Origin of the sequence: Kineococcus rugosus (assembly GCF_050871975.1) — a bacterium.
In the GTDB taxonomy this organism is placed as follows: Bacteria; Actinomycetota; Actinomycetes; order Actinomycetales; family Kineococcaceae; genus Kineococcus.
In genome coordinates, this window is record NZ_JBJLSJ010000019.1 from 56254 (window position 1) to 99723 (window position 43470).

At 76.0% G+C, this 43470-nt stretch carries 39 protein-coding genes (1 of these 39 only partly in view); 21 read left to right on the top strand and 18 right to left on the bottom strand.

What is annotated here, in order from left to right; translation table 11 throughout:
* Window positions 1–911, top strand: partial view of an NAD(+)/NADH kinase gene (locus tag ACRYM6_RS12605; RefSeq protein WP_432543223.1) — the 3' portion only. The gene continues 28 nt to the left of window position 1, outside the view; the window shows 911 of its 939 coding nt (coding positions 29–939); its start codon lies beyond the left edge, outside the window; its stop codon occupies window positions 909–911.
* Here the strand turns inward: ACRYM6_RS12605 and ACRYM6_RS12610 are convergent.
* Window positions 908–1777, bottom strand: coding sequence for a hypothetical protein (locus ACRYM6_RS12610; RefSeq protein ID WP_432543224.1), 870 nt, complete (start codon window positions 1775–1777; stop codon window positions 908–910). The two genes, ACRYM6_RS12605 and ACRYM6_RS12610, sit on opposite strands and share 4 nt — an antisense overlap.
* A 112-nt stretch (window positions 1778–1889) precedes the next feature.
* Here ACRYM6_RS12610 and ACRYM6_RS12615 point away from each other — a divergent pair, with 112 nt between their 5' ends.
* The gene (locus ACRYM6_RS12615; RefSeq protein WP_432543225.1) at window positions 1890–2252 is read left to right on the top strand and encodes a PRC-barrel domain-containing protein; all 363 of its coding nucleotides are present in this window, start codon (window positions 1890–1892) and stop codon (window positions 2250–2252) included.
* A 21-nt stretch (window positions 2253–2273) separates the two neighbouring features.
* Here the strand turns inward: ACRYM6_RS12615 and ACRYM6_RS12620 are convergent, their stop codons facing one another.
* The 4 genes from ACRYM6_RS12620 to ACRYM6_RS12635 form a co-directional block, all read right to left on the bottom strand.
* Complete coding sequence (locus tag ACRYM6_RS12620) at window positions 2274–3326, bottom strand: hemolysin family protein (RefSeq protein ID WP_432543226.1); 1053 nt, start codon at window positions 3324–3326, stop codon at window positions 2274–2276.
* The gene (locus ACRYM6_RS12625) at window positions 3323–4690 is read right to left on the bottom strand and encodes a hemolysin family protein (RefSeq protein WP_432543227.1); all 1368 of its coding nucleotides are present in this window, start codon (window positions 4688–4690) and stop codon (window positions 3323–3325) included. The genes ACRYM6_RS12620 and ACRYM6_RS12625 overlap by 4 nt, the downstream gene beginning before the upstream one ends.
* A 118-nt stretch (window positions 4691–4808) precedes the next feature.
* A complete protein-coding gene (locus tag ACRYM6_RS12630; RefSeq protein WP_432543228.1) occupies window positions 4809–5630 on the bottom strand; it encodes an alpha/beta fold hydrolase in 822 nt (273 codons plus the stop codon).
* 4 nt (window positions 5631–5634) lie between these two features.
* Complete coding sequence (locus tag ACRYM6_RS12635; RefSeq protein ID WP_432543229.1) at window positions 5635–7077, bottom strand: GuaB1 family IMP dehydrogenase-related protein; 1443 nt, start codon at window positions 7075–7077, stop codon at window positions 5635–5637.
* Between the two features lie 117 nt (window positions 7078–7194).
* Here ACRYM6_RS12635 and ACRYM6_RS12640 point away from each other — a divergent pair, with 117 nt between their 5' ends.
* The 5 genes from ACRYM6_RS12640 (at window position 7195) to ACRYM6_RS12660 (ending at window position 14582) form a co-directional block, all read left to right on the top strand.
* Window positions 7195–7974, top strand: coding sequence for a response regulator transcription factor (locus ACRYM6_RS12640; RefSeq protein WP_432543230.1), 780 nt, complete (start codon window positions 7195–7197; stop codon window positions 7972–7974).
* On the top strand, window positions 7971–9143 hold the full coding sequence (locus ACRYM6_RS12645; RefSeq protein ID WP_432543231.1) for a sensor histidine kinase: 1173 nt from the start codon (window positions 7971–7973) through the stop codon (window positions 9141–9143). The genes ACRYM6_RS12640 and ACRYM6_RS12645 overlap by 4 nt, the downstream gene beginning before the upstream one ends.
* A gap of 137 nt (window positions 9144–9280) precedes the next feature.
* Entirely contained in the window at window positions 9281–13117 is a 3837-nt protein-coding gene (locus ACRYM6_RS12650; RefSeq protein ID WP_432543232.1) for a multifunctional oxoglutarate decarboxylase/oxoglutarate dehydrogenase thiamine pyrophosphate-binding subunit/dihydrolipoyllysine-residue succinyltransferase subunit, read from the top strand.
* A gap of 129 nt (window positions 13118–13246) precedes the next feature.
* Window positions 13247–13849, top strand: a complete 603-nt coding sequence (locus ACRYM6_RS12655; protein WP_432511662.1) for a GDSL-type esterase/lipase family protein — start codon at window positions 13247–13249, stop codon at window positions 13847–13849.
* A gap of 10 nt (window positions 13850–13859) precedes the next feature.
* A complete protein-coding gene (locus ACRYM6_RS12660; protein ID WP_432543233.1) occupies window positions 13860–14582 on the top strand; it encodes a uridine kinase family protein in 723 nt (240 codons plus the stop codon).
* On the opposite strand, the gene ACRYM6_RS12665 is transcribed toward ACRYM6_RS12660, so the two are convergent.
* Window positions 14488–15243, bottom strand: coding sequence for an AAA family ATPase (locus ACRYM6_RS12665; RefSeq protein WP_432543234.1), 756 nt, complete (start codon window positions 15241–15243; stop codon window positions 14488–14490). The two genes, ACRYM6_RS12660 and ACRYM6_RS12665, sit on opposite strands and share 95 nt — an antisense overlap.
* A 190-nt stretch (window positions 15244–15433) precedes the next feature.
* Between ACRYM6_RS12665 and ACRYM6_RS12670 the strand changes: the two genes are divergently transcribed.
* The 3 genes from ACRYM6_RS12670 to ACRYM6_RS12680 are packed head-to-tail and all read left to right on the top strand — an operon-like array spanning window position 15434 to window position 18098.
* Window positions 15434–16360, top strand: coding sequence for an ABC transporter substrate-binding protein (locus ACRYM6_RS12670; protein WP_432543235.1), 927 nt, complete (start codon window positions 15434–15436; stop codon window positions 16358–16360).
* The gene (locus ACRYM6_RS12675; RefSeq protein ID WP_432543236.1) at window positions 16357–17328 is read left to right on the top strand and encodes an amino acid ABC transporter permease; all 972 of its coding nucleotides are present in this window, start codon (window positions 16357–16359) and stop codon (window positions 17326–17328) included. The genes ACRYM6_RS12670 and ACRYM6_RS12675 overlap by 4 nt, the downstream gene beginning before the upstream one ends.
* Window positions 17325–18098 carry an amino acid ABC transporter ATP-binding protein gene (locus ACRYM6_RS12680; protein ID WP_432543237.1) on the top strand — a complete coding sequence of 258 codons (774 nt, stop codon included), beginning with the start codon at window positions 17325–17327 and terminating at the stop codon, window positions 18096–18098. Before ACRYM6_RS12675 ends, ACRYM6_RS12680 begins: the two co-directional genes overlap by 4 nt.
* A gap of 45 nt (window positions 18099–18143) precedes the next feature.
* On the opposite strand, the gene ACRYM6_RS12685 is transcribed toward ACRYM6_RS12680, so the two are convergent.
* The 5 genes from ACRYM6_RS12685 to ACRYM6_RS12705 all read right to left on the bottom strand — a co-directional run bounded on the left by ACRYM6_RS12685 (window position 18144) and on the right by ACRYM6_RS12705 (window position 21948).
* Complete coding sequence (locus tag ACRYM6_RS12685; protein ID WP_432543238.1) at window positions 18144–19148, bottom strand: iron-containing redox enzyme family protein; 1005 nt, start codon at window positions 19146–19148, stop codon at window positions 18144–18146.
* Window positions 19145–19387: a CDGSH iron-sulfur domain-containing protein gene (locus ACRYM6_RS12690; RefSeq protein ID WP_432543239.1), complete on the bottom strand. Its 243-nt coding sequence runs from the start codon at window positions 19385–19387 to the stop codon at window positions 19145–19147. Before ACRYM6_RS12690 ends, ACRYM6_RS12685 begins: the two co-directional genes overlap by 4 nt.
* Window positions 19387–20118, bottom strand: coding sequence for a HemK2/MTQ2 family protein methyltransferase (locus ACRYM6_RS12695; protein ID WP_432543240.1), 732 nt, complete (start codon window positions 20116–20118; stop codon window positions 19387–19389). The genes ACRYM6_RS12690 and ACRYM6_RS12695 overlap by 1 nt, the downstream gene beginning before the upstream one ends.
* A 113-nt stretch (window positions 20119–20231) precedes the next feature.
* Entirely contained in the window at window positions 20232–21170 is a 939-nt protein-coding gene (locus ACRYM6_RS12700) for a PDR/VanB family oxidoreductase (RefSeq protein ID WP_432543241.1), read from the bottom strand.
* Window positions 21163–21948, bottom strand: a complete 786-nt coding sequence (locus ACRYM6_RS12705; RefSeq protein WP_432543242.1) for an MOSC domain-containing protein — start codon at window positions 21946–21948, stop codon at window positions 21163–21165. Before ACRYM6_RS12705 ends, ACRYM6_RS12700 begins: the two co-directional genes overlap by 8 nt.
* Before the next feature lie 64 nt (window positions 21949–22012).
* On the opposite strand from ACRYM6_RS12705, the gene ACRYM6_RS12710 reads away from it, so the two are divergent.
* Together ACRYM6_RS12710 and ACRYM6_RS12715 are read left to right on the top strand one after the other, a co-directional pair.
* Window positions 22013–22531, top strand: coding sequence for a DinB family protein (locus ACRYM6_RS12710; protein ID WP_432543243.1), 519 nt, complete (start codon window positions 22013–22015; stop codon window positions 22529–22531).
* A 59-nt stretch (window positions 22532–22590) separates the two neighbouring features.
* Complete coding sequence (locus tag ACRYM6_RS12715; RefSeq protein ID WP_432543244.1) at window positions 22591–24723, top strand: methyl-accepting chemotaxis protein; 2133 nt, start codon at window positions 22591–22593, stop codon at window positions 24721–24723.
* Here the strand turns inward: ACRYM6_RS12715 and ACRYM6_RS12720 are convergent.
* The 3 genes from ACRYM6_RS12720 to ACRYM6_RS12730 all read right to left on the bottom strand — a co-directional run bounded on the left by ACRYM6_RS12720 (window position 24705) and on the right by ACRYM6_RS12730 (window position 27986).
* Window positions 24705–25562, bottom strand: a complete 858-nt coding sequence (locus ACRYM6_RS12720; protein WP_432543245.1) for a YhjD/YihY/BrkB family envelope integrity protein — start codon at window positions 25560–25562, stop codon at window positions 24705–24707. The genes ACRYM6_RS12715 and ACRYM6_RS12720 overlap by 19 nt on opposite strands.
* The gene (locus ACRYM6_RS12725; protein WP_432543246.1) at window positions 25559–26560 is read right to left on the bottom strand and encodes a GlxA family transcriptional regulator; all 1002 of its coding nucleotides are present in this window, start codon (window positions 26558–26560) and stop codon (window positions 25559–25561) included. Before ACRYM6_RS12725 ends, ACRYM6_RS12720 begins: the two co-directional genes overlap by 4 nt.
* A gap of 331 nt (window positions 26561–26891) precedes the next feature.
* Window positions 26892–27986 (bottom strand): type IV pilus twitching motility protein PilT, encoded by a 1095-nt coding sequence (locus ACRYM6_RS12730; protein ID WP_432543259.1) that lies wholly within the window; start codon window positions 27984–27986, stop codon window positions 26892–26894.
* 140 nt (window positions 27987–28126) lie between these two features.
* Between ACRYM6_RS12730 and ACRYM6_RS12735 the strand changes: the two genes are divergently transcribed.
* Window positions 28127–28201, top strand: a complete 75-nt coding sequence (locus tag ACRYM6_RS12735; protein WP_375791718.1) for a 50S ribosomal protein bL37 — start codon at window positions 28127–28129, stop codon at window positions 28199–28201.
* Window positions 28202–28280: 79 nt separating this feature from the next.
* On the opposite strand, the gene rsrA is transcribed toward ACRYM6_RS12735, so the two are convergent.
* From rsrA to ACRYM6_RS12750, 3 genes are all read right to left on the bottom strand, one after another.
* The gene (gene rsrA, locus ACRYM6_RS12740) at window positions 28281–28547 is read right to left on the bottom strand and encodes a mycothiol system anti-sigma-R factor (protein ID WP_432543247.1); all 267 of its coding nucleotides are present in this window, start codon (window positions 28545–28547) and stop codon (window positions 28281–28283) included.
* Window positions 28544–29167, bottom strand: coding sequence for a sigma-70 family RNA polymerase sigma factor (locus tag ACRYM6_RS12745; RefSeq protein ID WP_432543248.1), 624 nt, complete (start codon window positions 29165–29167; stop codon window positions 28544–28546). The genes rsrA and ACRYM6_RS12745 overlap by 4 nt, the downstream gene beginning before the upstream one ends.
* Window positions 29168–29399: 232 nt before the next feature.
* Entirely contained in the window at window positions 29400–30206 is an 807-nt protein-coding gene (locus ACRYM6_RS12750) for an SOS response-associated peptidase (protein ID WP_432543249.1), read from the bottom strand.
* Between the two features lie 105 nt (window positions 30207–30311).
* On the opposite strand from ACRYM6_RS12750, the gene ACRYM6_RS12755 reads away from it, so the two are divergent.
* The 4 genes from ACRYM6_RS12755 to ACRYM6_RS12770 all read left to right on the top strand — a co-directional run bounded on the left by ACRYM6_RS12755 (window position 30312) and on the right by ACRYM6_RS12770 (window position 38965).
* Window positions 30312–30824: a DoxX family membrane protein gene (locus tag ACRYM6_RS12755; protein WP_432543250.1), complete on the top strand. Its 513-nt coding sequence runs from the start codon at window positions 30312–30314 to the stop codon at window positions 30822–30824.
* A gap of 56 nt (window positions 30825–30880) precedes the next feature.
* Window positions 30881–32233 (top strand): 3-phosphoshikimate 1-carboxyvinyltransferase, encoded by a 1353-nt coding sequence (gene aroA / locus ACRYM6_RS12760; protein ID WP_432543251.1) that lies wholly within the window; start codon window positions 30881–30883, stop codon window positions 32231–32233.
* Window positions 32230–33297 carry a ribosome small subunit-dependent GTPase A gene (rsgA, locus tag ACRYM6_RS12765; RefSeq protein ID WP_432543260.1) on the top strand — a complete coding sequence of 356 codons (1068 nt, stop codon included), beginning with the start codon at window positions 32230–32232 and terminating at the stop codon, window positions 33295–33297. The genes aroA and rsgA overlap by 4 nt, the downstream gene beginning before the upstream one ends.
* Before the next feature lie 106 nt (window positions 33298–33403).
* Window positions 33404–38965: a diguanylate cyclase gene (locus ACRYM6_RS12770; protein ID WP_432543252.1), complete on the top strand. Its 5562-nt coding sequence runs from the start codon at window positions 33404–33406 to the stop codon at window positions 38963–38965.
* A 10-nt stretch (window positions 38966–38975) separates the two neighbouring features.
* Here the strand turns inward: ACRYM6_RS12770 and ACRYM6_RS12775 are convergent, their stop codons facing one another.
* Window positions 38976–39650: a vitamin K epoxide reductase family protein gene (locus tag ACRYM6_RS12775; RefSeq protein ID WP_432543253.1), complete on the bottom strand. Its 675-nt coding sequence runs from the start codon at window positions 39648–39650 to the stop codon at window positions 38976–38978.
* A gap of 155 nt (window positions 39651–39805) precedes the next feature.
* Between ACRYM6_RS12775 and hisN the strand changes: the two genes are divergently transcribed.
* From hisN to ACRYM6_RS12795, 4 genes are all read left to right on the top strand, one after another.
* On the top strand, window positions 39806–40648 hold the full coding sequence (hisN, locus tag ACRYM6_RS12780; protein ID WP_432543254.1) for a histidinol-phosphatase: 843 nt from the start codon (window positions 39806–39808) through the stop codon (window positions 40646–40648).
* Window positions 40645–41430 carry a CPBP family intramembrane glutamic endopeptidase gene (locus tag ACRYM6_RS12785; RefSeq protein ID WP_432543255.1) on the top strand — a complete coding sequence of 262 codons (786 nt, stop codon included), beginning with the start codon at window positions 40645–40647 and terminating at the stop codon, window positions 41428–41430. The genes hisN and ACRYM6_RS12785 overlap by 4 nt, the downstream gene beginning before the upstream one ends.
* 123 nt (window positions 41431–41553) lie before the next feature.
* Window positions 41554–42621: a mechanosensitive ion channel family protein gene (locus ACRYM6_RS12790; protein ID WP_432543256.1), complete on the top strand. Its 1068-nt coding sequence runs from the start codon at window positions 41554–41556 to the stop codon at window positions 42619–42621.
* A gap of 70 nt (window positions 42622–42691) precedes the next feature.
* Window positions 42692–43378: a SemiSWEET family transporter gene (locus ACRYM6_RS12795; protein WP_432543257.1), complete on the top strand. Its 687-nt coding sequence runs from the start codon at window positions 42692–42694 to the stop codon at window positions 43376–43378.
* The last annotated feature ends 92 nt before the right edge of the window (window positions 43379–43470 follow it).

Genomic DNA, 43470 nt, shown 5'->3' on the forward strand with positions numbered 1-43470 from the left:
GTCTCGTCGTGCACCCGGTCCGCGACACGGTCGAGCAGGCGCGCATCGTCGAGGCGTGGGCCCACGAGCACGGCAAGGAGGTCGTCGGTCTGCGCACCGACGCCCCCCGGCTGCCCGACTCCGTGGTCCTGGTGGGCGTGGACGAGTTCGCCGCGACCGTCGACGCCGTCGTCAGCCTCGGCGGCGACGGGACGATGCTGGGCGCGCTGCGGCTGCTCGTGGGCCGCGCGGTGCCCGTCCTGGGCGTGAACCTGGGCCACCTGGGCTTCCTCGTGGAGCTGGAACCGCGCGAGCTGCCCGCGGCGCTGGAGCGGATCGCGGCCGGGGACTTCACCGTCGAGCCGCACCTGTGCCTGCGCACCGAGCTGCGCACCGGCAGCGAGCACCGCGAGGCGGTGGCCTTCAACGACATCGCCCTGGCCCGCACCCCCGGGCGCGGGATCGTCACGGCCGCGCTGTCGGTCGCCGACCAGCGCATCGGGTACCTGCGCTGCGACGCCGTCGTCCTGGCCACCCCGACCGGGTCCACCGCGTACAGCTACGCCGCGGGCGGCCCCGTCGTCTCCCCCGGCGCCGACGCCCTGGTGGTGACGCCCGTGGCGCCGATGTCCGGCATCGGCCGGCCCATCGTCCTGGGCGTCGACGAGCCGGTCCGGCTGGAGCTGCTGGAGGGGTCCGGGCCCCCCGTCGTGGAGGTCGACGGCATCGCCGCCGGCGAGCTGCCGCCCGGCTCGGTCGTCGAGCTGCGCGTCGAGCGCGACGCCGGGCACGTCATCCGCCTCGACGCCGCCGGGCACGGGCGCCGGGCACGCGTGAAGCTCAGCCTGCTGGACCTGCCGCTGCTGCCGGAGGAGATGCTCGAGCTGGTGCCCCAGGAGCTGCGGCCCAGCGAGACCACCCGCTCCCGCTAGGGAGCGGCGGTCGCCGTGCCCGTCGGCGCGGTGAGCGCCTCCTCGCCGGTCGCGGCCTTGGCCTCCGCGCTCGCCCGCGCCCCGGCCGCGTCCGCCGACCCCGTCGGGGACGCCTGCTGCGTCGACCGGTCGGTGGAGGTCGCCGTGGCCGACGGGGACCGCGTGGCGGTGCCGTCGCCGGTGGCCGTCGGCGAGCCGGTGCCGGTGGCGGTGCCGGTGGCCGTGGGGGACCCCGTGTCCGTGGCGGTCCCGGTGGCCGTCGCGGTGGCGGTGCCCGTCGCGGTCGCCTCGGGAGTGGGGGTGTCCGTCGGCGTCGACGCCGGCGTGGCGGTGGAGCGCGGCAGCTCGTTGCCCAGGATGCCGCGGTCCTCGGTCTCGGCGGCGGTGCCGCCCTGGACGGTGGCGGCCACGCTCGTCCCGCTCACCGACTCGAACACGAAGATGCCGCCGACGCTCAGCACGAACGCGACGACCCCCAGCACCACCGCGTGCCGCGCGCGGAACCGCCGCCGCGCCGGGCCGGGCACCGGACCGGGCACCGGCGTGGGCTCGCCCTCGCCCACGGGCGGCTCGGTGCGGTCGGGGTGCTCGTCCTGCGCGGGCGGGACGGGGCCGGTGCGGCGCTCGCGGGCCCGGCGGGCCGCCTCGACGACGCGTTCCCGGCTCACGTTGAGGTAGTGCCCGTAGACCGCGGCCGCCGTGGAGGCGATGACGCTGCCGAGCGCCGCGCCGACGAGGGTGCCGTACGTGCCGAGGCTCTTGAGGCTGGCCAGCAGGAAGGCCGACGTCACCGCCGCGCCCGCTCCGCCGGCGATCTGGAGCCAGTTGATGGTCAGGGTCGTCCGCTGGGGTGTCTGCTCGCTCATGCCGTCGCCATCGTCTCACCCGGGGCCGGGGCGTCCTGGCCGCGGGACGGGAGGGTCCTGTGAAGGCGGGCTCGCGTGGCGGGGCGGGCACGGCTCGGCCACAGTGAGCGGCATGACGATCCTCGTGCAGGACCTGAACCAGTGGAAGGGCGCCCCCGTCCTCGACGTGAGCGACGCGAAGATCGGCACCCTGGCCTCGGTGTACGTCGACGCCGCCACCGACGAGTGGCTGTTCGCCGCCGTGGAGACCGGCGTCGTGGGCTTCAAGAAGGCCGTGCTCGTCCCCCTCGACGGGGCGGCCGTGGGCCGGCACGACCTGCGGGTCGCGCACTCGAAGGAGACCGTGAAGGCCGCCCCGGCGTTCGGCACGGACGACGAGCTCGGCCCCGACGACGAGCCGCGCATCTACGCCCACTACGCGATGGACTACTCCCCCGCCTCCACGCCCAGCGGCCGGCGCCTGGCCCGGCGCTGAGGGCCCCCGCGCCCGCGGCGCTCAGCCGCGGGCGCGCTGCATGGCGTCGCTGACCTCGCCGACGAGCTCCTCCAGGACGTCCTCGAGGAACACCACGCCGGTCACGGTGCCGGTCTCGTCCACGACCCGGGCCAGGTGGGACCCGGTGCGGCGCATCGCCGCGAGCGCGTCCTCGACCTCCTCCCCGGCCCCGAGCGTGCCCAGGGCGCGGATCCGCTTCTCCGGCACCGGCTCGGCGTACCGGTCGGGGTGGTCGGCGGGGTCGGCGTAGAGGATGTCCTTCAGGTGCAGGTACCCGTGCAGGTCGCCGTCGGGGTCCAGCACGGGGAAGCGGCTGAACCCGGTGCGCGCGACGAGGGCCTCCACGTCGGCGGGGGTGGCGGCCGGCGGCAGGGTGCGCAGGTGCTCCAGCGGGACGGCGATGTCGCCCACGGTCCGGTCGGAGAACTCCAGCGCCCCGGTGACCAGGCCCCCGGAGTCGTCGAGCGTGCCCTCCCGGCGGGACTCGGCGACGATCGACTGCACCTCCTCGACGGTGTACGCGCTGGAGACCTCGTCCTTCGGCTCGACCTTCAGCAGCCGCAGGATCGCGTTGGTGAGGGCGTTCAGCGCCCGGATGAGCGGGCCGATGACGCGGCCGATGGCGACCAGCGGCGGCGCCAGGAGCAGCACGGCCCGGTCGGGGCCGGCGATGGAGAGGTTCTTGGGGATCATCTCCCCGACCACGACGTGCAGGTACGTCACGATCGACAGCGCGATGACGAGCGCGACCGGGTGGATGAGGAACTCCGGCAGGTGCGCGGCGTGGAAGGCCGGCTCCAGCAGGTGCGCCAGGGCCGGTTCGGCCACGGCCCCCAGCCCGAGCGAGCACAGCGTCACGCCGAGCTGGCAGGCCGCGAGCATCAGGGAGACGTGCTCCATGGCCTGCAGCGCGGACCGGGCGCGGGCGCTGGTCTCGGCGAGCGGCTCGATCTGGCTGCGGCGGGCCGACAGCACGGCGAACTCGGCCCCGACGAAGAACGCGTTGCCGAGGACGAGGAGCACCGCCAGGGCCAGGGCCGCCTGGTCGCTCACGAGGTGCCTCCGGGGCGGGTCGGGGTCCCGGCGCTGCGCGCGCCGGGGACGGGCTGGGCCGGGCCCGGCGGGTGCGGGCGCAGCCGCAGCCGCTCGACGCGGCGGCCCTCCATCCGCGCGACCCGCAGGAGCGCGCCGTCGACCTCGACCTCGTCGCCCACGGCGGGGATGCGGCCCAGGCGGGACATGACGTACCCGCCGACGGTCTCGTAGGCGGGGTCGTCGGGGACCTCGACGCCGGTGGCGTCGCGGACCTCGTCGGGACGGGCCAGGCCGGGCACGGTCCAGGACGCGTCCCGGTGCTGGCGCAGGCCCCCGCGGTCGCGGTCGTGCTCGTCGGAGACGTCGCCGACGATCTCCTCGACGAGGTCCTCCAGCGTCACGACGCCCGCGGTGCCGCCGTACTCGTCGACGACGACCGCCAGCTGCAGCCCCTTCTGCCGCAGCTGCAGCAGCAGCGGTTCCAGGGTCAGGGAGTCGGGGACGCGGCGGGCCTGGGCCATCAGGGCGGCGGCCGGGACGTCGTGGCGGCGCTCGGGCGGGACGGCCACGGCGGCCTTGAGGTGGACGACGCCGCGCACGTCGTCGTCGTCGTCGCCGGTGACGGGGAACCGGGAGTGGCCGGTCGTGCGGGCCTTGGCGACGACGTCGGCGGCGGTCTGGTCCAGGGTCACGACCTCCATCCGCACGCGGGGGGTCATGACGTCGGCGGCGGTCTGGTCGCCGAACAGCAGCGACCGGCTGATGAGGTTCGCGGTGCCCTCGTCGAGGGTGCCGAGGTCGGCGGAGCGGCGCACGAGGGCGGCCAGCTCCCTGGCCGAGCGGGCCCCGGACAGCTCCTCCTGGGGTTCGACGCCGATGCGCCGCAGGAACCAGTTGGCGCTGCCGTTCAGGACGCGGATCAGCGGGCCGGTGAACCACGTGAAGCCCCGCTGCAGCGGCGCGACGACCCCGGCGGTGGCCAGCGGGACGGACAGGGCGAGGTTCTTGGGGACCAGTTCGCCGACGACCATGGAGAACACCGCGGCGACGACGACGCTGACGATCCCGGCGACCGTGTCGGCGGGCCCGGCCCCCAGGCCCAGTCCGGTCAGCGGCCCGTTGAGCAGCGCGGCGAGGGAGGGTTCGGTGAGGTACCCGAGGAGCAGGGTCGTGAGGGTGATGCCGACCTGCGCGCCGGACAGCTGCGTGGACAGGGTGCGCAGCGCGGGCAGCACCCCGGCGGCCCGGCGGTCGCCGTCCTCGACGGCCTTCTCGACGGTGAACCGGTCGAGGGTGACGAACGCGAACTCGGCCGCGACGAAGACGGCGGTGCCGAGGGTGAGCAGGACGCCCACCAGCAGCAGCAGCCACTCGGTCAGCACGGGAGGTCCGCCGAGCCGGTGGCGGTGGGGGGTTCCGGGTCGGCCCGGGGATCTGAGCTCATGACCCCGCCGATGGTAGACGGTGGCGCGCGGCCGGGCAGCCGGGAGGGACGGGGTGTCAGAACAGCGTGTCCCCGGCGAGGAACGTCTCCAGCGGGGTGACGCAGCGGCGCGCGGCCCGCAGCAGCGAGTCGTGCCCGCAGCCGCCGGCCACCAGCGCCGTCGCGCTCGGCACGGCGGCGGCCATCGCGTGGGCGGCCTCGGCGAAGTACGCGGGCGAGCGCTCCCCGGTGAGCAGCAGCGCGCGGGCGGGCAGGTCGGCGTAGACCTCGGCGGGCCCGTCGAACTGCAGGCCGGCGCGGGTCTCGGCGAGGACCTGCGGCAGCCGGGCGGCGGTGGAGCGGCCCCACTCGGTGCGGGCCAGGACCCCGCCGAGCAGCCGCTGGACCCGCTCGGAGCGCACGGCCTGCAGCGAGGAGGTCCGCAGGTGCCGGTCGAGGTGAGCCAGGGCCAGGTCGGGTGAGCCGGTCGCCAGGGCCCGGGCGGCCTGCTCGATGGCCTCCTCGGGCACCGACCCGTCGATGGGCAGCACGGCGTCGTAGACGGCGACGCGGTCGACGCAGCGCTCCAGCAGCCCAGCGGTGGCCAGCAGCGCGACGAGCCCCCCGAGGCCGTGCCCCAGGACGAGCCGGGCCCCGGTGCGGGTCAGCACCGCGCCCAGCAGGGCGACGTCGTCGGCGACGGCGTAGCGGGCGCCGCCGCGGCCGGTGTGCTCGCGCTCGTAGCGGTGCACGGTGAACCGGGCCGCGAGGCGGTCGGCGAGGCGGGTGTAGTCGGCGGCCGCGCGGGTGCCGTGCACGAGGACGAGGCCGGGACCGGTCCCGGTCGTGGTGACGTCCACGGGCGACCCGTCGGCCCGGCGCACGCCCTCGAGGATCAAGCGGTCACCACCCCGCGGGCAGCGGGCGACCCTCGTCGTAGCCGGCCGGGGACTGCAGGCCGACGACGGCGCGCTCGGCGAACTCGGGCACCGTGCGGGCGCCGACGTACGTGAAGGAGGACCGCACCCCGGAGGTGATCTGGTCGAGCAGGTCCTCCACGCCGGGCCGGTGCGGGTCCAGGTGCATGCGCGAGGAGGAGATGCCCTCCTCGAACAGGCCCTTGCGGGCGCGCTGGAACGGGGAGTCGGCGCGGGTGCGGGCCGCGACGGCGCGCGCGGAGGCCATGCCGAAGCTCTCCTTGTACTCGCGGCCGTCGGCGTCGACGGCGAGGTCGCCGGGGCTCTCGTGGGTGCCGGCGAACCAGGAGCCCACCATCACCTGCGAGGCGCCGGCGGCCAGCGCGAGGGCGACGTCGCGCGGGTGCCGGACCCCGCCGTCGGCCCAGACGTGCCCGCCGAGCTCGCGGGCGGCGGCGGCGCACTCCAGGACGGCGGAGAACTGCGGGCGCCCGACGCCGGTCATCATCCGGGTGGTGCACATGGCGCCGGGGCCGACGCCGACCTTGACGATGTCGGCGCCGGCCTCCAGCAGGTCGCGGACCCCCTGGGCGGTCACGACGTTCCCGGCGACCACCGGGACCTGCGGGTCCAGGGCGCGCACGGCCCGCAGCGCGTCGAGCATCTTCTCCTGGTGCCCGTGCGCGGTGTCGACGACGAGGGTGTCGATCCCGGTGTCCAGCAGCGCCTTCGCGGTGGCGGCGACGTCGCCGTTGATGCCGACGGCCGCGGCCACGCGCAGCTTCCCGCGCCCGTCGAGGGCCGGGGCGTAGACGGTGGAGCGCAGGGCGCCGGTGCGGGTGAGGGCGCCCACGAGGCGGCCCTCGCGCACGACGGGGGCGAACCGGCGGCGGGTGTCGTGCAGGACGCCGAAGGCGGACTCGAGGTCGTCCTCGACGGCGGCGTCGACGGTCACCGGCTCGCGGCTCATCACGGTGCCGACCTGGGTGAAGCGGTCGACGTCGGCGCAGTCGGCGGGGGTGACGACGCCCAGGACGTGGCGCCGGTCGTCCAGGACGACGGCCGCGCCGTGCGACCGCTTGGGGATCAGGGCCAGGGCGTCGGCGACGGTGTCGTGCTCGTGCAGCACGACGGGGGTCTCGAAGACGGGGTGGCGGTCCTTGACCCAGGCCACGACCTCGGCGACGACGTCGAGCGGCAGGTCCTGGGGCAGGACGGCCATCCCGCCGCGGCGGGCGACGGTCTCGGCCATCCGGCGGCCGGAGACGGCCGTCATGTTGGCGACGACGACGGGCACGGTGGTGCCGGTGCCGTCGTGGGTGGACAGGTCCACGTCGAGGCGGGAGGTCACCTGCGAGCGCGACGGCGCGAGGAACACGTCGCTGTAGGTGAGGTCGTGCTCGGGCTGGCGGCCGTCGAGGAAGTGCACGCGCACAGCGTAGGACGGCCCGGCGCGGCGGAGAGGGTGTGCAGGGGTCGTGCACACCGGGGGCGGGGCGGCCGCGGCCGGGCCCGGGGCGGCGGGGGCGGTCCTACGCTGGCGGTCATGAGCATCGGAACCCCCTCGGCCCAGGGCGGGCCCGGCGGCCAGCACGGCCCGGCCGCTCCCGCGCGCACGGCCGTGGTCGTCGAGGACGAACCCACGATCGCCGACGCGGTGGCCCGTCGGCTGCGCGCCGAGGGGTACGCGGTGGAGACCGCCGGCGACGGCCCCGGCGGGGTCGAGCTGTGCGAGCGGGTGAACCCCGACGTGGTGGTGCTGGACGTCATGCTGCCGGGGTTCGACGGCCTGGAGGTGTGCCGCCGGGTGCAGGCCTCGCGGCCGGTGCCGGTCCTGATGCTCACGGCGCGCGACGACGAGACCGACAAGCTCGTGGGGCTGGGCGTCGGCGCGGACGACTACATGACGAAGCCGTTCTCGATGCGCGAGCTGGTGGCCCGGGTGAACGGCCTGGTGCGCCGGGTCGAGCGCGCCCGCGCGCTGGTCGGGGCCCCGGAGCCGACCTCGGAGGCGATGCGCTTCGAGGTCTCCGACGGCGAGCTGGAGATCGACCGCGCGCAGCGGCGGGTCCGGCGGGCCGGCGCGGAGGTCCACCTGACGCCCACGGAGTTCGACCTGCTGGTGTGCCTGGCCGAGTCCCCGCGCACGGTGCTGACCCGGGAGAAGCTGCTGGAGGAGGTCTGGGACTGGGTCGACGCCTCGGGCACCCGGACGGTCGACAGCCACGTGAAGGCGCTGCGCCGCAAGCTGGGCGCGGACCTGGTCCGCACGGTGCACGGCGTCGGGTACGCGTTCGAGCCGACCGGCGGTCAGGAGGCCCCGTGACGGGTCCCCAGCGGCAGCCGCAGGAGCCGGTCGGGACGGGGCTGACGGGCCCCATCCCGATCAGCGGGGCGGCGCACGACGCGCGCGTGCGGGCGGCCAAGGCCGCGGACCGGACGGCCACGCGCCGGCCGTGGCCGGACGTGCGCCCGCTGGACCCGGTGCACTCGATCAAGACGAAGCTGGCGCTGCTGGTGGCGGCGTCGGTGACGATGGCCTCGCTGCTGGTGTGGGCGGGGCTGCGGCTGGCGGAGATCCACATCGGCCCGCGGTACACGCTGCCGGCCTCGATCGTGGTGACGCTGGTGTTCACGCAGCTGCTGGCGCGGGGCATGACGTCGCCGCTGCGGGAGATGACGGCGGCGGCGCGCGCGATGGCGCGGGGGGACTACTCGCGGCGGGTGCGCTCGACGTCGAGCGACGAGGTCGGGGAGCTGGCGGACGCCTTCAACCGGATGGCCGAGGACCTGGAGGCGGTGGACCGGGAGCGCCGGGAGCTGGTGGCGAACGTCAGCCACGAGCTGCGGACGCCGGTCTCGGCGCTGCACGCGGTGATGGAGAACCTCGTCGACGGGGTGACCGAGCCGGACCACGAGACGCTGAACACGGCGCTGGCGCAGACCGAGCGGCTGGGCCGGCTGGTGGAGCAGCTGCTGGACCTGTCCCGCCTGGACGCGGGGGCGGTGGAGCTGGACCGGGAGTACCTGGAGCTGGAGCCCTTCCTGGGGCAGGCGACGCGGGCGATGTCGATGACGGGCCGGGACGTGGAGTTCGTCCTGGACGTGGACCCGCCGGGCCTGCAGGTGCTGGTGGACTCCGCGCGGCTGCACCAGGTGGTGGCGAACCTGCTGGACAACGCCTCGCGGCACTCCCCGCCGGGCGGGAAGGTGTTCGTCTCGGCGCGCGCGGTGGGTCAGGTCGTGCGGATCACGGTGCAGGACCAGGGGCCGGGGATCGCCGACGCCGACCGCGAGCGGGTGTTCGAGCGCTTCCAGCGCGGCAGCTCGCGGACGGACGGCGGGACGGGGCTGGGGCTGGCGATCGCGCGCTGGGCGGTGCAGCTGCACGGCGGGACGATCCGGGTGGCGCCGACGCCGGAGGAGGGCGGGTGCCGGATCGACGTGCACCTGCCGCGAGCCCTGGACGAGACACCCACGGTCACCGGTCGGTGACGTTGGGTGTGACGAGGGTCGCAGGTCCCGTCGTGGCGCGGCCGCAGGGCGGCGGGCGACCGCATACCACACGGGGATAGGGTAGTCGTGCGCCCGCAGTCGGAGAAATCACGAACGAGGAAGAAGGCGACACCGCCGTGCCTCAACAGCCCTCGCACCACGAGGACAAGATCGCAGCGACCTTCGGTCCGAACGAATGGCTCGTCGACGAGCTGTACGAGCAGTACAAGGCCGACAAGAACTCCGTCGACCAGGCGTGGTGGGACTTCTTCGAGGACTACTCCCCCGCCGAGAACCCGGCCGGCACGACCCGGTCGGTGACCCCCGCGGCCAACGGCAACGGCAACGGCCAGGCGCCCGCGCAGCCGCCCGTCGCGCCGGCCAGGACCGAGGCCCCGGTGGCGGCACCGGCCCCGTCCGCCCCCGCCGCCCCGCAGCCGGCGCCGAAGGCCGCCCCGCAGCCGGCGCCGAAGGCCGCCGCGCAGCCGGCGCCGAAGGCCGCTCCCGCGCCGAAGGCCGAGCCGCAGACCGAGCCGGTGCCCGCAGCCAAGACCGAGCCGCAGGCGAAGCCGGCGACCGACCCGCACCCGGCCACCGACGTCGTCTCCCCGCTGCGCGGCCCCGCCGCGCGCGTGGTGACCAACATGGAGGACTCCCTCGAGGTCCCCACGGCGACCAGCGTGCGCGCGGTCCCGGCCAAGCTGCTGGTCGACAACCGCATCGTCATCAACAACCACCTCAAGCGGGCCCGCGGCGGGAAGGTCTCCTTCACCCACCTCATCGGCTTCGCCGTCGTCGAGGCGCTGGCGGCCATGCCGTCGATGAACGCGGCCTACACGACCGACGCCAAGGGCAAGCCCGCCGTCCTGCAGCCGGCGCACGTCAACCTCGGCATCGCGATCGACCTGCCCAAGCCCGACGGCTCGCGCCAGCTCATGGTCCCCGCGGTCAAGGAGTGCGAGACCAAGAACTTCGCGGAGTTCTGGAGCGCCTACGAGGACGTCGTGCGCCGCGCCCGCGGCGGCAAGCTCACCGCCGACGACTTCGCCGGCACCACGATCAGCCTGACCAACCCGGGCACGATCGGCACCGTCCACTCGGTGCCGCGCCTGGTCAAGGGCCAGGGCGCGATCATCGGCGTCGGCGCGATGGAGTACCCGGCCGAGTACCAGGGCGCCAGCGAGGAGACGCTGACCCGCCTGGCCGTCAGCAAGGTCATCACGCTGACGTCGACGTACGACCACCGCATCATCCAGGGCGCCGGCTCGGGCGAGTTCCTGCGGATCGTGCACACCAAGCTGCTGGGCGAGGACGGGTTCTACGACCGCGTCTTCCAGGCCCTGCACATCCCGTACCAGCCCATCCGCTGGACGCCGGACATCTCGATCAGCCACGACGACCAGCTGAACAAGACCGCGCGGCTGGTCGAGCTGATCCACGCCTTCCGGGTGCGCGGGCACCTCATGGCCGACACCGACCCGCTGGAGTACCGGCAGCGGATGCACCCCGACCTCGAGATCGAGACCCACGGCCTGACGCTGTGGGACCTCGACCGGGAGTTCCCCACCGGGGGCTTCGGCGGCAAGGCGCACATGAAGCTGCGCGACATCCTCGGCGTCCTGCGCGACTCGTACTGCCGCACCGTCGGCATCGAGTACATGCACATCCAGGAACCCGAGCAGCGCAAGTGGATCCAGGACCGCGTCGAGCGCCCCTACGCCAAGCCGACCGCGGCCGAGCAGCTGCGCATCCTGCGCCGGCTCAACGCCGCCGAGGCGTTCGAGACGTTCCTGCAGACGAAGTACGTGGGGCAGAAGCGGTTCAGCCTCGAGGGCGGTGAGTCCGTCATCGCGCTGCTGGACGGCCTGCTCTCGCGCGCCGCGTCCGCGGGGATGGACGAGGTCTGCCTGGGCATGGCCCACCGCGGCCGCCTCAACGTGCTCACGAACATCGCCGGCAAGAGCTACTCGCAGGTGTTCCGCGAGTTCGAGGGCATGCAGGACCCCCGCACGGTCCAGGGCTCGGGCGACGTGAAGTACCACCTGGGCACCGAGGGCACGTTCACGGGCGAGGACGGCGAGCAGACGAAGGTCTACGTCGCGGCGAACCCGTCCCACCTCGAGGCGGTCGACCCGGTGCTGGAGGGGGTGGCGCGGGCCAAGCAGGACCGCATCAACCTCGGCGGCGCCTCGTTCCCCGTGCTGCCGGTCCTCATCCACGGCGACGCCGCGTTCGCCGGTCAGGGCGTGGTCGCCGAGACGCTCAACCTGTCGCAGCTGCGCGGGTACCGCACGGGCGGCACGGTGCACGTCGTCATCAACAACCAGGTCGGGTTCACCACCGCCCCGGCGTCGTCGCGCTCGTCGTTCTACTGCACCGACGTCGGCCGGATGATCCAGGCGCCGATCTTCCACGTGAACGGCGACGACCCCGAGGCGTGCGTCCGGGTGGCGCAGCTGGCGTTCGAGTTCCGCCAGGAGTTCGACAAGGACGTCGTCATCGACATGGTCTGCTACCGCCGCCGCGGCCACAACGAGGGCGACGACCCCTCGATGACGCAGCCGCTGATGTACAACCTCATCGAGAAGAAGCGCTCGGTGCGCAAGAGCTACACCGAGGGCCTCATCGGCCGCGGCGACATCTCGGTCGAGGAGGCCGAGGAGGCGCTGCGCGACTACTCGGCGCAGCTCGAGCGGGCGTTCGCCGAGACCAAGGGCACCGTCAACGGCGGCTCCGGGGACGGCGACAGCCGCGGCGGGCTGGAGAAGCCGTCGGCGCAGGAGGCCGACGAGCAGAAGCCGGCCCAGGCGCGCGAGACGGCGGTCGACGCGGCCGTCCTCAAGCACATCGGCCAGGTCCAGGCGAACCCGCCGGCCGGTTTCACCGTCCACCCCAAGCTGCGGCAGCTGCTGGACAAGCGCGAGCAGATGTCCACCGAGGGCGGCATCGACTGGGGCTGGGGCGAGCTGCTGGCCTTCGGCTCGCTGCTCATGGAGGGCACCCCGATCCGGCTGTCCGGGCAGGACTCCCGCCGCGGCACGTTCGTGTCCCGGCACGCGGTGCTGACCGACCGGGTCACCGGCGCGGAGTGGACCCCGCTGCTCTACCTGGGCCGCGAGGGCGCCGAGCAGGCGAAGTTCTGGATCTACGACTCCCTGCTGTCGGAGTACGCGGCGATGGGGTTCGAGTACGGGTACTCCGTGGAGCGCCCCGACGCGCTGGTGCTGTGGGAGGCGCAGTTCGGCGACTTCTTCAACGGCGCGCAGACCGTCATCGACGAGTTCATCGCCGCCGGTGAGCAGAAGTGGGGCCAGCGCTCCTCGGTCGTGCTGCTGCTGCCGCACGGGTACGAGGGCCAGGGCCCGGACCACTCCTCGGGCCGCATCGAGCGGTTCCTGCAGCTGTGCGCCGAGGACAACATGACGGTCGCGGTTCCCTCCACCCCGGCCAGCTACTTCCACCTGCTGCGCCGGCAGGCCTACGCCCGGCCCCGCAAGCCGCTGATCGTCTTCACCCCGAAGTCGATGCTGCGCCTGAAGGCCGCGACGTCCAGCGTGGAGGACTTCACCACCGGGACCTTCCAGGAGGTCGTCGGCGACCAGGGCGGGCTGGACCCGGCGAAGGTCGACCGCGTGCTGCTGTGCTCGGGCAAGGTCTACTGGGACCTCGTGGCCGAGCGCACCGCCCGCGGCGACACCGCCACGGCCATCGTCCGACTCGAGCAGCTCGCCCCGCTGCCGGTGCAGCAGGTGCTGGCGGTCCTGTCCCGGTTCCCGGACGCCGAGCCGGTCTGGGTGCAGGAGGAACCGGCCAACCAGGGCGGCTGGTGGCACGTCGCGATGGGCCTGTTCCCGTCGCTGGCGGCCAAGCTGCGGCTCGTCTCGCGGCCCGCGTCGGCCTCGCCGGCGGCCGGGTCGGCCAAGCGGCACCAGGCCGAGCAGCGGCGGATCGTCGAGGAGGCGTTCGCCCGCTGACCGGCCCCGGCACCAGGACCCCGTCACCCGTCGCGGGTGACGGGGTCCGTGCGTGGGAGCGACTATCCTCGCCCCGACACCCCGCCCCCCACGACCGAGGAGCACCACCCGCGTGAGCGAGGACCTGCAGTGAACGGCCGCTACGACGTGCGGGTGTGCCTGATCGGCGACGAGTTCGTGACCGGGGTCGGGGACCCCCGCGCCCTGGGTTGGGTCGGCCGCGTGTCGGCCCGCACCCCCCGCGAGGACCGCGACGTCACCTTCTTCCCGCTCGGGGTCCCCGGCGAGACGACCACCGAGCTGAACAACCGCTGGCGCGAGGAGACCTCCCGCCGGTTCGTCGGCGGCGACGAGCACCGCCTCGTGGTGGGGCTGGGCCACGCCGACCTGGACGCGGGCACCACCCTGGCCCGCAGCCGCCTCAACCTGGCCAACGTCCTGGACGAGTGCGAGGCGCGGGGCCTGCCGACCCTCGTGGTGGGCCCGACCCCGGTCTCCGACGCCGAGCGCAACGAGCGCATCGGGGACCTGGCCGACGCGTTCGCCGACGTCTGCGCGCGCCGCCGGATCGCCTACGTCGACACGTTCTCCCCGCTGCTGGAGCACGAGGACTGGTACGCCGACCTCGCCGCCTCCGACGGCGTCCACCCCGGGCAGGCCGGGTACGGGCTGCTGGCGTGGCTGGTGCTGCACAGCGGCTGGTACGACTGGCTGGGCGTCCCCCAGCCCTGAGGCGGCGGCGGTGGAGCTGTCCGAGGGGGAACCGCCCGCGGGCCCGTGGCGGCCGGCGTCGCCCGCCGACGTCCTGGACGCGGTGGGCACCGGGGTCGTCGCGGTGGACGGGCGCAGCGCCTCCGGCAAGTCCACCCTGGCCGCTCTCCTGCACGCCGAGGCCCGGCGCCGGGGTCTGACGTCGGTGGTCGTGCACACCGACGACCTCGCCTGGCACCACTCGTTCTTCGACTGGGCCGACCTGCTCGTCGACGGCGTCCTGGCCCCGCTGCGGCGGGGCCAGGACGTGTCCTTCACCCCGCCGGGCTGGGCCCCGCACGGGCGCGCCGGGTCCCTCGACGTGCCCGCCGGGACCGACCTCGTGCTCGTCGAGGGCGTGGGCGCGGGCCGGCGGGAGGCGTCGGCGCTCCTCGACGCGCTCGTGTGGGTGCAGTCCGACCGCGCCCTGGCCCGGGTCCGCGGCCTGGAGCGCGACGTCGCCTCCGGCGTCAACGGCGACCGCGCCGCGGCCGAGGCGTTCTGGGACGAGTGGGAGCGGGCCGAGCGGCCGTTCCTGGCCGGTCAGCGGCCCTGGGAGCGGGCCGGGCTGGTCGTCGCGGGCACCCCGGTGCTCGACCTGCCCCCCGGGCTGCTGGCCGTCAGCCCGGGAGCCGGCGCCAGTAGCGCTCCGGGGCGTCCAGGAAGAAGCGCCAGTCCCGGACCAGCGGCAGGTCCTCCCACTGCGCGCGGGTGATCCCGTCGGGGCCGACCTGCAGGATCCGCGCCCCCGGCAGCGCCGTCAGCAGCGGGGAGTGCGTCGCGCACAGCACCTGACGGCCCTGCGCGGCCATCGCGGCGAAGGACCGGCCCAGGACCAGCTGGTTGGTGAACGACAGCGCCGACTCCGGCTCGTCGAGCAGCAGCAGCCCCACCTGCCGCATCCACGCGGCGTCCAGCACGTCGAGGAACGACTCGCCGTGGCTGCGGCGGTGCAGGTCCGCGTGGGCCGGCGACCCGACGTCGTGCAGCCAGGAGTAGAACCGGTGCGTCGTCTCGGCGCGCAGGAAGAAGACCTCCCGGTGGCGGGAGGTGCCGCGCACCACCTGCAACCGGTCCCCCAGCCCCGACGCGTCGACCGGGGCCTGCTCGCGGCCGGGCGCGTGCCGACGCAGGCCGCCCTCGGCGTGCACCCCCAGGGCCTGCGCGATCCCCTCCACCAGCGTGGACTTGCCCGCCCCGTTCTCCCCGACCAGGAACGTCACCCCGGCCGGGACGTCGAGACCGCTGGTCAGCAGCTGCGCCACGGCCGGGACGGCGTCCGGCCAGCGCCCGGGGTCCGGGCGGGTCCCGGCGGCCGGTCCCACGCGGCGCAGCAGGCGGTCGGGCTGGCGGGAGGGGCGTCCGGGCGCGGTCACGGGCCCAGCCTGCCGGGCCGCTCGGACGGTCCCGCCGGGGCCCGTCGAGAGCCCGTCGGGAGCCCGTCGCGGGGCCCTCGCGTGTGACGACCGGGTGACGAACGGGTTTCGCGCGGTGCGCGGTGCGCGGACGGGCGTTCACCTGGTCCACACTGTGCACGCTCCACACCCGTACCCCGGAGGTCCCCCCGTGTCTGCTCGTCCCACCACCCGCCGCCGGATCGTGGGCGCCCTCGGTGCCCTGACCGTCGCGGGCCTGACCGCCGCCGGCTGCGGCTCCGACACCCTCTCGGGTGGCGCCGGCAGCTCCTCGACCACGACGTCCGCCGCCACCGCCTCGGCCGACCCCGCGCTGAAGGCGATGCTGCCGCAGTCCGTGCAGGACTCCGGCGTCCTGCGCGTCGGCACGAACGCCGAGTACGCCCCCAACGAGTTCCTCGACGGCACCGAGGTCGTCGGGATGGACATCGACGTCATGAACGCCGTCGCCGCCAAGCTCGGCGTGCGCGCCGAGTTCTCCGACGCCAGCTTCGACACCCTGCTCACCGGGGTCGTCAGCAACCGCTACGACGCCGCGATCTCCTCGTTCACCATCAACGCCGAGCGCGTGGCGCAGGTGAACATGGTCCAGTACTTCGAGGCCGGCACCCAGTGGGTCGTCGCCAAGGGCAACCCCGACGGCATCGACCCCGACGCCGCCTGCGGGAAGATCGTCTCGGTGCAGACCGGCACCACCCAGTCCGACGACGACCTGCCGGCCCGGCAGAAGGCCTGCGCCGACGCCGGCCAGCCCGAGATCCAGGTCCTGTCCTTCGACTCCCAGGAGGACGCCACCACGGCCGTCGTCCAGGGCCGCGCCGCCGCGATGCTCGCCGACTCCCCCGTCGCCGCGTACGCCGTGGAGCAGACCGGCGACCAGCTGGAGCTGGCCGGTGACGTCTACGACTCCGCGCCCTACGGCATCGTCGTCCCCAAGGCCGAGACCGGCGCCGCCGAGGCGATCTCCAAGGCTCTCGCCGCGATCGCCGAGGACGGCTCCTACGAGGCCGCGCTGGCGCCGTGGGGCGGTGAGACCGGCGCCGTGACCGAGTTCCCGGTCAACCCCGCCGCGTCGTGACGACCCCCGGTCACCAGGACGAGGAGGAGCGCCCCGGCCGCATCGACGCGGTCGAGGTGCGCCACCCGTGGCGCTGGGTGGCGCTCGCGGTCATCGCGGTGCTCGCGCTCATGCTGCTGCACCTGCTGCTCACCAACGACAACTTCGACTGGCCGTTCACCCTGGAGGTGATGAACCAGACGATCGTCATCCGCGGCTTCCTGATCGGGACGCTGTTCACCACGGTGTGCGCCATGGTCATCGGGATCGTCGGCGGGGTGCTGCTGGCGATCCTGCGGCTGTCCGACAACCGGGTCCTGTCGTCGGTGTCGTGGGTGTTCACCTGGTTCTTCCGGGCGGTGCCCCGGTACGTGCTGCTGTCCATCACCGGCGGGCTCGGGGCGCTGTTCGCGACGGGGCTGTCGATCGGCGTCCCGTTCGACTTCCTGCTCACGCAGTGGTTCGGCACGCCGGACCTGCGGCTGCTGACGGTGTCGCAGACGACGCTGTACGCCCTGTTCGGCGGGGTGTTCGGCGGCATCCTCGGCCTCGGCTTCTCCGAGGCGGCGTACATGGCCGAGATCGCCCGCGCCGGGATGCTCAGCGTCGATCGCGGCCAGCACGAGGCGGCCGAGGCCCTGGGCATGTCGAAGGGGCTCGCGATGCGCCGGGTGATCCTGCCGCAGGCGATGCGCGTCATCGTGCCGCCCACCGGCAACGAGGTCATCGCCATGCTCAAGGACACCTCGCTGCTGGCGGCGATCCCGGTGTCCACCGAGCTGTTCTTCCGGGTCAGCCAGATCAAGAACCGCACGTTCGAGGTCATGGCCGGGAACATGGCGGCCGTCGCGTACTACCTCATCGCGACGTCGATCCTCATGGTCGGCCAGTACTTCCTGGAGAAGCGGTTCAGCCGCGGCTACGGCACCGGGCCCGCGCGGCGCACCACCGCCGCCGGGGTCGCCATGGGCCCGGGGGGTGCGAAGTGAGCGAACCCCTCGTCAAGGCGCGCAACGTCCAGAAGAGCTTCGGGCACGTCGAGGTCCTCAAGGGCGTCGACCTCGACGTCCACGCGGGGCAGGTCGTGTGCCTGCTCGGGCCGTCGGGGTCGGGCAAGACGACGTTCCTGCGCTGCATCAACTCCCTGGAGCGCATCGAGGCCGGCCGCATCTGGGTCGACGGGGAGCTGGTGGGGCTGGCCGAGCGCGGCGGGCGGCTGCACCGGCTGACCGACAAGGAGATCGCCCAGCAGCGCCGGGACATCGGCATGGTGTTCCAGCGGTTCAACCTGTTCCCGCACATGAGCGCGCTGGAGAACGTCGTCGAGGCGCCCGTCCGGGTCCGCGGGGTGCCCCGGGCGCAGGCGCGGCAGCGGGCGCTGGAGCTGCTCGACCGGGTGGGCCTGGCCGACCGGGCCGGCAACTACCCGGCCCAGCTGTCCGGCGGGCAGCAGCAGCGCGTCGCGATCGCGCGGGCGCTGGCGATGCAGCCCAAGCTCATGCTGTTCGACGAGCCGACGTCGGCGCTGGACCCCGAGCTCGTCGGGGAGGTCCTCACCGTCATGCGGGAACTGGCCGCGGACGGCACGACGATGCTCGTCGTGACCCACGAGGTCGCCTTCGCCCGCGACGTCGCCGACCAGGTGGTGTTCATGGACGGCGGGGTCGTCGTCGAGCGCGGCGCACCGGCCGACGTCATCGTGAACCCGCGCGAGGACCGCACCCGGTCGTTCCTCGCGCGGATGCTCAAGGACGCGTAGGGCGGTCCTCCCGCACGCCCGGCCGGCGTGCGGGAGGGGACCCTCCTAGGCGTCCAGGGGCCGGGTCAGCGCCGACTCCCCCGCCGCCCAGCGGGCCATCACGTGCTCGCCGAGGAGGTCGTCGATGAAGGTCGCCGCCTGCATGCCGAACACCACGTCCGCGGCCATCGCCGGGTCGTCGGCGACCAGCGGCGCGATGATCTGGTGGCGCACCACCTGCTCGTGGACGGCGTCCGCCTCCACGTGCTCGGCGTAGAACTCCACGGTCGCCGGGCCGCAGCCCAGGCGCTGCGCGGCCGCCACCAGGCGGGCCGACCCCGGCGAGGACGTCAGCTCCACCACCGCGAACTGCCCCACGAGCGCGCCGCGCAGGTCGCGGTGCAGACCGGCCAGCGACATGAAGTTCACCTCGGCCAGCACGGGGGCCGGCGCGTGGTCCAGGTAGGAGCCGTACTCGTCGCTCAGCCCCAGCTCGAGCATCATGTCGCCCCACAACCGGGCGTGCATGCGCTCGGGGCGGCCCGCGCCGTACTCGTCGTGCTCGACGGTGACCAGCGCGGCCTTCGCCGCGCCCTCCAGGCGGGGGATCACCCAGGCCTGCGGGTCGGCCTCCTTCAGGTGGTACGTCGAGCGCAGCGCCACGTACTCCCGCAGCTGCCACAGCTCCCCCCGCCGGCGCAGGTGGTGCGAGACCCCGCGCGCGGCGGGGTCCTCGGTGACCAGCGCGGCGATCGCCCCCGCGACGTCGTCCCCGCCCGGGACGGCGGCCCGCAGCGCCTGCAGGAACCGCAGCTCCAGCACCCGCCGCAGCGCCAGCAGGTCCGGGTCCCACTCCAGGTCGGCCGCGACCCCGGCGAACCCGCGGTAGTGCAGCTCGTAGCAGGAGTACAGGGCCAGCTGCAGGTCGTCGCCGAACGGGTCGGCGGTGGTCAGCTCGTCCTCGGCGACCACCAGGGGGTGCCCCCGCAGGTACGCCAGGACGGCCGCGCTCAGCGGCCCCCGGTCGGCGGGCAGCGACGGGCCGCGGGTCAGGACGGTGGCGGTGCTCACGGCTTCTCCTCCGGTTCGGGCGTGGCGTCCGCGGGCCCGGCGGTGCGGGCAGCCGGGCGGCCGCGGTGGCTGGTGTCGCACAGGGGGTAGCGGGCGCTGCGGCGGCACACGCACAGCGCGGTGACGGGCCGGTCCGAGCGGACCCGCCGGCCGTCCGGCAGGTCGATGTCGACCGGCCCCTCGAGCAGGACGGGGCCGTCGTCGCTGACCAGGACGCGGGCGACCCGTTCGGCACCCATCAGGCGGCCTCGCCCGCCGGCGGCCGGACCGCCTCGACCACCACGAGCTCCTCGTGGGTCTGCCCGGGAGCCAGCAGGCCCCGGGCGCGCAGGGCGTCGGCGCGCGCGGTCATCACCGGGCCGAAGGGCTCGTCCGCCCGGGCCACCACGTCGGCGCGCAGCCCCCGCGCCCGCAGCCGCTCCAGGGTCGCGGCCTCCCCCGCCAGGACCGAGTGGACCATCAGCAGCCGGCCGCCGGGGACGAGCACGTCGCCGACCCGGTCGCAGATCCGGTCGATCACGGCCCGGCCGTCGCGGCCGGCGTCCCAGGACCGCCCCGGGCGGTGCCGGGGCAGGGCGTCGGTCGCGGCCGGGACGTAGGGCGGGTTGGCCAGGACGACGTCGAAGGTGCGCCCGGCCACCGGCGCGAACAGGTCGCCGCGCAGGACCGTCAGCGGCGCCCGGTGCAGCCGGCCGTTGAGCCGGGCGGTCAGGACCGACCGCCACGAGATGTCGACGGCCGTCACCGTCCGCGCCCCGGCGCGCGCCGCGGCCACCGCGAGGGACCCGCCGCCGGTGCCGACGTCGAGGACGTCGCGGCCCACGACGCTGCCGCGCTCGCGGACCGTGCGGGCCAGCAGGAAGGTGTCGCCCTGCGCGGGGTAGGTGCCGGGCAACCGCAGCACCGGCCGGTGCAGCTGCAGGGACAGGGCCGGGGTCCGGTGGGACGCCGGGGGCAGGGAGGTCGTCATGGAGGGCTCTCCGTCAGGGGTGGCGCACGCTGCTGCGTCTCCCCGCCAGCCTGCCACCAGGACCGGCTCCCGCACCCCGGAGCCCTCCCCGGAGCACCCGCGGGCGCCCCGCCTCAGGCCGGGGCGACCGCGATCTCCTCCGACACCGCCCGGGACACGCACGGCATGAGGTGCCCGGCCCGCTCGTCGGCGCTCAGGACGAGGTCGCGGTGGTCCACGTCGCCGCGCACCAGGCGCAGCCGGCAGGTGCCGCAGGTGCCGGACTCGCAGGAGGCCTCGAGCTCGATCCCGGCGTCCCGCAGGGCGCCCAGCAGGGTCCGCTCGGCCGGGACCGGCACCCGCGCCCCCGTCGGCTCCCAGACCGCCGTGAACGGCGTGCGCCGGCCGCCGAGGGCGTCGACGCCGGCGAAGTCCTCGACGTGGACGCGGCTGGGGCGCCAGTGCGCCGTGAGGGCCCGGACCTCCTCGACGAGCGCGGTGGGGCCGCAGCAGTAGACGCGGGCGTCGTCGTCAGGGTGCTCCAGGTACGGCCACAGGTCGAGGCGGCCGTGCGTCGCGCTGTGGTGCAGCAGCGTCCCGTCGGCGCCGAACTCGTCGAGGAAGGCCGTCTCCCCCGGCTCCCGGGTCAGGTAGAGCAGCTCGACCTGCGCCCTGCCGCGGGCGCGCAGCTCGGCGACCATCGCCCGGACCGGGGTGATGCCGATGCCGCCGGCGATGAACAGGTACCGCTTCGCGGGCCGCAGCGCGAAGCCGTTGGCCGGCCAGGTGACCTCCAGGACGTCGCCCACGCGGACGTCGTCGTGCATGCTGACCGACCCCCCGCGCCCGCCGGGGTCGCGGCGCACGCAGACGACGTACTCGCGCGGGGCGCGGCCGCCGGCCTCGACGAGGCTGTAGCTGCGGCGCTGCCCGCCGGGGGTGGTGATCGTGACGTGGGCCCCGCCGCGGTAGCCGGGCAGCGCCGCGCCCGCCGGGTCGCGCAGCACGAAGCGGGCGACGGTGGGCGTGAGGTCGGTCCGGTCGGCGACCTGCAGGTGCAGCCGGTCAGGCACCGGGCACCCCCGTCACGCCGTCGCCCACGGCGAGCTCGCCGTCGGACAGGACCTGGACGTAGAACCCCACGACCTCGTGCCCGTAGGTACGCGAGAGCAGCTGGGGGACGGGCAGGTCCCGCCGCCCCGTGCCGGGCTCGACCTCCGTGGCGGCGCAGCGCACGGTCGTCGTGGCCCCCCGCACTCGGACGCCGCCGAGGGTGAACTCGCGGCCGACGAGGTCGAACTCGGCCCACGGCTCCAGGCCCTCGACGTGGACGTTGCCGCGGAAGCGCAGCGGGTCGACGGGGGCGCCGACGCGCTCGGCGAGGTCGCGCACCGAGGCGAGGTTGACCACGGAGACGTACTCCATCTCCTCGTCGCCGGCGTGCGCGGTGTCGGTGAACCGGCGGCCCTCGTCGCGGGCGACGACGGGTTCGGTGCCCGGCGGCAGGTCCAGGACGCGGGCGTAGAAGGCGCGCACCGCGGCCAGCCCCTCCTCGGTGCCCAGGTCGGCGGTCAGGACCCGGTGGCCCCGGACGTCGACGGTGAACACCCCGGTCGCGGTGTCGAGGTGGGTGCTCAGCGCGGCGAGGCGCTCCTCGGCGACCAGGACGAAGTACTCGCGCTTGGACACGCCGTGCCGCATCCCCGGGACGTACGCGCCGCCGGGGCGGGCCAGGGCGAGGGTCCGGTCGTGCGGGACGCCGCGACCGGCGGTGAGGCCCACGCGGTCCAGGGGCTGAGCGCTCATGCCCTTGACCGGGTAGACGAACAGGCCGTCGACGTGCGCGCTCACGCGGTGATCGTACGGGCCGCTCCCGGGGTGGTCAGCGTCCCCGGGACCCCGTAGGTTCCGTCGCATGACGCTCGTTCCGTACACCGCCGGGGAGAAGCCGAGCCTGGTGGCCAGCCTGCAGCGTCACCGCGAGGCCGTCCTGTGGAAGCTGGAGGGCCTCGACGACGAGCAGCTGCGCCGCCAGGTCGTCGGCTCGGGGGCCACCCTCCTCGGCACCGTGAAGCACCTGGCCCACCTCGAGTACGGCTGGTTCTGCTCCACGTTCGGCCGCCCCGGCGACGAGATCCCCGCCGCCGTCCTGGACGAGGACCCGCGGGCCGACTGGCGCATCCACCCGTGGGAGACCACCGAGGGCGTCCTGGCCTACTACGAGCGGGCCCGCGCCGCGGCCGACGAGGCGATCCGGGAGCTGAAGACCACCGAGCGGGGCACCGCCGGGAACGGCGCGACGGTCACGCTGCGCTGGGTGCTGATCCGCGCGATCGAGGAGACGGCCCGGCACGCCGGGCACGTCGACGTCCTGCGCGAGCTCGTCGACGGCCGCACCGGCGACCACCGCGAGGACCCCGCTCCCACCCGGTGATCCGGGACCGGGGCCCGCGGGGGGCTTGAGTTCCGGGACCGGGACGCCGATGGCTGGGTGTGGCCATCTCGTTGCGTCCCCGCTCGCTGCGCTCCCAGCTCCTGCTGCCGGGCGTCGGTGCCGTCGTCGTCACCGCCGGGCTCATGAGCGCCCTGTCGGCGCTGCAGGTCGGCGACCTCTCCCGGGACACCGCCGCCGACGTGCGGGCGATGTCCGAGCAGTCCCTGCACGACGCCGGCACCCAGGTCCAGACCACCGTGTCGACCCAGGCCGCCGCGGTGCAGGCGATGCTGGACTCCAACCTGCGGGTGACCACCGACCGCCTCACCCAGCTCGGCGCGGCCGCGGTCGACCCCGCCGAGACCGCGACCTGGACGGCCACCAACCAGGTCACCAAGGACAAGACGACGGTCACCCTGCCGCGGCTGGAGTTCGGCGGCACCTGGCTGGGCCAGCAGGGCGACCCCGCCGCGACCGTGCCCGGCATGGACGACGCCGCGCGCCTGACCGGCGCCGCCACCACCGTCTTCCAGAAGATGGACGACACCGGGGCCATGCTGCGGGTCGCCACGAACGTCGTCGGGGCCAGCGGTTCCCGCAACATCGGCACCTACATCCCCGCCGTCAACGCCGACGGCAGCGCCAACGCCGTCGTGAAGGCCCTCGCGGCCGGGGAGACGTACCACGGCACCGCGGTCGTCGCCGACCGGCCCTACGTCACCGTCTACGAGCCGCTGAAGTCCGGCGACGAGGTCATCGGCGCCGTGTTCGTGGGGCTGCCGCAGGCCGACGTCACCGCGGAGCTGCGCGAGGCCCTCGCCGCCGCCACCGTCGGCACCTCCGGCTACTTCGCCGTGTTCTCCGACGCGGCCGCCTCCGCCGGGACCGCCGTCGTCGCCCCCGAGGGCGCCGCCGACGGCGACGCCATGATCGAGGCCACCGACGCCGACGGGAAGCCCTACGTCGCCGACCTCATCGCCGCCGCGAAGGAGCTGCCCGCCGGGGAGTTCACCACCCGCGACGTCACGCTCGCCGACGGCGCCTACACCGTCGGCGTCACCCGCTACCCCGCCTACAACTGGGTCGTCACCAGCTGGCTGCCCGACGCCGACACCGCCGTGGTCACCGACCGCGTCTCGGCCGGCGGCGCGAGCCTGGTCCGCAACACCGTCCTGGTGGGGGCGGGCGTGGCGCTGGTGATGGCCGGGGTCATCGCCGTGCTGGCCCGCACCCTGGTGCGGCGCATCGGGCGGCTCACCGACGTGCTGCGCCGCGTCGCGGCCCGCGACCTGTCGGCCCGCGCGCTGGGCGAGGGCGAGCGGCACGGCGACGACGAGATCGGGACGATGGGCGTCGCCCTGGACGAGGCCACCGGCGCGGTCCGCGACGCGCTGGTCGCGATGAGCGAGGGCGCGGCCCGGGTCACCGCGGCCGCCGGGTCCCTGGACGGGGCCAGCGACCGCCTGGCGGGGGCGGCGGAGTCCACCGCCGCCGAGATCGGGCAGGTCACCGGCGACGCCACGACGGTCTCGGCCGGGGTGCACGAGGTGTCCGACGCGGTGGAGCAGCTGCGCGCCGCGGCCGACGAGGTGTCCGCCACGACGAGCAACGTCACCGTCGTCGCCGGCGAGGCGGTCCAGCTCGCGCAGGCCGCGACCGGCACCGTCGAGCGGCTGGGCGCCAGCTCCCAGCAGATCGCCGACGTGCTGCGCACCATCACCGCCATCGCCGCGCAGACGAACCTGCTGGCGCTCAACGCGACCATCGAGGCCGCGCGCGCCGGGGAGGCCGGTGCGGGGTTCGCGGTCGTCGCCGAGGAGGTCAAGGAGCTGGCGCGGCAGACGGCGCAGGCCACCGAGGAGATCGCCCCGACGCTGACCGCCGTGCAGTCCGAGGCGGCGGCGGTGCGCGCCGACATCGCCCGCATCACCGAGACGATCGCCCACATCGACGAGCTGCAGGCCACCATCGCGGCCGCCGTCGCCGAGCAGCTGGCGACCACGACGTCGGTCAGCGGCACCCTGCACACGGCCGCGGGCCGCTCCACCGGGATCGCGGCGGCCCTGGAGGGCACCGCCGGTGCCGTGCAGGGCACGACCCACGAGGTCCGGGCCGTGCGTGGTTCGGTGGGTGAGCTCTCGGAGGTGGCGAAGGACCTGGACGCCCAGGTGCGTCAGTTCACGGTGCGCTGAGGCTGCGGGCGCCGGTCCCGCCGGCGCTGCAGCTCCAGGGTCACCGCGTACCCGTAGACGGTCAGCGCGGTGAACACCCACAGCCACAGGCACACCGCGACCGCTCCCCCGACCTGGGTGTACCCGCCGAAGGGTGCGCCCAGGTCGACGGGGATGGCCAGGAACAGCACGAAGCCCTGCAGGAAGCCGGACACGAACGCGCCGGTGGCGTACCCGCCCCACAGGCAGGCCCACCACCCGGGCCGGACCGGGCCGAGCACGCGGTAGACGTAGACCAGCACGGGTGAGACGACCAGCCAGTCGACGTTCAGCGCGACGTAGACCCCCAGCGCGGAGCCGGGCAGGCCGCTGCCGAAGAGCCGCACCAGGAACGGGGCGACCTCCAGGACCGCGAGGAAGCCGGCGGGGGCCAGCAGCAGCAGCGGCAGCGCCTTCAGCCGCACCCCCCACGCCCCCGTCCGGCCCCGCACCGCCGGCGGGGCCGGTTCGGGGTGGCGCACGCTGACGCGGGCGAAGCCCCGGCGCAGCCCCTCGCCGTAGACCGTGGCCGGGACGAGCGCGACCAGCGCGGGCACCCAGCCCACGTCGACGGCCGTCGCGGCGAGGTCGCGCACGACGGTCCCCGCGCTCTGGGCGGCCGGCAGCGCCCGGCCCACCGCGTCGGCGAGCTCGAGGACCTCGGCCGGGCCGACGACGGCGGCGAGCAGCCGGACGACGACGACGAGCGAGGGCACCAGGGCGATCGCGGCGTAGAACGTGACCCCGGCCGAGACGAGGAACAGGTCGTGGCCGTACAGCCGCGAGCGGACGTCGGCGAACAGCTCGCGCAGGAACGTCATGCGGTCGGCAGCAACCTCGTGGCGACCGGCGAGCGCGCCCCGCGGAAGGTGCGCCGGTAGGCGGTGGGGGTGGTGCCCACGAGCCGCAGGAAGTGCTGGCGGAGCATGGCGGCGGAGCCGAAGCCGCACCGGGCGGCCACCACGTCGATGCCCTGGTCGCCCTCCTCCAGCAGCAGCCGGGCCGCCGCGACGCGCCGTTCCAGCAGCCAGCGGTGCGGGGTGACGCCGGTCTCGGCGCGGAACCGGCGGGCGAACGTGCGCGGTGACATCGCCGCCGCCCGCGCCCAGGCGGCCACGTCGATCTCGGTGTGCAGGTTCCCCACGGCCCAGTCCAGGGCCGCGGCCAGCGACTCGTCGGCGCACGGGCGCACGGGCGCGTCGACGTACTGGGCCTGGCCGCCGTCGCGGTGCGGGGGCACGACCATCCGCCGGGCGATGGCCGTGGCCACCGCGGTGCCGTGGTGCTCGCGGACCAGGTGCAGCGACAGGTCGATGCCCGCGGAGGTGCCGGCGCTGGAGGCCAGCGGCCCGTCCTCGACGTACAGGACGTCGGGGACGACCTCGACGAGCGGGAAGCGGCGGGCCAGCTCGGCGGCGTACCGGTAGTGGGTGGTGGCGCGCCGGCCGTCGAGCAGGCCGGTGTGGGCGAGGGTGAAGGCGCCGCTGCAGAAGCTCGCGACGGTCGCCCCGCGGCCGGCGGCGGCGCGCAGCCGGTCGGTGAGCTGCTCGCCGGGTGCGCTGAAGTCGAGCCCGGGCGGGGTGACGATGACGAGGTCGGCCTCGTCGAGCCGGTCCAGGCGGTGCTCGGTGGTGAGGCTGAACCCGTGCCGGGAGGCGACGGGCCCGGCGTGCTCGGTGCAGACGGCGAAGCGGAACGGCGGCACGCCGTCGTCGGTGCGGTCGATGCCGAACACCTCGCAGGCCACCGAGAACTCGAACGCCGAGAACCCCGGGCCGACGACCACCGCCACGTCGTGCAGGTCCCCGCTCCTCCCCATGCGGGGCAGTCTGCCAGCCCCCGGGCGAGTTGGCAGGATCTGCGCGGACCTCGGCAGAGCTGCCACTCGTCGGGGGGTGGGCGCCCCGACGACGCTGGAGCCGTGTCCACCGATCTCACCGCCCTCGTGGTGCTGGCCGTCCTCGTGGTGCTGGCCCTGACCGCACCCCGCTTCGGCGCCGACTCCCGGACCTCGCGCGAGTGGTCCGAGGACGGCGGCGTCCCCCGCCCCGGTGCCCGCCGGCGACCGGACCCGCCGGCCGCCCCGGGGCCCGCACGACCGGACCCCGGACGACCGGACCCCGCACGACTGGACCTCGGACGACTGGACCTCAGACGACCAGACCGAGCCGGCGCAGCTCGACGGCGAGGTCGTGGGGGCTGGACGCGGCGTCCTGCGCGTCCTCCAGCGTGACGACCCCGTCCCGGACCAGCTCCACGAGGTGCTGGTCGAACGTCTGCATCCGGTAGTACTGCCCCTCCCGGATGAGGTCGGTGATGTGGTTCGTCTTGTCCGGGTCGGCGATCGCGTCCGCGATCCGGCCGGTGTTGACGCAGATCTCCATGACCACGCACCGGCCCGCCCCGTCGGCGCGGGGCACCAGGCGCTGGCAGACGATTCCGCGCAGCGACCCCGCCAGGGCCAGCCGCACCTGCTTCTGCTCGTGCGGGGGGAAGAAGTCGATGATGCGCGAGATCGTCTCGGCCGCGTCGATCGTGTGCAGGGTCGACATGACGAAGTGGCCGGTCTCGGCGGCCGACAGGGCCGCCTTCACGGTCTCCTGGTCGCGCATCTCCCCCACGAGGATCACGTCGGGGTCCTGCCGCATCGCCGCGCGCAGCGCGGTGGTGAAGTCGGCGGTGTCGAGGCGGACCTCGCGCTGGCTGATCATCGACCGGTTGTCGGTGTGCAGGACCTCGATGGGGTCCTCGATCGTGACGATGTGGCTCTCGCGCACGGTGTTGATGTGGTCGATCATCCCGGCGAGGGTGGTCGTCTTGCCCGAGCCGGTGGGGCCGGTCACCAGCAGCAGGCCGCGGTGCTCCAGCGCCAGCTGCTCGATGACCGGCGGCACGCCCAGCCCGGCCAGCGGCACCGCCTGCGCCGCCACGCGCCGCAGCACCAGGCCGACGGACCCGCGCTGGCGGAAGGCGTTGACGCGGAACCGGCCCGCGCCCTGCGGCAGGCTGTACGCGAAGTCGGCCTCGTGGGTGCGGGCGAACTCCTCGACGAGGTCGGCGCGCAGGATCTGCTCCAGCATCCGCTCGGTGACGTCGGCCGTCAGCGGCGGGGCCTGCAGGACGCGCAGCCGGCCGTCGATCCGGATCCGCGGCGGCGACCCGGCCTTGCAGTGCAGGTCGGACCCGCGCAGCTCCACCAGAGCCCGCAGGTACGGGGTGATGAGCGGCTCGGCGGCGGGCGCCACGTGCCCGGCGCTCTGCTGGGCGGCGGGACCCTGCGTGATCGTCACCCCTGCGGCATCGGGCGCCACCGGGGCGACCTTGAGCACCCCTCACCCCGTGGGACGATGGACGCCGAGATCCATCGACCACGGAGGAGGACACCATGAGCAAGCGAGGCCGCAAGCGCCGCTCGCGCAAGGGCAACGGCGCGAACCACGGCAAGCGCCCCAACGCCTGAACCGGCGCACCGGAGCGACGAAGGCCCCGGATCCTCACGGATCCGGGGCCTCGTGCGTCTGTGAGCCGCTGCGGCGGGCTCAGCGCGCGGTGACGCTCACCTCGGTGATGGACACGAGGATGCGCGCCCGCAGGGTCTGCGGCGCCTCCTCGCAGGGGCAGCCGTCCCGGATGACCTGCTTGAGCTTCTCGTCCTCGGCGAGCTGGGCCAGGCAGCTGGCGCACTCCTCCAGGTGGGCCCGCAGCTTCTCGCAGTCCAGGTCGGGCATCTCACCGTCGAGGTACTCGAACGCCCGCTCCAGCACCTCCTGGCAGTGCTTGGCCCCGTTCCGCTCGACCCCGCTCACGACGCACCTTCCTTCTGGGCGGTGGCCCCGCTGACGCCCCGGTCCACGGCGTAGTCGCGCAGCAGCTCGCGCAGCTGGCGCCGGCCGCGGTGCAGGCGGGACATCACCGTCCCGATGGGCGTGCCCATGATCTCGGCGATCTCCTTGTACGCGAACCCCTCGACGTCGGCCAGGTACACCGCCAGCCGGAAGTCCTCCGGGACCTGCTGCAGCGCCCGCTTGACGTCGGAGTCCGGCAGGTGGTCCAGCGCCTCGGTCTCGGCCGAGCGCAGCCCCCGGGAGGAGTGCGACTCGGCCCGCGCGAGCTGCCAGTCCTCGATCTCGTCGGAGTGCGCCTGCTGGGGTTCGCGCTGCTTCTTGCGGTACGTGTTGATGTACGTGTTCGTCAGGATCCGGTACAGCCACGCCTTGAGGTTGGTGCCCGGGGTGAACTGGTGGAACGCGGCGTACGCCTTCGCGAACGCGTCCTGGACCAGGTCCTCGGCGTCCGCGGGGTTGCGGGTCATGCGCAGGGCGGCGGAGTACAGCTGGTCGAGGAACGGCAGCGCATCGCGCTCGAAGCGCGCGGCCCGCTCGTCGGCGGTCTCCTGCGGAGCGACCTGCTCGGTCTGTTCGGTCATCGCGATCGAGCCTAGGCCCTGCGCGGGAGCTGCGCTCACGCGCGGACCCCGGACGTCACGGCGACCGGGCGGACCGGCGGCGCCGCGGCGCGGCGCGCGCGGCTCGACCCGCCGGGCGGGTTCGAGGGCTGGGGCGAACGGCATGTCCGGGTCAACGCGGGCGCCCCCGTCACCATTCCGTCACCCGCCGGCACCGGCCCGGCACCGGCCCGGCACCGGCTCAGGCACCGGCTCAGGCACCCAGGACCTCGCCCGTGCGCAGGTCCACCACGCCGTCCAGGTCCGCCGCCGGCACGGGGTCGAGCAGCTCCGGGCCCTGGTTGCGCACGTCGCCCACCGCGGCCGGGACCGGGTGCGCCCGCAGCGCACCCCCGAGGAAGAGGTCGCGCGGCACGGCCCCCAGCAGGGACCGCACGTCGTCGGCGTCGTCGAGGGAGGGGTCCAGCCAGGCGTCGCGCAGGTCGCGCGGGACCACCAGCGGCATCCGCTCGTGCAGCCGGTCCAGGCCCTCCTCGGCGGCCGTGGTGACGACCGCGAACGAGACCAGCCACCGGGCGGGGTCGGCCGGTGCCCTCGCCTCGTCCTTCCAGAACTCGTAGACCCCGGCCAGCGACAGCACCGACCCGTCGGCGCTCGCGACGGCGAACGGCTGCTTGCGCGGGCGGCCGTCCGCGGCGGTGGAGGCCTGCCACTCGTACCAGGCGTCGACCGGGACCAGGCAGCGGCGGGCGGTGGCGGCCGCGGCGAAGGCCGGCTTGGACAGCAGCGTCTCCACGCGGGCGTTGACCAGCGGGGCCCCGCCGGTCCCCTCCTTCGACCAGCCGGGCACCAGCCCCCACCGCAGCGCCCGCAGCGAGCGGGTCGGCGGGGCGTCCGGCTCGCCCTTGCGGAAGCGCTCCAGCACCACCGGCGGGGTCGTCGTGGGGGCGGTGTTGGTGGACAGGGTGACCGCACCCCCGCCGGCGAGGGTGTTGTCGTCGACCTCGAACTCCTCGACCAGGTCCTCGAGCTCCCGACGCAGGGCGTAGCGACCGCACACGGGGCCACCCTGCCACGCCCCGGCGACACGCCCCGGCGACACGGCCCCGCGGTCGCGGTGATCACGCCCGTGCGGTAGGCAACTCCCATGACTGTGGTGCGACGAGTGGCCCGCCCGATGCTCGCGGCGATCTTCATCAAGAACGGCATCGACCAGGTCCGGCACGCCGGGGACCTCGCCCCGTCGGCCGAGCCGCTGGTGCACCGCGTGGCCGGCCCGCTGCGCCTGCCCGACGACCCGGTGCTGCTGGTCCGCCTCAACGGCGCGGCGATGGCCGGCGCCGGGGTGCTGTTCGCCCTGGGCCGGGCCCCGCGGCTGGCCGCCACCGTCCTGGCCGCCACCGCGGCGCCCAGCGCGTACGTGAACCACCCCTTCTGGTCCGAGAAGGACCCCGCGGTGCGCCGGGAGGTCCTCGACGACTTCCTCACCGACCTCGGCCTGCTCGGCGGGGCCCTGCTGGCCTCGGTCGACACCGCCGGCAAGCCCGGGGCGCTGTGGCGGGGCAAGCGCGCCGGCCGGGACGCCAAGCGGCTGGCCCACCTCGCCGCCCGCGAGGCCGTCCACGCCGCCGAGCTCGGCAAGAAGGACGTCCAGCTGGCCGCCGCCAAGATCGGCTGACGCTCCCCGCCGCCGCCCCGACCACCGTTCGACCCGTGTCCGGGGCGGCTGCGAGGATGCCTCCCGTGACTCCGAACGATCCGTCCAGCGCACCGTCCAGACCGGCTCCGGACCAGGAGCTGTGGGCCGCCCCGACCGCGGCCGGCCCCCTGGACGCCGTGGTCGCGGTGCCGGGCTCGAAGTCGCTGACGAACCGCTACCTCGTGGTGGCCGCGCTGGCCGGGCGCCCCTCGCTGCTGCGCGCTCCGCTGGTCTCGCGGGACACGCTGCTGATGGCCGACGCGCTGCGCCAGCTCGGGGCGGACGTCGTCGAGGGCGCCGCCGAGGGCGTGGGCGCCGGCGACTGGGTGGTGCGGCCCGGCCCCGTCACCGGCGGCTCGCGGATCGACTGCGGCCTGGCCGGGACCGTCATGCGCTTCCTGCCGCCGGTCGCCGCGCTGGCCGACTCCCCCGTGGAGTTCGACGGCGACGACCGCGCCCGCGAGCGCCCCATGCGTGCCGTGCTCGACGCGGTCCGCCAGCTCGGCGCCGTCGTGGACGACGGCGGGCGCGGTCTGCTGCCGTTCAGCGTGCGCGGCCCCGCCGGCGGGCTGCGCGGCGGCACGGTCCGCATCGACGCCTCGGCCTCCAGCCAGTTCGTCAGCGCGCTGCTGCTGGTCGGCGCCCGCACCCGCGAGGGGCTGGAGGTCGTCCACGACGGCCCGCCGGTGCCGAGCCTGCCGCACATCCGGATGACCGTGGAGGTGCTGCGGGACGCCGGCGTCCTGGTCGACGACTCCACCCCGGGCCGCTGGTTCGTCGAGGCCGGGGAGATCAACCCCCTCGACGTCCACGTGGAGCCCGACCTGTCGAACGCCGGGCCCTTCCTGGCCGCGGCCGCCGCGGTCGGCGGCCGGGTGCGGGTGCCGGGCTGGCCGCAGTCGACGACCCAGGCCGGTGACGTGCTGCGCGACGTGCTGGACCAGATGGGCGCGGAGGTGACCCTGGACCGCGACGGCCTGCTCGTGGAGGGCACCGGTGAGCTGTACGGCGTGGACCTGGACCTGCACGAGGCCGGTGAGCTGGCGCCGGTGATCACGGCGCTGGCGGCGCTGGCCTCCTCCCCCACGCGGCTGCGCGGCGTCGCGCACCTGCGCGGGCACGAGACCGACCGGCTCAAGGCGCTGGTGACGGAGGTCAACGCGCTGGGGGGCCGGGCCGAGGAGACCGCCGACGGCCTGCTGGTGCACCCGCAGGCCCTGCACGGCGGGGTCTTCCGCACCTACGCCGACCACCGGATGGCGACCGCGGGCGCCGTGCTGGGCCTGCGCGTGGAGGGCGTGCTGGTGGAGGACGTCGCCACGACCGCCAAGACGCTGCCCGACTTCCCCGGGATGTGGGCCGCGATGCTGGCGGGGGTCGGCGCCTGAGCCCGCGGCAGCGCGGTCCCGTCGGGCGCTTCGACGAGGACGACGTCCGGATCCGGCCCAACCGGCGCGGGTCCCGGCCGCGCACCAAGGACCGCCCGGCGCACGCCGACGCCGTCGAGGCCTTCGTCGTGGCCGTGGACCGGGGCCGGTCCACCTGCCTGGTCGGGGAGGGCACGGCGCAGCAGCGCGTGGTGACGGCCATGCGGGCCCGCGAGCTGGGCCGCACGGGGGTCGTCGTGGGTGACCGGGTGGGGCTGGTCGGCGACGTGTCGGGCACGACCGACACGCTGGCCCGCATCGTCCGGATCGAGGAGCGGCGCACGAAGCTGCGCCGCTCCGCCGACGACACCGACCCGATCGAGCGGGTCGTGGTCGCCAACGCCGACCTGCTCGTGGTGGTGACGGCGGTGGCGAACCCCGAACCGCGCTCCCGGCTGGTGGACCGCTGCCTGGTGGCGGCCTACGACGCGGGCATGCAGCCGCTGCTGTGCCTGACAAAGGGCGACCTGCGGCCGGCGGCGGAGGTGCTGGACACGTGGGCCCCGCTGGGGCTGGACGCGGTGGTCACCTCCCGCGGGCCGGAGGGGCTGGTCGGCCTGGAGGAGGTGCGCGAGCGCCTGGCCGGGCGCACCACCGTCCTCGTGGGGCACTCCGGGGTTGGCAAGTCGACGCTGGTCAACGCGCTGGTCCCCGACGCCGGGCGGGCCACCGGCCACGTCAACGCGGTCACCGGCCGGGGCCGGCACACCTCGACGTCGATGGCGGCGCTGGCGCTGCCCGGGGGCGGCTGGGTCATCGACACCCCGGGCGTGCGCTCCTTCGGGCTGGCCCACGTCGACCCGGAGGCGGTGCTGCGCGCGTTCCCGGACCTCCTGCCGGGCGAGGGGGGCTGCCCGCGCGGGTGCACGCACGACGAGCCCGACTGCGGCCTCGACGCCTGGGTGGGGTCGGGGCGGGCCGGGGCGGCCGGGGCGGCCCGGCTGGAGTCCTTCCGCCGGCTGCTGAGCGCGCGCCGCGGCGCCGGTGAGGACCCCGGCCCGGACGAGCAGCGCCCGCCGCGGTGAGGCGCCGGTCCCCGCGGACGGCCCCCGCCCGGATGCCCACTGGCCGTGGATCACTGATGCCCTAGGGTGACCGTCGGTCCGGTCAGGAACGAGGGGACGGCGGCTGATGGCGGAATCGCGTCCCACCCGTCCCGGTGCACCGACCGTCCCCGGCCGGGGCGTCGTCCCCGGTCCCGCGCCCGCCCCCGGTCCCCTGGCCGGCCCCGAGCCGCCCTGGACGGTGCTGCGCGAGCTGGGTCGCGGCGCGGGCTCGATCGTCCACCTCGCCGTGCGCGGGGACCGGGAGTACGCCGTCAAGCGGCAGCGCCCCGGGGCGTCCCCGGCCGAGCAGGCCGAGGGCGAGCGCACCCTGCGCCGCGAGGCCGCCCTGCTGGCCAGCGTCCACCACCCCGGCCTGACCCGCGTCCACGCGGTCGCCGAGGTCGGCGGCCGGCTCGGCATCGTCATGGACGCCCACGACGGCACGTCCCTGGCGGACCTGCTGCACTCCCCGCCCCCGCGCGGCGGGGACCCGGCGACCGGGGAGCTGCCCGCGGGCCTGCTGTCGGTGACCACCACGGTGCGCCTGGTCGTCGACGTGTGCGACGCCCTGCACGCCCTGCACGCCTCCGGCCTGGTGCACCGCGACGTCAAGCCCGCCAACGTCCTGGTGACCCGCTCCGGGCGCGGCGTCCTGGTCGACCTCGGCGTCGCGCACCTGGACACCGGGTCCCCCACCCGCCCCGCCCGGCCCACCCGCCCCGACGGGCCCGAGCGCCGCCGCGACGACCCCCGCGGCCCGGCCGGGGACGCCACCGACGCCGAGGCGGGCGCCCTGCTGTACCGGTCCCCGGAGCAGGCCGGGGTCGTCCGCAGCCCCGTCGACCACCGCTCGGACCTGTACTCGGTGGGCGCGCTGCTGCTGGAGTGCCTGACCGGGCGCACCCCGGTGGAGGGCGCCGACGCCGCCCAGGTCCGCCGCCGCCTGGCCCGGCTGCAGCCGCTGGACCCGGACGTCCTCGGCCCGGGCGTCCCCCGCCCGCTGGCCCTGCTGGTGCGCCGGCTGCTGGCGCTGGACCCCGAGGACCGGCCCGGCGACGCCGCCGCGGTCGCCGACGAGCTGAGCCGCGCCGTCGCGGACACCGCCCCCGACGTCGCCCTGGGCCGGCGCAGCTGGACGGACCCGACCGAGGGCCCGCTGCTCGAGCGCGGCCGGCAGTGCGCCCTGCTCGACGCGGCGTGGGACGGCGCCCGCGCGGGGTCCGGCGGCGTCGTCGTCGTGCGCGGGGCCGCCGGCTCCGGGCGCAGCGCGCTGGTGGACCGCTCGCGCCGCCGGGCCGCGGCCCAGGGGGCGGCGACGGTCGTCCTGGACACCACCCGGTCCCCGAGCTCGCCGCTGAGCGCGCTGCGGCGGGCGATGTCGGCCGGGGGCCTGACCCCGGCCGAGCCGGGGCACGACCCGTCGCCGGACCCCGACGACCCGCGCCCGCAGACCCTGGCCGAGGAGCTGATCCAGCACGCCGCCCGCACCGGCCCGCTGCTGGTGGTGCTCGACGACACCGAGCACGCCGACGCCTCCACCCTGGCGGTGCTGCGCCGGGTCGCGGGCGAGTGCGCGGACCTGCCGCTGCTGCTGGTCCTGGTCGACCGGGCCCCCTCGGGAGCCGACGACCCCGGGACCGCCGACGGGCTGGACACCGCCGGCGCCCTCGTCCTGGACGTCCCCCCGCTCTCGGACGCCGCCGCCCGCGCGGTCGTGCGCCGGCGGCTGCCCGGCGCGGTGGTCACCGACTCGGTCGCCACGGCGCTGGTCTCGCGCGCGGCGGGCAACCCCGGGGCCCTGCTGGCCCTGCTGACCACCCTGCTCGACGGCGGCGGCCTGCTGCCCGACTGGGGGCACTGGCGGCTGGAGCACGCCGCGCTGGAAGCGGTGCCGGTGGCGCCGCGGCTGCTGACGGCGCTGCTGCGCCGGGTGGACGACCTCGCGCCCCGGCACCGCGAGGTGCTGCGGCTGGCCGCGGCCTGCGGCCGCTCGGTGGACGACCACCTGGTGCTGCGGGCCGCCGTCCCGCAGCTGGACCCCGAGGACGTGCACGCGGGGCTGGCCGCGGGGGTGGCGGCCCGGCTGCTGCGGCCCCTGCCGCACGGCCGGCACGAGTTCCTGCACCAGCAGGTCGTCGACGCCGTCCTGGACGGCGTGGAGCAGGTCGAGCGCCGGGCGCTGCACGCCCGGCTGGCGCGGGTGCTGCGGGCCGACACCCGCGCCGGCGTCGACGACGGCGACCGCGACGCGCTGTTCGCCTGCGCGCACCAGCACCTGCGCGCCGGGGACGCGGTGGCGCCCGGCGACGTCGTCGACGCCTGCGCGCTCGCCGGGGTGGAGGCGGCCCGGCGCTCGGCGCCGGAGGAGGCGGTGGCGCTGCTGACGCAGGCCGTCGGTGCGGCCGAGGCGGCCGGTCTGGAGCTGGACCCGCGGCTGCGGCGGCTGCTGGCGGCGTGCCTGGCCCGGCAGGGCCGGCACGCCGAGGCCCACGGCCACCTCGGGCAGCTGCTCGGCGCGGCCGGCGGGCCGGTGGAGCGGGCGGTCGTGCTCGGCGAGATCGCCGTCCTGCACCGGCACGAGCGGGCGGCCGCCGCCCCGGACCGCGCCGGGGCCGCCGCGGCCGAGGGCCTGGCGGTCCTGGGCACCGCCCGCCCGGCCCGGTGGCCGGGGTGGGTGGCCACCACGCTGGTCTCGCTGCTGGCGCTGGCGGGCGCGGTCGCCGGGCACGGCCGCCGGCGGGCCAGCCGGCACCGGCTGGACTCCCCGCGCGAGGTCGAGCGCTCCACCCTGGAGGGGGCGCGCGCGGTGCTGCTGCGGGAGGCCGCCGCGGCCGACCTGGAGCGGGGGCGTCCCCTCGCGGGCGCGCCGGCGGCGCTGGCCGCGTGGGCGCACGCCCTGCGGGCCCGGCGGGCGGACCTGGCCCGCGACGCGCGGTGGGCGCTGCGGGCGGCGCTGGCGCAGGCCCTGACGGGCCGCGCGACGCTGCTGCCCGTCCGGCTGCCGGGCACGGCCGGCCTGGTGGGCCGGCCGCTGACCGCCCCCGGCGCGCGCGAGGTGGAGACCGACCCGGGGGTCCTGGCCTCCCTGCGGCTGGCCCGGGGCCTGCGCCGGCTGGGGTCCGGCGGGACGTGGCGGGCGGTGGCCGAGGTGCTGGAGGAGGACGGCCAGTGGCTGGACCTGCCCGCGTACGTCGTCGGCACGCAGGCGGTGGCGGTCGAGCGGCTGGCCGCCGGGCACGTCGCGACCGCCGCCGCCTGGCACGCCCGGGCGGTGCGCCGGGTCCCCGAGGGCGGCACCGTCCCGGCCGGGCTGGACCTGCTGCGCAGCGCGCTGCTGGGCGCGAAGGGCCGGCCGGGCGAGGCCGGTGACGTGCTGGAGGCGGTGCGCCGCGACGGCGGCGGCGGCAGCGGCGGGGACGACGGCGGGGACGACGGCGCGCCCTCGGGGCACGGGTGGCAGGTGCTGCTGGCCACCGCGAACTGGCTGGTCCAGCAGGGCGACCTCACCGAGCGGTTCGACCACCTCGCCGGGCAGGTGCTCGCGGCGGCCCGCCGGACGCGCCCACGCGGTGCGCCGGAGGCCGGGTGGACGCTCGTGCTCGTCGTGTGCGGGCGGCTGGCGCAGCTGCGCGCGGCCGTCGACGTCGGCGATCCCGCCGGGGTCCGGGCGGGCCGGGAGGCGCTGCGGGAGGCGCTGCGGGCGCTGCACCGGGTGCTGCGCCGGGCGCCCGGCCGCCCCGGTGGCGCCGTCCAGCGGGCGGTGGTCGACGCCGTGCGCGCCGACGCGCTGCACCGGCTGGGGGCGCGGCGGCGGGCCCGGTTCCTGCTGCGCCGCGCCGAGGTCCGCGCGGCGCGCCTGGACGCCCCGCTGCTGGGCCACCACCTCCTGCTGCTGCGGGCCGAGCGGCTGGAGGAGGCCGGCGCGGGCCCGGACGCCGACCGGCTGCGCTGGATGGCGGCGGCGCTGGCCGAGCGGCAGGGCTGGGTCCCGCTGGTCCAGCGCGGGCGCGGCGGCACCGGCGCGGGCCGGGCGCCGGTGGGCGGGCAGCCCGCGGGCCGGGCCTCGTGGACCCCGGCCCCGGGCCGGCGGCGCCGGCTGCTGTCGGCGATGCGCGACGTGGGCAACGCCGCGCAGGTGCTGGACCCGCAGGACGTGGTGCGCCTGGCCCTGGACCAGGCGTGCGAGGTGCTGGGCGCCGACCGCGCGGTCCTGGCCGTCCTGGACGGCGAGGACGAGCTGGTGGTGTTCGCCGGGCGGACCCGCACGGGCACGGACCTGCCGGCGACGACGGCCGTCGACCCGGCGGCGGCGCGGGCGGCCCGCACGGGCCGCCCGGTCCTGCGGGGCGCGCTGGAGGCCGCCCCCGGCCCGGGTCCCGCGGTGGGCGGGCCGGGCCCGCACGAGGTGGCGCGCAGCGTCGTGGCCGTGCCGCTGCTGGTGCGCGGGCGCCGCACGGGGGTGCTGTCGGCGGCCAGCACGGTGGCGCAGGGGGCGTTCGGCCGTGGCGACGTGGAGCTGCTGCAGCTGATCGCCGGTCAGGTCGCCGCGTCGCTGGAGACCGCCCGCGCCGCGCGGCTGGAGATCGAGGTCCACGGCGCGCAGCGCGAGCGGGACCTCGCCGAGGCGGTCCGCCGGGTCACCGAGGAGGTCTCCGGCAGCCTGGACCTGGCCACGGTGCGCCGTCGGCTGCTGCGCTCGGCGCTGGCCGAGCTGGGCGGGCGGCGCGGGGCCCTGGTCCCGGTGGCGGTGCGGGCGCCGCGCGACGTCGACCCGCCCGCCCTGGTCACCGCGGCGGACGCCGCGACGGTCCGGGAGCTGGCCTGGAACCGCGACTGGGAGGGCGAACCGGACTGCGCGCGCCTGCTGGAGAGCGCGCACGCGGTGCACGGCGACGGCCCGCTGCCGGCGCGGCTGGCGGGGCTGCTGGGGCTGGCCGGGGACCGGCCGCCGGGCGCGGGGCGGGACGAGGCGCAGTGGCTGGTGGTGCCGCTGAAGGACCGGACGGGTCTGGTCGCGGAGGCGCTGGTGCTGACCGGCGGGGCCGACGGGCCGCGGGCGCGCGCCCACGTCGCCGAGGCGCTGGCCGCCCCGGCGGCGATCGGCCTGGAGAACGCGCGGCTGTTCGCGCAGGTCGAGCACCTGGCCCGGACCGACTCCCTGACGGGCGTCGCGACGCGCGGGCACCTGCTGCGGCTGGGTGAGCAGCGGGTGCGCCGGGCCGTCCTGGGCCGGCCGGTGGCGGTGGTCATGGTGGACGTCGACCACTTCAAGGCCGTCAACGACACCTACGGCCACGCGGCCGGCGACGAGGTGCTGGCGGCGGTGGCCCGCCGGTTGCAGCACGAGACGCGCGGGAGCGACGTGCTGGGCCGCTACGGCGGGGAGGAGTTCGCGCTGGTGGTGACCAGCCCGGGCCCGGAGGAGGGGCACGGCCCGCTGGACGTGCGGGAGGTGGCGGAGCGGTTGCGGCAGAGCGTGCGCCGCACCCCCGTGGAGGTGCGCGGGCAGCAGCTGCGGGTCACGGTCAGCGTGGGGGTGGCGGTGCTGGCCGACGGGGAGGGGCTGTCCGACGTCCTGGCCCGCGCCGACGCGGCCCTGTACCGGGCCAAGGCGGGCGGTCGCGACGTCGTGGTGGTGGCGGACTGACGTCCGGGGCTCAGAGCAGCGTCGACCAGTAGGACCAGAACTTCGTGGCGATCATGGCCAGCACGGCGGCGAAGCTGAGGACGACGAGCAGCCCCCGGTAGTCGACCAGGACCAGCGCGGCCCGGCGCAGCCGGGCGGGCACGGGCACCAGCCCGCGGTCGAGGCCGTCGGCCAGGCTCGTCCAGAACGTGGGGATGACGACGGCCCACACGACCATGCAGTACGGGCACAGGGCGTGGATGGAGTACAGGCTCTGGCTGATGAGCCAGCCGACGAAGACCACCCCGACGGTGATCCCGGCGAGGTAGGTGCGCTCGACCCAGCGCGGCAGCGCGACGCGGGACAGGACGAGGGCGCCGAGGAAGGTGGAGACGGCGAAGGCCGCGATGCCCAGCAGCGGGTTGGGGAAGCCGAGCAGCGCCGCCTGGGGGGTCTGCATGACGCTGCCGCAGGACAGGACGGGGTTGAGGCTGCAGCTGGGCACGTAGGCCGGGTCCTGGAGGAGCCGGATGCGCTCGACGGTGAGGGTGAAGGCCGCGACGAAGCCCAGGAGGCCGCCGAGCAGGAGCAGCAGCCCGCGGGCGCGGGGGCCGACGGGGATCGCCGACAGGTGCCCGGTGGGCACGTCCCCGGGCAGGTCGTCCAGGTGCTCGTCGTCGTGGGTGCGGTCGGTCGTTCCGGCCATCTCGTCCTCCCTCGCCGCACCGGCCGCCCGCCGCGGGCGCCGGCCGGGGCGCTCCCACCCCGTCCCCAGCATCCTCGACGTGCCTGGGCGTCGGCTGAACGGGCCGTTGGTCCCGGTCCCCGGGATCGGGCGGGCGCGGGGGGTAGGTTCGCCGGGTGCCCTACCCCCGCAGCTCCTCCGCCCCCGCCCCCGCCGACGGCGCCCGGCCCCGCTACGACGACGACCTGCGGCTGGCGCACGTCATCGCCGACCAGGTCGACGGCCTGACGACGGACCGCTTCAAGGCGGTCGACCTGGCGGTGGAGACCAAGCCGGACCTGACCCCCGTCAGCGACGCCGACCGCACGGCCGAGGAGCTGATCCGCGGGCAGCTGAAGCGGACCCGCCCGCGCGACGCGGTGCTGGGCGAGGAGTTCGGGCTGGTCGGGCACGGGTCGCGGCAGTGGGTGGTGGACCCGATCGACGGCACGAAGAACTTCGTCCGCGGCGTGCCGGTGTGGGCCACGCTCATCGCGCTGCTGGAGGACGGCGAGCCCGTGGTGGGGCTGGTCTCGGCCCCGGCGCTGGGCAAGCGCTGGTGGGCCGCGACGGGCTCGGGCGCCTGGACGGGCCGCAGCCTGTCGTCGGCGACGCGGATGTCGGTCAGCTCGGTGTCGTCGCTGGAGGACGCCTCGTTCGCCTACTCCTCCCTGGGGGGCTGGGAGGCCGCCGGCGTCCTGGACGGGTTCCTGGAGCTGACGCGGACGGTGTGGCGCACCCGCGGCTTCGGCGACTTCTGGTCGTACATGCTGCTGGCCGAGGGGGCCGTCGACGTGGCCGCCGAGCCGGAGCTGGCGCTGCACGACATGGCGGCCCTGGTGCCGATCGTCACCGAGGCCGGGGGGCGCTTCACCTCCCGCGCCGGGGTCGACGGCCCGCACGGCGGCGACGCGGTGGCCAGCAACGGGCTGCTGCACGAGGCCGCGCTGCGGTTCCTGGGGACCCCCGCGCAGCCGTGAGCCGCCCGTCCCCGGCCGTGGTCACCGACCCCCGCGAGCGCCGGCTGCTGGTGTGGGAGGTCGTGGCGGTCTTCGCCGTCTCCCTCGGGATGAGCGGGGTCCGCGCCCTGGTGAGGTTCGTCGGCATCCTCACCGCGCCGGAGGCGATCAACGCGCAGACCTCGACGGTCCTGGGCAGCTACGCCCCGGACCGGCCCTGGCTGGACCTGTCGCTGCAGCTGGTCTCGGTCGCCTCCGGGCTGGCCCCGGTGCTGCTGGTCGGCTACCTGATGGCCCGCGGCGGGGAGTCGCTGCGGACGCTGGGGTTCGACGGCCGCCGGTTCGGGCGGAACGCGCTGGCCGGGCTGGGGCTGGCCGCGGTCATCGGCGGGTGCGGCCTGGTGCTGTACCTGGGGGCGGTGGCGGCGGGGGTCAACACGAACGTGGCGGCCTCGACGCTGCCGGACGTGTGGTGGGCGGTCCCGGTGCAGGTGCTGGCCGCGGCCGAGAACGGGGTGCTGGAGGAGGTCCTCGTCGCGGGGTACCTGCTGCACCGCCTGTCGCAGCTGGGGTTCCGCTGGTTCCCGGCGCTGCTGGTGAGCGCGCTGCTGCGCGGTTCCTACCACCTGTACCAGGGGGTGGGGGGTTTCGTGGGGAACGTGGCGATGGGCCTGGTGTTCGGCTGGGTGTACCAGCGGTGGGGGCGGACGATGCCGCTGGTGGTGGCGCACACGGCGATCGACGTGGTGGCGTTCGTGGGGTACGCGGCGCTGGTGGGGAAGGTGGACTGGCTGCCGGGGTGAGGGAGCGGTGCAGATCGGCCGGGGGCCGGGCCCCGGGCCTGCCGGACGGGCCGGCTGCGCCTACCGTGGCTCGGGACCGCAGGACGTCGATGTCCGTACTCGATCCCTGAGGAGCCCTCCCCCGTGACCATCAGCACCTCCGTCTGGCTCACCGTCGGCGCGACCGTCCTGGCGGCGGTCCTGGCCGCCGGGGTCGGTGAGCTCGTCGCCCTGGGCGTGCGCCGGCTGGGCCGCACGCACGAGATCCTCGCGACGCTGGCCCAGCGGGGCCGGCGCCCGCTGGCCGGTCTGCTCGGCACGCTGGCGGCGACCGTGGCCCTGCACGTCGGGACCGCTCCGGCGGACTGGCGCGAACCGACCCTGACCGTGCTGGGCCTGCTGGCCGTGGCGTTCGGCGCGGGCCTGGCGGTCGTCGCCGCGAACGTGGTGCAGGACGTCCTGCTGCTGCGCTACCGCATCGACGTGGCCGACAACCGGCGCCAGCGCCAGCGCCGCACGCAGGTCCAGCTGGTCAAGCGGGTCGTGGTGGCGCTGATCGTGGTCGTGGCGGCCGCGGCGATGCTGCTGACGATCCCGGGGGCCCGCGGGGTGGGCACGAGCGTCCTGGCCTCGGCGGGGTTGCTCTCGGTGGTGGCCGGGCTCGCGGCGCAGACGTCGCTGTCGAACGTGTTCGCGGGTCTGCAGATCGCCTTCACCGACGGGATCCGGGTGGACGACGTGGTGGTGGTCGAGGAGGAGTGGGGGAACATCGAGGACATCACCCTCACGTACGTCGTGGTCCGGTTGTGGGACCAGCGGCGGCTGATCCTGCCGTCGACGTACTTCACGACGACGCCGTTCGCGAACTGGACGCGCAACTCCTCCGACATCATCGGGACGGTCGACTTCGAGACGGACTGGACGACCCCGGTCGAGGAGTTGCGTTCGCACGCGGAGGGTTTCGTGCGCGACCACCCGCTGTGGAACGGGCAGACGTTCGCCCTGCAGGTGACGGACGCGAAGAACTCGGTGCTGAGCTTCCGGGTGCTGGTGAGCGCGAACTCCGGCGGGGAGCTGTTCGACCTGCGCTGCGCGGTGCGCGAGGAACTCGTGGGCGTGCTGCGCCGGGACCACCCGGGCGCGCTGCCGCGGGTGCGGGTGGAGACCCCGGCGCCGGTGGTGAGCCTGCCGCACCAGGGCAGCCGGGTGTGACTCACGTCTCACCGGCGCCCGCCGGCGTGCGTCTCAAGGCGGTACCTGGTACCGGTCGAAGAACAGGCACGTGCCTGTTTCCTCCCTTCTCCCCCTGCTCGGTCTCCTCGCCGCCGGTCTCGGCGTCCTCACCGGGGTGCCGCAGGTCCTGCGCCTGCTGAAGGACCCCGACGCCACCGGCCTGTCCTACTCCTCCGCCGTCCTGGGCGTCCTGTCCGCCGGGACCTGGCTGAGCTACGGCGTCGCGCTGCGCGACCCCGCGCAGCTGGTCGCGAACGTGCCGGGCCTGGCGTGCGCGGTCGTCACCGTCGTCCTCGCCGCCCGCCGCCTGGGGCTGCGGCTGTCGACCGCCGCGGTCGCCGTCGCGGCCTGGACCCCGGTCGTGGTGGCCGCCTTCGCCGTCGGCGGCGCCGCCGCGGCCGGCGCGCTCGGCACCGCGGTGTCGCTGGTGAAGATGCTGCCGCAGATCCGCACCGTGGTGCGCCGCGAGCCGCTGCACGGCCTGGCCCCGGCCACCTTCGTCCTCACCCAGGTCTCGGCGGCGCTGTGGACGGTCTACGGCCTCGCCCTCGGCCAGGTCTCGGTGGTCGTGTGCTCGGCCGTCACCGTCGTCCTGGCCGGGGTGGTCCTGTCCCGCCGCTGCCCGCCGGCCGAGGTCGTCCGTGCGCTGCACCGGGGCCGCTTCGGCGTCCCGGGCCGGTTGCTGGTGCGCCCGCTGGTCCTGGCCCGCCGGGCCACCCTCACGCTGGCGGCCTGAGACCGCGGGGGGGGGGGGGGGGGGGGGGGGGGGGGGGGGGGGCGGGGGGGGGGGGGGGGGGGGGGGGGGGCGGAGGGGGCGGGGGGGGGGGG

What these genes read in the sequence shown, in the direction of transcription:
- ACRYM6_RS12775 (WP_432543253.1), bottom strand. Translation starts at nt 39,650, where the DNA reads ATGGCCGGAACGACCGACCGCACCCACGACGACGAGCACCTGGACGAC.
- ACRYM6_RS12695 (WP_432543240.1), bottom strand. Translation starts at nt 20,118, where the DNA reads ATGACGACCTCCCTGCCCCCGGCGTCCCACCGGACCCCGGCCCTGTCC.
- ACRYM6_RS12725 (WP_432543246.1), bottom strand. Translation starts at nt 26,560, where the DNA reads ATGGGGAGGAGCGGGGACCTGCACGACGTGGCGGTGGTCGTCGGCCCG.
- ACRYM6_RS12690 (WP_432543239.1), bottom strand. Translation starts at nt 19,387, where the DNA reads ATGGGTGCCGAACGGGTCGCCCGCGTCCTGGTCAGCGACGACGGCCCC.
- ACRYM6_RS12745 (WP_432543248.1), bottom strand. Translation starts at nt 29,167, where the DNA reads ATGACCGAACAGACCGAGCAGGTCGCTCCGCAGGAGACCGCCGACGAG.
- aroA (WP_432543251.1), top strand. Translation starts at nt 30,881, where the DNA reads ATGCCTCCCGTGACTCCGAACGATCCGTCCAGCGCACCGTCCAGACCG.
- ACRYM6_RS12770 (WP_432543252.1), top strand. Translation starts at nt 33,404, where the DNA reads ATGGCGGAATCGCGTCCCACCCGTCCCGGTGCACCGACCGTCCCCGGC.
- ACRYM6_RS12720 (WP_432543245.1), bottom strand. Translation starts at nt 25,562, where the DNA reads ATGACGTTCCTGCGCGAGCTGTTCGCCGACGTCCGCTCGCGGCTGTAC.
- ACRYM6_RS12710 (WP_432543243.1), top strand. Translation starts at nt 22,013, where the DNA reads ATGACGCTCGTTCCGTACACCGCCGGGGAGAAGCCGAGCCTGGTGGCC.
- ACRYM6_RS12615 (WP_432543225.1), top strand. Translation starts at nt 1,890, where the DNA reads ATGACGATCCTCGTGCAGGACCTGAACCAGTGGAAGGGCGCCCCCGTC.
- ACRYM6_RS12640 (WP_432543230.1), top strand. Translation starts at nt 7,195, where the DNA reads ATGAGCATCGGAACCCCCTCGGCCCAGGGCGGGCCCGGCGGCCAGCAC.
- ACRYM6_RS12610 (WP_432543224.1), bottom strand. Translation starts at nt 1,777, where the DNA reads ATGAGCGAGCAGACACCCCAGCGGACGACCCTGACCATCAACTGGCTC.